This window comes from Terriglobia bacterium (genome assembly GCA_020072565.1).
Lineage (GTDB): Bacteria > Acidobacteriota > UBA6911 > UBA6911 > UBA6911 > JAFNAG01.
In genome coordinates this window covers 1-57,671 of record JAIQGI010000010.1, presented here as the reverse complement: position 1 = coordinate 57,671, position 57,671 = coordinate 1, and the positions used below count along the sequence as shown (strand labels likewise).

29 protein-coding genes and 1 pseudogene (1 of these 30 running past the window's edge) are annotated in these 57,671 nt (G+C 60.4%); 13 read left to right on the top strand and 17 right to left on the bottom strand.

Annotated elements, in window-relative coordinates; genetic code table 11:
- Window positions 1–1,351, bottom strand: the 5' portion of a protein-coding gene (locus LAP85_08165) for a SpoIIE family protein phosphatase (protein ID MBZ5496362.1). It extends 281 nt beyond the left edge of the window; only the first 1,351 of its 1,632 coding nucleotides appear in the window; the start codon lies at window positions 1,349–1,351; its stop codon lies off the left edge, out of view.
- A 488-nt stretch (window positions 1,352–1,839) separates the two neighbouring features.
- Between LAP85_08165 and LAP85_08160 the strand changes: the two genes are divergently transcribed.
- The 4 genes from LAP85_08160 (at window position 1,840) to LAP85_08145 (ending at window position 7,617) form a co-directional block, all read left to right on the top strand.
- Window positions 1,840–2,379 (top strand): DinB family protein, encoded by a 540-nt coding sequence (locus LAP85_08160; GenBank protein MBZ5496361.1) that lies wholly within the window; start codon window positions 1,840–1,842, stop codon window positions 2,377–2,379.
- Window positions 2,380–2,583: 204 nt separating this feature from the next.
- Window positions 2,584–3,120 carry a DUF2911 domain-containing protein gene (locus LAP85_08155; GenBank protein ID MBZ5496360.1) on the top strand — a complete coding sequence of 179 codons (537 nt, stop codon included), beginning with the start codon at window positions 2,584–2,586 and terminating at the stop codon, window positions 3,118–3,120.
- 76 nt (window positions 3,121–3,196) lie between these two features.
- Complete coding sequence (locus LAP85_08150) at window positions 3,197–5,707, top strand: PIG-L family deacetylase (protein ID MBZ5496359.1); 2,511 nt, start codon at window positions 3,197–3,199, stop codon at window positions 5,705–5,707.
- Window positions 5,708–5,919: 212 nt separating this feature from the next.
- Window positions 5,920–7,617, top strand: coding sequence for a sodium:solute symporter (locus LAP85_08145; protein ID MBZ5496358.1), 1,698 nt, complete (start codon window positions 5,920–5,922; stop codon window positions 7,615–7,617).
- A gap of 55 nt (window positions 7,618–7,672) precedes the next feature.
- Here LAP85_08145 and LAP85_08140 read toward each other — a convergent pair whose 3' ends face one another.
- Together LAP85_08140 and LAP85_08135 are read right to left on the bottom strand one after the other, a co-directional pair.
- Entirely contained in the window at window positions 7,673–9,139 is a 1,467-nt protein-coding gene (locus tag LAP85_08140; protein MBZ5496357.1) for a disulfide bond formation protein B, read from the bottom strand.
- 30 nt (window positions 9,140–9,169) lie between these two features.
- Window positions 9,170–9,337 carry a hypothetical protein gene (locus LAP85_08135; GenBank protein ID MBZ5496356.1) on the bottom strand — a complete coding sequence of 56 codons (168 nt, stop codon included), beginning with the start codon at window positions 9,335–9,337 and terminating at the stop codon, window positions 9,170–9,172.
- A 546-nt stretch (window positions 9,338–9,883) separates the two neighbouring features.
- Here LAP85_08135 and LAP85_08130 point away from each other — a divergent pair.
- On the top strand, window positions 9,884–13,243 hold the full coding sequence (locus LAP85_08130; GenBank protein ID MBZ5496355.1) for a hypothetical protein: 3,360 nt from the start codon (window positions 9,884–9,886) through the stop codon (window positions 13,241–13,243).
- A 193-nt stretch (window positions 13,244–13,436) separates the two neighbouring features.
- Window positions 13,437–16,277 carry a prolyl oligopeptidase family serine peptidase gene (locus LAP85_08125; protein MBZ5496354.1) on the top strand — a complete coding sequence of 947 codons (2,841 nt, stop codon included), beginning with the start codon at window positions 13,437–13,439 and terminating at the stop codon, window positions 16,275–16,277.
- 89 nt (window positions 16,278–16,366) lie between these two features.
- Here the strand turns inward: LAP85_08125 and LAP85_08120 are convergent, their stop codons facing one another.
- A complete protein-coding gene (locus tag LAP85_08120) occupies window positions 16,367–18,688 on the bottom strand; it encodes a prolyl oligopeptidase family serine peptidase (protein ID MBZ5496353.1) in 2,322 nt (773 codons plus the stop codon).
- A gap of 305 nt (window positions 18,689–18,993) precedes the next feature.
- Between LAP85_08120 and LAP85_08115 the strand changes: the two genes are divergently transcribed.
- From LAP85_08115 to LAP85_08100, 4 genes are all read left to right on the top strand, one after another.
- Window positions 18,994–19,566: a peptidylprolyl isomerase gene (locus LAP85_08115; GenBank protein MBZ5496352.1), complete on the top strand. Its 573-nt coding sequence runs from the start codon at window positions 18,994–18,996 to the stop codon at window positions 19,564–19,566.
- A 213-nt stretch (window positions 19,567–19,779) separates the two neighbouring features.
- On the top strand, window positions 19,780–20,964 hold the full coding sequence (locus tag LAP85_08110; protein MBZ5496351.1) for a hypothetical protein: 1,185 nt from the start codon (window positions 19,780–19,782) through the stop codon (window positions 20,962–20,964).
- 74 nt (window positions 20,965–21,038) lie between these two features.
- The gene (locus LAP85_08105) at window positions 21,039–21,911 is read left to right on the top strand and encodes a glycoside hydrolase family 16 protein (protein MBZ5496350.1); all 873 of its coding nucleotides are present in this window, start codon (window positions 21,039–21,041) and stop codon (window positions 21,909–21,911) included.
- A 171-nt stretch (window positions 21,912–22,082) separates the two neighbouring features.
- Complete coding sequence (locus tag LAP85_08100; protein MBZ5496349.1) at window positions 22,083–25,619, top strand: hypothetical protein; 3,537 nt, start codon at window positions 22,083–22,085, stop codon at window positions 25,617–25,619.
- 187 nt (window positions 25,620–25,806) lie between these two features.
- Here LAP85_08100 and LAP85_08095 read toward each other — a convergent pair whose 3' ends face one another.
- The 6 genes and pseudogenes from LAP85_08095 to LAP85_08070 all read right to left on the bottom strand — a co-directional run bounded on the left by LAP85_08095 (window position 25,807) and on the right by LAP85_08070 (window position 36,820).
- The gene (locus LAP85_08095; GenBank protein MBZ5496348.1) at window positions 25,807–28,824 is read right to left on the bottom strand and encodes a hypothetical protein; all 3,018 of its coding nucleotides are present in this window, start codon (window positions 28,822–28,824) and stop codon (window positions 25,807–25,809) included.
- Between the two features lie 202 nt (window positions 28,825–29,026).
- A complete protein-coding gene (locus tag LAP85_08090) occupies window positions 29,027–29,521 on the bottom strand; it encodes a discoidin domain-containing protein (GenBank protein MBZ5496347.1) in 495 nt (164 codons plus the stop codon).
- Window positions 29,522–29,725: 204 nt separating this feature from the next.
- Window positions 29,726–32,860: pseudogene (locus tag LAP85_08085) on the bottom strand (DUF4981 domain-containing protein).
- 156 nt (window positions 32,861–33,016) lie between these two features.
- On the bottom strand, window positions 33,017–33,874 hold the full coding sequence (locus LAP85_08080; protein MBZ5496346.1) for a dimethyl sulfoxide reductase anchor subunit: 858 nt from the start codon (window positions 33,872–33,874) through the stop codon (window positions 33,017–33,019).
- An 11-nt stretch (window positions 33,875–33,885) separates the two neighbouring features.
- Window positions 33,886–34,446 (bottom strand): 4Fe-4S dicluster domain-containing protein, encoded by a 561-nt coding sequence (locus LAP85_08075; GenBank protein MBZ5496345.1) that lies wholly within the window; start codon window positions 34,444–34,446, stop codon window positions 33,886–33,888.
- Window positions 34,439–36,820 carry a molybdopterin-dependent oxidoreductase gene (locus LAP85_08070; GenBank protein MBZ5496344.1) on the bottom strand — a complete coding sequence of 794 codons (2,382 nt, stop codon included), beginning with the start codon at window positions 36,818–36,820 and terminating at the stop codon, window positions 34,439–34,441. Before LAP85_08070 ends, LAP85_08075 begins: the two co-directional genes overlap by 8 nt.
- Window positions 36,821–37,011: 191 nt before the next feature.
- Here LAP85_08070 and LAP85_08065 point away from each other — a divergent pair, with 191 nt between their 5' ends.
- Window positions 37,012–37,551, top strand: coding sequence for a hypothetical protein (locus LAP85_08065; protein ID MBZ5496343.1), 540 nt, complete (start codon window positions 37,012–37,014; stop codon window positions 37,549–37,551).
- A 28-nt stretch (window positions 37,552–37,579) separates the two neighbouring features.
- On the opposite strand, the gene LAP85_08060 is transcribed toward LAP85_08065, so the two are convergent.
- Window positions 37,580–38,413, bottom strand: coding sequence for a cyclase family protein (locus LAP85_08060; GenBank protein ID MBZ5496342.1), 834 nt, complete (start codon window positions 38,411–38,413; stop codon window positions 37,580–37,582).
- 289 nt (window positions 38,414–38,702) lie between these two features.
- Between LAP85_08060 and LAP85_08055 the strand changes: the two genes are divergently transcribed.
- Entirely contained in the window at window positions 38,703–39,941 is a 1,239-nt protein-coding gene (locus tag LAP85_08055; protein MBZ5496341.1) for a pyruvate carboxyltransferase, read from the top strand.
- A gap of 34 nt (window positions 39,942–39,975) precedes the next feature.
- On the opposite strand, the gene LAP85_08050 is transcribed toward LAP85_08055, so the two are convergent.
- The 5 genes from LAP85_08050 to LAP85_08030 all read right to left on the bottom strand — a co-directional run bounded on the left by LAP85_08050 (window position 39,976) and on the right by LAP85_08030 (window position 49,806).
- Entirely contained in the window at window positions 39,976–42,300 is a 2,325-nt protein-coding gene (locus LAP85_08050) for a hypothetical protein (GenBank protein ID MBZ5496340.1), read from the bottom strand.
- Between the two features lie 110 nt (window positions 42,301–42,410).
- Entirely contained in the window at window positions 42,411–43,775 is a 1,365-nt protein-coding gene (locus LAP85_08045) for a DUF1501 domain-containing protein (GenBank protein ID MBZ5496339.1), read from the bottom strand.
- Between the two features lie 33 nt (window positions 43,776–43,808).
- Window positions 43,809–45,392 carry a DUF1549 and DUF1553 domain-containing protein gene (locus LAP85_08040; protein MBZ5496338.1) on the bottom strand — a complete coding sequence of 528 codons (1,584 nt, stop codon included), beginning with the start codon at window positions 45,390–45,392 and terminating at the stop codon, window positions 43,809–43,811.
- A gap of 149 nt (window positions 45,393–45,541) precedes the next feature.
- The gene (gene hybB, locus LAP85_08035; GenBank protein ID MBZ5496337.1) at window positions 45,542–48,841 is read right to left on the bottom strand and encodes a Ni/Fe-hydrogenase cytochrome b subunit; all 3,300 of its coding nucleotides are present in this window, start codon (window positions 48,839–48,841) and stop codon (window positions 45,542–45,544) included.
- Window positions 48,838–49,806, bottom strand: a complete 969-nt coding sequence (locus LAP85_08030) for a 4Fe-4S dicluster domain-containing protein (protein MBZ5496336.1) — start codon at window positions 49,804–49,806, stop codon at window positions 48,838–48,840. Before LAP85_08030 ends, hybB begins: the two co-directional genes overlap by 4 nt.
- Before the next feature lie 429 nt (window positions 49,807–50,235).
- On the opposite strand from LAP85_08030, the gene LAP85_08025 reads away from it, so the two are divergent.
- The gene (locus LAP85_08025) at window positions 50,236–52,890 is read left to right on the top strand and encodes a glycoside hydrolase (protein ID MBZ5496335.1); all 2,655 of its coding nucleotides are present in this window, start codon (window positions 50,236–50,238) and stop codon (window positions 52,888–52,890) included.
- Between the two features lie 231 nt (window positions 52,891–53,121).
- Here the strand turns inward: LAP85_08025 and LAP85_08020 are convergent, their stop codons facing one another.
- Entirely contained in the window at window positions 53,122–57,075 is a 3,954-nt protein-coding gene (locus LAP85_08020; protein ID MBZ5496334.1) for a carboxypeptidase-like regulatory domain-containing protein, read from the bottom strand.
- Window positions 57,076–57,671: the final 596 nt, after the last annotated feature.

Sequence of the window (57,671 nt, the reverse complement as noted above, 5' to 3'; positions counted from 1 at the left end):
CGCCGAGACGGATGCAGGAGCCGTCCTTTTTCAACAGGATCGGCGCATCGTGTCCGGCGTTGGAGTAAACGATACGTTTCCTGTGCGCGTCGTGCAGGCAGTAGAAGAATGTTATGAATTTGTTCGTGGCGATATTGCTGCAGATTACCCTGTTGACTTTCGTGCACAGCTCCCCCGGCTGTATGGATTCGGATGCAAATGCCTTCACGGCCGCTTGCAGGTTAGACATGAGGAGTGCGGCCGGCATTCCTTTTCCTGAAACATCCGCAACGCACAGCGCGACCTTGGTATCCGTGAATTTCAAGGCATCGAAGTAGTCGCCGCCGACTGCGCTGGCGGGCTGCCAGCCGCCGAAGATTTCATAGCCCGGAATCTGGGGGATCTGTTTGGGCAGCAGGCCCTGCTGGATCTCGCGGGCTTCCTCGTATTCCCGCTCCTGGCTGCGCCGCCTGAGATTCTCGATGCCGTAACCTGTTTGTTCGATGACCTGGTGGAGAAAGCGGACCTCCTCTTCATCGAAAGAATCCCTGGACTCTGTTTTGCCCACCCCCATAAAACCAATGAGTTCCCCCTTGAGTCTGAGAGGCGCGATGATGCTGCAACTCGCCTGGCGAAGTTTCGTTTTGTCGTTCTCCGGAAGCTCCTTGCTGTCCGGATCGAAAATCGTATCCATATACTTCAGCACCGGGCTGCCGGATTCGAACTTCAACCTGCCCAGGATGTCTTCCGAACCCCCTGCCCGTGCCGTGGCCCAGAATGCCTGATCCAGGGGAGATTTGGTAAAGATGGTGACCGAAGAGGCTCGAAACGCCCGCGAAATGTGCTCAGCGATATATTTCAACATTATGTGAAGGTCTGTGGCGGCAGAGATACCACTGCTCATCAGCTTCAACTCGACGTTCAACCGTCGCCCCTTGCGGACGATCTGCCCTTGTGCGATGTGAGTGCGAAGAGTGTTCAGAAGCCGTTCGTTTTCCCACGGCTTCTGAACGAAATCCTGTACTCCACGGCGCATGGCTTCCACGGCAAGATCGACGCTGCCCCAGCCGGTCATCACGATCACAGGAAGCGTTTTGTCCACGCTCTGTATCTGGGTCAGCAGGTCGAATCCCTCTTTCCCCGAAGTGGTGTCGCGAGCATAGTTGAGGTCCATCAGGATGATGTCAAAATGCTGCGATCTCAGCGCTTCCAGAACCGCAGCTGGTGATGAAACTGTAACAGGCTGAATGCCTTCGCCTTTGAGCAGCAATTGAAGCGCTGCCAGCACTTCGGGCTGATCGTCGGCAATGAGCGCCCGCGGGGCCATACGTGCTGGAACATTCAGGTTTGCTTTGTCCATAAGATCTTTCATGCCCGCACCCTCCTGGGTGACCGACGCCTGCGCTTGGTCACAAGCAGGAGTGCAACTCCCGTGCCAGGGGGGCGCGGTGGTCGATCGCATTGTAACAGAAGCACTTGCGCAGCTTCGAAGCAGGCGCATGCCATTGCTGCCTGACCGCTTTTGGGACTGTCTTGTCCCAATCTCGCACGCCCCGGGAGTTACCGGAGATGCCGACTTGTCGCCGCCTCTGCGCCGGAAATCCTTAACGGTTGCCTGATTGCAGCGGTTTCTTTAATATGCAATAGTTACTGAACCCGAGGAGACCGGGCCCCAGGAATACCGGCTGTGCCGCGGGCAACGGCTTCTCTCGGAAACACGCGGCCGGGGACGCCAGATGACCGCCTTGATTACGCTCCAACCGGTGTTGCGGGGGCGGGTTGCATCTTGTCCTATCCGTCATGCGCCGCTGAAGCTGCACGTTTCAACAAATGAACTCTGAAAAATGGAGGAAAACTCAAATGAAACGACCTCTCCTGATGGTGCTTGCCGCCGTATTCATTTGCACGTGTATTTTCCAGGCGCAGACTCAGACGCCCATGCAAACGCCGCCCGCCGATCCGATGAGCACGGAGGCGAAGAACGCCTACAACTCCGTCAAGAATTACCTGTTGAAGGCGGCCGAAAAGATGCCGGAAGAAAATTACGCTTTCAAGCCCACGCCCGAGATGCGTTCCTTTGGCGAGCTGTTAGCCCATATCTCCGATGCTCAAACGGGCACCTGCTCGATGGTTAACGGCGCGCCGAAGAAGGGGGACGCGGCATCTAAGAAGACCAAGGCTGAATTGGTAGCGGCAATCCAGGCTTCGTGTGCAGAGTGCGATACGGCCTTCAGCTCGCTCACAGATGCGACTGCCGCCCAAATGATCAAGACGGGTCGCGGGCAGCGGTCGAAGCTTGGGGCGCTGGTCGGAGTAACGACCCACGACAACGAATCCTACGGTTACATGTCGGTCTATTTCCGGCTGAAGGGGCTGGTACCGCCTTCGAGCGAGAAATAAACGCGCTCCATGCGATGCGTCATAAATGTTTGCCGGCACGCCGACGGGCGCGGGTCCCGGATATGAGAGAATGCTCGGCTTGAATATGTGGCCCTTGTGTGGACTGTGGAGTTCTGGAGCAAGGATGGCGTGATGGTTGAGCCCGCTGGCCGGCAGCTCACGAAATCGCCATAACAAAACAAAAATCCCAAGAAAGAGGTGCCTATGAAGAAGTCCATTCTGATTTCCCTGGTGATAATCATTGGCGCGGTGGGTTTTCTTTTGGCTCAACAGAAGCCGCTCAGCCCGCCCGCGGAAACCTCGGTCGTTATCGGCGGCAAGGTGCTCGGGATTAAGTACTGCGCTCCGTCTGTGCGCGGGAGGGATATCTTCGGCGCGGGAGGAGTAGTCAGCAAGGACAAGACCTATCCGGTCTGGCGGGCCGGCGCGAACGCGGCTACCGCCTTTCACACGGAAGCGGATCTGGTCATAAAGAACCTAGCTGTCCCCAAAGGTGACTACACGATTTACGTCCTGGTGAATACCAACCCGTGGCAGCTCATCATCAACAAGCAGACAGGCCAGTGGGGTCTCACCTACAACCAGGACCAGGACCTTGGCCGTGTCCCGATGGACATGAGCAAACCTCCTGCGCCGATCGAGACCTACAAGATGACGCTCTCCAGTGCGGGAGCGAATGCCGGTAAGCTCCAGCTGGAGTGGGAGAACTATGTCGCGTCCGTTCCTTTTACGGTGAAATGACAGCGACGAAATTCCGATGAAGTCCCTGGGGTGCGGCGGCAATCCGCGGTATCCCAGGGACGGGCAGGGTAGCAGAATGATCTCGAGATCCAATACGATAAGAGGGCTGAGGCTTGCCGGTCTTGGCGTGGTTGCCTTCCTGCTGTATTTTCCAGCGCCCGCGCAGCGGAACATCGCGGGAGCCGTCAAGACCAGGCTCGCGTTGGAGCGGCTGAACGTGCTCGGCAGCGTGCTGATGATCGGCGCCCACCCGGATGACGAAAACACGGGCATGCTTGCCTATCTCGCCCGGGGCCGGCACGCGCGGGCCGCCTATCTTTCCGTAACGCGAGGCGATGGCGGCCAGAACCTGATCGGGCCGGAACAAGGCGAAATGTTGGGGTTGATCCGCACTCAGGAGTTGCTGGCCGCGCGCAGGATCGACGGCGCCGAGCAATTTTTCACCAGGGCGATCGACTTCGGCTTTTCGAAATCGGCCGAGGAGACTCTGGCCAAGTGGGATCGACAAACGGTCCTCGGCGACATCGTCTGGACGATTCGCCGCTTCCGTCCCGATGTCGTAGTCATCCAGCACACCGGAACGCCGTCGGACGGACACGGGAATCATCAGGCCGTGGGCATACTGGGCAGAGAGGCGTTCGTCGCCGCCGCCGATAAGTCTCGCTTTCCCGAGCAATTTCGCTGGGTAGAACCATGGCAGGCCAAACGGCTCATGGGGCGCGGCTCCGGCGCTGGAGCCGGGGGTACGATTGCCATCGACACCGGCGACTTCGACCCGGTGCTCGGGTTTTCTTACAGTGAGATAGCCGGCATGAGCCGCAGCATGCATAAAACTCAGGGCATGGGTGCGTCGGAGCAACGCGGCGCTGCAAAAAGCTATCTGGGCACGGTTGCCGGTGATCCGGCAAGAAGCGACATCTTCGATGGTATCGATACAACCTGGAATCGTCTTCCAGGCGGTGCGGCGGTGGCAAAAATCCTCGAGGAAGCGATCGGGACGTTCGTGCCCGACCAACCCGAGAAAACACTCCCGCTGCTGGTCAAGGCGCGTCCGCTGATCGCCGCGATGAAAGATCCTTGGGCAGCATTGAAGCTCCAGGAACTCGACGAGGCCATCGCTCTGTGCACCGGGCTCTGGCTCGATGCCTCGACCGACCGATACGCCGTGGTTCCGGGAGATTCGCTCCAGGTCAATATCGAGGCCATCAACCGTTCCCGGGCGTCGCTGGCTCTGAAGAGCGTCAAACTCGAGGGAATGCCCGGGTTGCCGGAGGCGGATTCCGCGACGGTTCCACTCGCCTACAACGAACCTCAGCGCCGTTCGCTCAAGGTCACGATCCCTGCAGACCAGCCATACTCTCAGCCGTTCTGGTTGAAGAAGCCCAGTCGCGGCGATACCTATGTGGTCGACGATCAGGAATTAGTTGGACTGCCTGAACCGCCCGCCATCCTGCGCGCCCGCTTCCGGATCCAGGCGGGCTCGGAAGAGCTTGAGCTTGTGCGCCCTGTAATTCGCCGCTATGTCGACCGGGTGGAAGGCGAGACATCCCGGCCCTTGGTAGTGGTGCCGCCGGTCGCGGTGAGTATTCCGGAACCGGTTCTGATCTTCCCGGACGTGAAAGCGAAAACGGTCGAAGTCCTGATCCGCGGCAGTGTCGCCGGCGCCTCCGGTGAACTCAGGCTGGAGGCGCCCGGCAACTGGCGCATCCAACCGGCCTCCGTACCGTTCCGCATTGCCGACGTGGATGAGCAGACGATCCTGTCCTTCACGGTCAGTCCGCCGGCTGGCTCGACGCTCGGCGAATTGCGAGCCGTCGCCACGATGAACCGCCGGGAAGTTTCTTGCGGCATCCAGGTGATTTCCAATCCGGGCAATCCGCCTCAGACCGTTTTCCCGCCATCCAGCGCGCGGCTCGTGCGCGCCGACATAAGGAACCTCGCCGGGAAGATCGGCTATGTGATGGGCGCCGGAGACGAGGTGCCGCGCGCTCTGCGCCAACTGGGCTGCGACGTGACGCTGCTCGAAACCGAGGACCTTTCGGGCGGCGACCTCGGCCGTTTTGACGCGATCGTCACCGGCGTCCGGGCGTACAACGTTCGGGCTGACTTGCGCGCGAATCAACGACGGCTGCTGGATTTTGTTCGACAGGGGGGCGCGCTGGTGGTGCAGTACAACGTGGCAGACCGCCGCTCACCGGCGTTGCAGGGGATTGGACCCTACCCGTTTCAGGTCGGATCCGCCCGCGTCTCGGTCGAAGAGGCGCCCGTCACCTTCCTCAATCCTCAGAATGTACTGCTCGCGCTGCCGAATAAGATCAGCGAGGAGGACTTTCACGGTTGGGTTCAGGAGCGAGGCTTGAATTTCGCCTCGCAGTGGGATCCGCAATATGAGCCGCTGTTTGAGTCGCACGATCCCAACGAGGAACCACAAAAAGGAGGGACTCTCTGCGCGCGCTATGGCAAAGGCGTGTACATCTTCACGGCCTATTCGTGGTTTCGGCAGTTGCCGGCGGGCGTGCCGGGCGCGTTCCGCATTTTCGCGAACTTCCTGAGCGCCGCCAAGTCGGCCACTTCACAAACACGGTGATGTTTTCTGGGGGTTGTGAATGGAAGACAGCACTTGCAAAGACCAGTGCCAATCCGCGCAATGACCATGCCTGCAGCGAAACCGGATGTCGGCAATGATCCCGGGGATCCACCCCCTTTGCTGGGCACGTGGAGCCATCTGTATTTTGCTGTCATTGCCTGGCTCGTGCTTCTAATCCTACTCTTCTACCTGTTTGCCCGGAGGTTTACGCCGTGAGGCTCGCCGACTGGCTGGTGCTGTGCGGGTCGCTGGCATTCGTGGTCCTTTACGGGCTCTGGCGCGGGCGTGGCAGCAACAGTGTCAACAAGTACCTGCTCGCCGGCAAGACGATGCCGTGGCACGCGATGGCGTTGTCGATCATGGCCACGCAGGCGAGCGCGGTCACGTTCATTTCCACGACCGGCCAATCGTACGTCGACGGCATGCGCTTCGTGCAGTTCTACTTCGGGCTGCCGCTGGCGATGGTGGTCATCTCGATCACCGCTGTCCCGATCTTTCACCGCGCCAACGTCTACACTGCGTACGAGTACCTGGAGCAGCGCTTCGATTCCAGGACCAGGGCCCTGGTAAGCGCGATCTTCCTGATCCAGAGAGGCCTCGCGGTGGGCATCACGCTCTATGCTCCAGCGGTGGTCTTGACGGTGATTCTCGGGTGGCCGGAACGGGTGACGACCCTTATCATGGGCGCAGTGGCGATCCTCTATACCACACTCGGAGGCGCAAAGACGGTTGCCTGGAGCGACTTCCAACAAATGATGGTCATGACGGCCGGGCTCGTGGCGGCGTTGGTCGCGGCCGTGCTCCTGCTTCCGAGCGGTGTCTCGTTTCCCGATGCCGTCACGCTGGCTGGAGCCGCGGGCCGGCTGAATGCGGTGACCCTCAACCTGGATTGGAACGATCGCTACAACCTCTGGAGCGGGTTGATCGGCGGGATGTTTCTGGCCCTGGCCTACTTCGGCTGCGATCAATCGCAGGTGCAGCGCTACCTGACGGGCAAGTCGGTCGCACAAAGCCGGCTGAGCCTGCTGTTCAACGGCATGGCCAAGGTGCCGATGCAGTTCTTCATCCTGTTCATCGGGGCCATGGTGTTCGTTTTTTACATCTATGAAAAGCCACCCTTGCTGTTCGTGGGCACGGAACTGGCCCGGATCCAGCAGCCTGCGCTGCAGGCCGAGTACAAACCCCTGGAGCAGCGTTACGACGCGGCGTTCGAAAACCGCAAGGCCGCCGCCGGCCGGCTGATCCAGGCGCGGCGCAGCGGTGATTCCCGGCTCTGGCAGCAGGGGTTGGAGCAGTACGGCAGCGCACAGCGGGAGCTGGACAGCGCGCGGCGCCAGGGCGTAAACCTGGTCGAAAAGGCCGGCGGCGCCCAGGGCTTGGTCGACACCAATTACATCTTCCTCACTTTCGTCACGCGCCATCTCCCTGCAGGCCTGGTGGGCCTGGTACTCGCGGTCATTTTCGGGGCGACCATGGCATCGATCTCGGGCGAGATCAACTCACTGGCGACCGTGAGCATGGTGGACATCTACAAACGCCATTTTTGTCAACTGGGTTCGGACCACCATTACCTCAATGTGTCGCGCGCGGCTACCGTGTTTTGGGGCTGCTACGCCGTTGTCACAGCCCAGTACGCCGCGAGGCTGGGCTCGCTGGTTGAGGCGGTCAACGTCCTGGGCTCCTTTTTCTACGGCGGCATGCTCGGGGTGTTCGTGCTCGCTTTCTATTTCCCACGCGTGCGGGCGCGGGGGGCCTTCTATGGCGTGCTGGCCGGCGAGGCCGTCATTTTCGCCTGCTATTTCTTCACCAGAATCGCCTTCCTCTGGTACAACGTGTTCGGGTGCCTGGTCGTGGTCGGCACCGGCATTCTGATCTCGCGCCTTGAAAAGAGGGGACAGATCACTTTTTGATGCACATCTCCCCAGCGCTGGGTGCTGAGAGCCAGACAGCAGCCTCTCCCTTTTTCTACCTTGCGATCACGGACACTTCGCCCTCTGCGCCGGCAATGTAAATATCTCCACCTCGGATCGCAAGGCCGGCAGGGCGCTTGAGACCGGAGATCGCATGGGCCGCAATGACGGAGTGGCCGGCAAGGTCAATCGTCAAAAGTGTGCTGTATGCGGCGCTGATCGCATGCATCCGGCCGCCCTCGATGGTCGCGCCCGTCACGTACAGCTCGTCCAAAGAGCGTTTCTCACCGTTGAACTTCAGGCCCGACTCGGGAGCGAGCGTGAGCGTGAACTCCTCTGACAGCGTCAGATCGCGCCTGTCGAAGCGCGAGACCACGAGCTGCTTGTACTTCGAATTCGGCACTGTTACCGTGTAGAGCGAATTCGTTGCCGGGTCGAACGCCAGCGACATCACATACATCATCCGGGCGCGCACCGTGCCCAGGCGCGATCGCCGCAACTCGTCGAACTTGTCGAACGACTCCAGGAAATAGCGGAAGTTTTTGCCGGCGTCGGCCTGGTCGTTCTCGCGCAGAATCACGTAACTCTTGTTTTCGCCCAGTGCCATCACCGTCCTGCCGTCAAGAAACGCGGCCCCGGCAAACTGCCCGAGGTCAATGGAGTAACCGGGATCAACGACGGTGCGACGCAGGACACGAGTCAGCGACCCGTCGACGAGGTAGATACCGCTCTGCGTGGTAAGGAAGAACCGATCCGTTCCCGGTTCGTAGGCGAGATCGGTCACGGCGCCGCGAAGCGGAACGGCAATTCGCTTCTGCTCTTTGATTGTGAGCCGCGGCAGGTCAGCGAGGGGGCCGGCGCCGGGATCACTCAAGAGCGAAGTGGTCGCAGGCTTCTCGATCGCCCAGCGCCCGCGCAGTGAAATTGATGCAGGCGACCACTCGTCAAGGGACCACACCCAATGCTTGGGATTGAACGAGAAGCGGATGGGGTCGCCCTGTCCCATGAAAGGGGGCGGCCCGGTGCTGGCGAATGCCTGGACGATGTTCCCGGCAATCACCACCAGGAAAACCCCCATTGCGAGCTTCTCCAGCGGTCGCAGTTTCCGCGGCCCGCCGGAGGGGTCAATCTCCTTCAGCGACATGAGGAGGACGCCCATCGTCACGACGCACACCCAGAAGATGAACAGGGCCCAGGTATAAGTATGAGCGCCCATAATTTCGACGCTGAAGCCCTGCCCGACGTCGCGTGCCGCATGCATCCCTGTGTGCCGCACGCTCATGAAAACACCCCAGGCGCCCACCAGCACGGACAATCCGATGTATCTTGGACGCGGACCATAGCGCAGCACGAAAAGACCGATGAGCGCGATGATCGCCATGCCCGTGCGCTGTTCCCAACACATTACGCACGGTGAATCCCCATAGACGAACCCCAGCAGGAAGACGGCGCTCCCCACGGGGACGACCGACAGTAGCAGCACGGCGACGGCAAGGACGGTATACAGAAGGTCACGTTTCACGGGATGCCTCCCTCGACGGCCTCTGCGGCCTCAGTAATTGACTCCCGGCAGGAGTGCTGTTCTGGTGGCGATGAAAAACAGCGCAACCATGAGGACAACGCTGACGACAAGCAGGCCGAACGCGAGGCGTTCCTTTTCGGGCTTGCGCAGCAACAGAAATACGATGCTGAACAAAATGATGAAGTTCAAGAACTCCATATTTTCCTCCCATGCCGGAACAATGGTGGGCGTGCCGGATCTTGTCGACCGCCCGGCTTGTCGCCGGCTGATCGCGGTGAAGCGCGCGCGGCTGCAGGGACCGGACCTGCACCGAGCCCGGCCAGTCTAACATCGGACGTGCCCGGCGTTCAACGCAGGTCTTGTGCGTATCCGGTGTCAGGCCTGACATTATGAGACCACGAAATCCACGGTGCGGAATATCTGCAGCCTAAAGCCTCAACGCAGAGGGCGCAGAGGCTGCAGAGGATCTTTGCCTCTGCATGACTTCTCTCCGCGACCTCTGCGTTGATCCTTTGCTTCTTTTGCCTGAATGGCAAGGATCTGTGGGTAAGTAGTACGAAACACTCTAAACCCCTTCTTGGTATGTTTCGTGTATTTTGCGGTTGCTGATTTGGGGCGGCTCCGGGGCATCTGCTCAATTCCTGGAAGAAAAGGGTTTTCTTTATGGGGCAACCGTCTTATCCTCCCAGCAATCAAACTCAGACCGAAAGGGCATCGTTTAGGAAGCCGCCAAGGGGGATTATTATGAATAAGGCAAAACTCGAAATCATTTTGCTGATTTCGCTTTTGTTTGTGGTTGTGGGCTGGCGCGGGCAGGAAGGTCCCGTGCCGATCAAGTTCGCGCATCTGGCGCACATTGCCAACGACGGGCGCATCGCGTTCACCTATCACGATGACGTTTGGGTGGCCGATGCCGACGGGTCCAACGGCCACCGTCTGACGGCACACATTGCCAATGACTTCTCCCCACGCTTCTCTCCGGATGGGAAGTGGATCGCATTCACCAGCAATCGCGCCGGCAACAACGACGTGTATGTGATTCCCTCGACCGGCGGCGAGCCGCGTCAGCTTACCTTCTACTCCGGTGACGATCAGGCGCTGTATTGGGCTCCCGATGGCAAGGCTATCATCATTTCGAGCAACCGCGGGCCCAACGCCTATGGCTCGCCTTTGTATCGCCTGCCGCTCGACGGGGGGCCGCCGGAACCCATGGGCATGGGTACGGCTCGCCTGGGCATGATGAAGCAGGACGGGAGCATGGTGGCGTACAATCGCGCGCTTCCCTCCACCGGCGTTTGGCGAAAGGCATTCAAAGGCAACTCTGCACCCGGGCTCACGGTGATGGACGTCAAGACCTCTCAGATTGTCGACATCACCAACACGGACATGCGCGATTACAGAAACCACGTGAACGATGTGTATCCCATGTGGGGCGCGGACGGGATGATTTACTTCTCATCCGAACGCGACGGCACATATAACATCTGGCGCATCTTGCCCAAGGGGGGCACTCCCCAGCAGGTGACGCACCTGAAGGCGGGGGGAGTGTTCTTCCCCACGATCTCACCTGACGGCAAAAAGCTCATCTATCAGAACGACTTCGATCTCTGGACGCTCGACCTGCCGAACGGCACGCCCAGGAAGCTCTCCATTCCGCTGGCGTTCGATCCGAAGGATAGCGACCTCGACGTCATTACGTCCGACAGTCGCGCCGACGGCTTCGGTCCGTCTCCCAACGGTGAGTACGTTGCGGTGGACTTCCACGGCGACATCCAGATTGTGCCGAGCGAGCAGGGGATTGGCGAGAAGATGCCGGTGGCCACGACCCCGTGGCGTGAGAGCAACGAAAGATATTCCCCTGACGGCAAGAAGATCGCTTACATCTCCGACGAGTCGGGCGACCAGGAAGGGTGGTTGTTCGACCTTGCCGGCGGAGCGCGCCAGCGCCTCACGAACCAGCAGTCGGAGAAAGCCAACGTCGTCTGGTCACCCGATTCGCAGAAGCTTGTTTACACCGGCGACAACAGGATTTGGGAAGTGGACTTATCCAGCGCCCAGCCCCAGCCTCGCGAGCTGGCGAACAACATCGCGGGAGGATTCAACATCCAGCAGTATTCTGCCGACGGAACCTGGCTGGTCTACAGCCGGCGCGACGAAGACCAGAACTCCGAGATCTACCTCTTCGACATCCGCGCCAAGAAGGAGTACAACGTCACACAGAGCCCAGTCAGCGAGACAAGTGCTGCACTTACCCCAGACGGTAAAACGGTCGTCTTTACCTCCAACCGTGACGGCGCAGCGAACCAGCTCTTTGCCGTCTCGCTCACGAAGCTTACCGAAGACCCGAACGATCCGCTCGTACGAGAGCGCATCCGCCGCACCTCGGCTGCCGCCGGTGGGCGCGGAGGGCGCGGCGGTGGTGGGGCTGCGCCCGATGCTTCGGGTGGCGCCGTGGCAGCTGCGCCGCCGGCTGCAATCGATCTGGACGGAATCGAAAAGCGCGCCATCCAGCTCACGCGCGGGAGTGCGGCGGTGACCGGGTTCTTCCTTTCGACCGACGGCCGCACGATCTACTATGCCGCCGGCGGCGGCGGTGGCGGCCGCGGCGCCGGTCCTGCTCCTGGTCCCGGCCGCGGTGCTGCGCCGGCCGCCGGAGCTGATACTCAGAACACGGGCCTTTTCGCAATCGGCATCGACGGCCGCGACAGCCGGCGGCTTGCCGGCGGATCATTTCCCGGCATGACGCCGACGGCGGACCGGCGCGCGATCTTCTTCCGCGCCACCGCGGCCCGCACCGCTGCGGACCAGGCGCCGGCGGGCCGCGGCGGCGGCGCCCAGGGTCAGGAGGTTCACCGCCTGGTTCTCTCCTCGCCGCAGCGTGAGGATCGCGTCGGCTTTGCGCTCGAGATCCGCGTCGACCGGCGCGCCGAGTGGAAGCAGATGTTCGAAGAAATGTGGCGGGTCATGAAGTATCGCTACTACAATCCGGCCCTGAATGGCTACGACTGGGCGGCGATCAAGGCCAAGTATGAGCCACTGCTCGCATACGCGGGGACGAACGAGGATGTTTACGATCTCGGGAATGCCATGATCGGCGAGATGAGCAGCTCGCACACGGGTATGAGCGGGCCCGCCTCACGCACGATGCCGCGGCTCTACACCACGCGGTTCCTCGGCTTCGAGCTGGAGCCGGCGGAGGGAAAGTACCGTATCAATCATATTTATCGCAGCGGTCCGGCCGACAAGGAATGGCTCAACCTCAAGGTCGGCGATTACGTGCTTGCCATCGGCGGCCAGGAGATCAAGGCAGGCGACAACTACTGGAAGATCCTGAGTACGACGGCGGACGAGTATATCCCCGTGAGGGTGGCGAAGACGGCGGGCGGGGAAGGCGCGCGCGTCGTGCGCATCGCGAGCGTCACCAGTCTCAACAACATCAGGTATGAAGAATTTGTGTTGAACAATCGTGACATCGTCGAGAAAGCGACGAACGGGCAGATCGCGTATGTCCACATCCGCTCGATGGACCAGACGTCGCTCGAGCGCTTCCAGAACGAGATCAACCGCTTCTGGAACAAGAAGGGGATCATCATCGACGTCCGCTTCAACACCGGCGGGAACATCGACGAGCAGTTGCTCGACATTATCGAACGGCGGCCATATATGTTCACTAACTCGCGCGGCGGGGCGCGCACGTGGGGGCGGCGCCCGCAACAGGCCATCGCGGGGCCCAAAGTGATGATGATCAATCAGCGCTCCTTCTCCGATGGCGAGGCGACGCCGATGGGGTTCCGGACGCTTGGGCTCGGCCGCATCGTAGGCACGCCCACGGCCGGGGGCGTGATCTGGACCGGGAGCTACTCGCTCATCAACGGCGGGAGCGTGCGCACGCCGAGTCAGCTCGCCGTCACCTACGATCCTACTAAGCCCAACAACTACGGGATCAACCTCGAGAACTACGGCGTGCCCCCGGACCTGTGGGTGCAGAACACCCCCATGGATGAGATCAAGGGAGTCGACCGCGAACTCCAGGCGGCGATCGAAGAGGTAATGAGAATGCTCAAGGCATCCCCGGGCGCCGCTGCCGGCGCCGACCGTCAATAGGGCGAAACTGCAGATGCGCGCAGAGGCACGCAGATTTGGGATCTGCAGTGCCCCGTGCCGCACCCGCGGTTCCTTAGCCCGGATGATTCATGAATATGTGACCAAAATGCAGTCTTGGACGCGGAAAAACGCTGACCGACGCTGACCATTCGGTCTTGGTCAGCTGCTCTGCTAATAACAAGGAAGGTATATAATGCGACGAAATCCGCTCACCGCTCTTCTCCTTTTCCTGGCATTGACGATAACGACGGGCGCGCAGACCAAGGCGCCGGCCACTTTCGCCGACTACGGCCAGTGGGAATCACTGGCGCCTGCGGGCGGCCGCGGAGGATTCTCGCCCGACGGCCGCTGGCTTGCCTACGCCATCAACCGATCCAACCGGAACAACGAGCTGCGGGTAACCAAACTGGCGGACGGCACCACGACGATTGCCGCCTTTGGGGCGCAGCCGGTCTATTCCTCCGACTCGAAATGGCTTGCTTACAGCATCGGTCAATCGGAGGCCGAGCAGGAAAGACTGAGGAGCGAGCAACGGCCGGTGCAGAACAAGCTCGGCCTGTTGAACCTCACGACCGGCGAGGTCTCGACGGTTGATGGGATCGAGTCGTTCTCCTTCAGCCCCGACGGCGCCTACATCGCGCTGCGGCCGTACGGGCCGGAGCGCGCATCCGGCTCGGCTGCGCCGCCGGGACGTGGCGCAGGAGGCGGGCGCGGGGGAGCGGGCGGCTCCGACGGATCTGAGGAAACGCCGGGCACGACGCTCATTGTCCGGAAACTCGCCGGCGGAAGCGAGATGTCCTTCGGCAACGTGTCCCAGTTCGCGTGGCAGGACTCCGAGCGCAGCCATATGCTGGCCATGGTCATCAGCGCCGCCGGCAAAATGGGGAACGGCGTGCACCTGTTTGATCCGGAGACTTCCGTGTTGCGCGTGCTCGATTCCGCAGCCACGACCTACTCGGATCTGGCGTGGCGGAGAGATGTTCCGGATCTCGCCGTGCTCCGGGCGAAGACCGATGATCGCAAAGATGGCTCGACCTACGCGGTGCTGTCCTGGACGGGGCTCGGCAAGGGCGAGCGCATGCGCACCTACGATCCCACGGCCGATTCTAACTTCCCGGCGGGCATGCGGACCGTTTCGTTCCGCCGCCTCTCATGGTCGGACGACGGCGCCGTACTGTTCTTGGGGATCGCCAGGTGGGATGACAAAGCGGTTCCGGCGGGACGAGGCGGCAGAGGCGCCGGCACTGCCGCAGTGGACGAACCCGCGGGCCTGGACGTCTGGCATTGGGGCGACGTGGTCGTCCAGCCCAAGCAGAAAGTCGATGCCCCAGCCGATCGACGACGCAACATGCTGGCCGCGTGGCAGCTCGGCAACGGCAGGTTCGTGCAGCTCGGCAAGGACCCGGTCAGCGAACAGGTGACGCCCATCCGGCACACGAATTTCGCCACCGTCGCAGAATGGTCGAAGTACGCGATGGATCGGACCATCGGCCGTCCGGGCGCCGACCTGTATCTTGCGGACATCACGACCGGTGCGAGAACAAAGCTCAGAGACAACCTCATCGAGCGCTATGTCCAGGCGGGACCCGGCGGCAAATACCTGCTCTTCCTGCAGGACGATCAGTATTGGACGGTCAATCTCGCCTCGCGCGCGATTACCAACCTCACCAAAGCCGTGCAGACATCGTTCATCGATAAGGAATCGGACCAGACGATCAAGCAGAAGCCGCCCTTCGGCGTTGCCGGCTGGACGAAAGACGATGCGGCTGTTCTCCTCTATGACAAATTCGACGTCTGGCAGCTGGCGACTGACGGCTCGAAGGCCCAGCGGCTGACGGACGGCGCATCCGAGCAGGTTCGCCATCGCCTGGTTCGAATCGATCCTGCCGAAGAGTGGATCGATCTCGGCAAGCCCGTGTACCTGAGCGTGTACGGTGACCGAACGAAGAAGTCGGGCTACGCGCAGCTCAAGCCCGCCGGCGGTGTCAGCCGCCTCGTGTGGCTCGACAAGAGCGTGGGATCGCTTGCGAAGGCTAAAGAGGCGGAGGTGTACGGATACATTTCCCAGGACTACGACGACTCACCCGACATTTTTGTCGGCGGCGCCGACCTGAAGGACGCGAAGCAGGTCACCACGACCAATCCGTTCCAAAGCAATTTTGTCTGGGGACGCAGTGAGCTGGTTGACTACAAGACGGACAAAGGCCAGGCGCTGCAGGGCGCACTGTATTACCCGGCCGGGTACGAACCGGGCAAGAAGTATCCGATGATTGTCTACATGTACGAGCTGCTCTCGCAGAATGTCCACCGCTACGTCGCGCCGTCGGATCGCGACTACTACAACACCTCCGTCTTCACGAGCCACGGCTATTTTGTCTTCCAGCCGGACATCGTCTTTGCGCCGCGGCAGCCCGGGGTGTCCGTGGTTCAGTGTGTCGTGCCGGGCGTGAAAAAAGTGCTGCAGACGGGAATGATCGATCCCAAGCGCGTCGGATGCGTCGGGCATTCATGGGGAGGATTCGACGCGGCGTTTCTTGCCACCAACACAAACGGTGTCTTTGCTGCCGCGGTTGCCGGCGCGCCCCTGACGGATCTTGTCAGCATGTACGGCGATCATCACTGGGGTCCGGGCATCGCAGAGACCGATCACATCGAGACGGGCCAGGAGCGCATGGAGGTGCCGCTCTGGGAAGACTTGCCGGATTACGTCACCAACTCCGCGATTATGACCGTGAACAAAATGACCGTGCCGCTCCTGCTCGAAGAGGGCGACGCCGACGGCACCGTGTTCTGGCATCAGAGCGTCGAGCTCTACAACATCGCGCGGCGCGCAAAAAAGAACGTCGTGTTCCTCGTATACAACGGCGAGGATCACGGCCTGCGGCAGAAAAAGAATCAGGTCGATTACCAGCACCGCATCCTAGCCTGGTTTGCGCACTACCTGAAAGATGAACCGGCAGAGACCTGGATTACGAACGGCGAAAGCTACCTCGAGCGCGATGCCGAGGTGAAGCGGCTGACAGCCAAAAAATAGCGTCGGGATCTTCGAAATCACCGGATGCACAATAGAGACCACGAAATCCGCAAAGGCGCTTTCGTGCATTTCGTGGCCTCATTTTCAATTCAATTGCCGGACAGGAATTTTTTCAGGAACTCGTCCATTCTCCCGAAAAGATAGAGCCAGCGCTTGTGCAGCAGCGTCTCGTGCGTGTCGTCTGGAAAGACGATGAGCTCGAAATAAACATCGCGCGCCCGCAGAAGCTGAACGAGCCCGGTCGTCTGCTGAAACGCGACGTTTCTATCGTCGTCGCCGTGGATCAGAAGCACAGGTGACTTCCACTTGTCGATGGCTGCGATGGCAGACGACTGATAGGACACGTCTGCCGGGTCGAGCGAACTGCCGTAGAGGTGGACACCCGCGAGATCCACACCCGCAGAGAAGATGTCGGAATTTCTGGCGAGCGCTTGGGCGGTGAGCAAGCCGCCGTACGACAAGCCCCAGATGCCGACCCGCTTTGGATCGACGTCGGGACGTGACTGCAGGTACTTGCCGGCGGCGAGCACGTCCTGATACTCGGAGTTCCCCCTGCCGGCCGTGTTCGGCGCGTTCCGGAATGACCTGCCATAGCCGATACCGCTGCGATAATTCACCGACAGCACGACGTACCCCTGGCTTGCCAGCCACTGGTTGACGGCATATGCAATGTGGTAGAAGTGCATGTAGTGGTAGCCGAGCAGCATCTGGCGCACCGGACCGCCGTGCACGAAGATCATCGCCGGCCGCTTCTCGCCTGGCTGGAGGTTCTTCGGCAGGAACAGTTGATCGTGAATCTCGAGGCCGTCCGGCGATTTGAGGAGCACCAGCTCGGGCACGGCTTCCGCGTCAATGGGGAACTCCTTCGGGAGTATGGGGAAGATCACCTGCTGCTGTTTGCCTCCCCCCGACGGAAACAGTCCCACCGATTGCGGGCGCTTCGCGTCGGCAGAAAGCACCGCGAGCTGCTTGCCCGAGGCGAGCGGCACCGGTGATGTTTCAATACCCTCGCCGAGCGTAACCTGCCTTGGTGTGCCGCCCGACGTCGGCACGGTCCAGATGTGCCTCCGCTCGATGTCCTGTGCGTTTGTACAATAGTAGAGCGTATTGCCGTCTTTCGAGAGCGCTACATCCGTCGCACCTTCAATCAACCCGTCCGTGGTCGTGAGCAGCACCGGTTTCGATGTGAGGCTGCCCGAGAGACTCACGGAGAAGTAGCGTTCCCACTCGTCGCCCTGGAGGTTGCTCATAGGGAAGATGACGTGGCCCCCGGCCCACTGGATGCTGTTGATGTTTGTGAACACACGCTCGTCCGGGGTGGTGTGCCAGACCTCCTTTGCGTCACACGTCGCCGGGTCCGCCACCCAGAAAGACAGGGTATAGCCGCCCCTGAAGGTCGCGCGCGTGAGGCCGGGCACCTGCATGGCCGCCGGGCTCACACCCGTTTGACCGCCGCTCGCCTGTCCACGCTGTGCGCCCGGCTGGTTCTGCGGCGGTATCAGTGTCGGCGCGGGTGGCTCGCCCATACGGCCGCGGCCGGCACCCCGGCCTTGTGCGGCCGTGCCCGGCACATAGGCGGGACCGTTCGGCAATCCGAGACCGCCGCCGCCCTGCTGTGCCTGCTGGCCAAACGGCAGACCCGGGCGTCGGATGAACGTGATCTGCTTGCCGTCCCTGGACCACGTCGGACTGGTGTCACGATCTACGCTCGGCGCGATAAAGTTCACCGCGCGCGTGCGAATGTCATAGAGGCCGATCAAGCTGTGGTCGACGCGGCTGCTGACGAAGGCGATCTTTGTGCCGTCCGGCGACCAGCGCGGATTGCCGTTCGTCCCCCACGCTTTGATGAATGGCTCTTCACCCTTATCCATCTTTGAGGCCGGAGGGGTCTGGGTGGCACGCGCGCGATAGATCTGGCCCTCCTTCACATAGAGCACCGAGCGGCCGTCCGGAGAAAGCTGAGGACTTGCGCCTTCAGCCAGACGCCACGCGATGCCGGGAGCGGCCGTGCGCGCTGCCCAGATCGCGCGCTCGGCACCGCCGGGATCGCTTGTGGGATTTGCGATCCAGCCTTCACGATTGGGCCCACTCCCGCGCACGAACACCACGATCGATCCGTCGGCGGAGATGCTGAGATCAGATATGTCGGTGCCGTCATCGTTGAGAAACGACGTCAGGCGGACGGGCCGGAACGCGGGCGCAACAGCCGTGTACACGTTGCGTTTGCCCTGGTCGTATGCCAGCCACGCCAGCCGGTCGACTTTCGCGGCCGAGACCAGGCCGAAAGGATAGGCCGGACACATAAACTGGTCGATCGTGGGCTTTTTCTGCGCCGCAACAGGCTGTATCGCCCCGAAGGCCAGCGCCATTGCCGCCATCAAAACGAGTGAGAGACGAGACCAGCGATTCATAGGAAATCTCCGCATCGGTTGATCGTATTTTGCTTTTGTCTTGCGGATGCAGGGTACCATCCGCCGCGGCGGAAAGCATCCGATTTTCCAATCTGGTGCGATTGATGATATACTGCGCCGGTTTTTGCGATGCCTGCGGCATGGTATCGCGGTATGCTGCAATTTATGTGACATCCATGAGATAAGGAGAAGGATCGATGCGTTTGATGACGAGAGGGTTTTTGGCAGTCCTGTCACTGCTTTGTGCCTTGGCTCTGGGACTCGCACTGGAGCAGGACGGCGCACCATCGAGCAACGAAAAGATCATGAATCCGGCCAATTTGACGGAGAGGGCGCCGGACAACTTTCAGGCAAGATTCGAAACCACAAGAGGCACTTTTGTTGTCCAGGTAAGACGGGCATGGACACCGAACGGGGCTGACCGTTTCTATAATCTCGTCAAAAACGGCTACTATGACAACTGCCGGTTCTTCCGGGTGATGTACGGAGCCCTGGTGCAGTTCGGGATCAACGGCGACCCGAAGGTCAACGCAGCCTGGATGCAGGCGCGGATTCCGGACGATCCGGTCAAACAGTCCAACAGGAGAGGATACGTTTCTTTCGCGACGGGGGGCAAGAACGGGCGCACCACGCAGATTCTTATCAGCCTCAGCGACGAAAACATACAGCTGGATGCCCAGGGCATCGCACCGTTTGGCACGATTGTCAAAGGTACCGACATCGTAAATGCGTTTTACGCCGAATACGACCCGCCCATGGGAAAGCGCGGACCGGAAGAGAGCCGCCTCCAGATTGAAGGCAATGCCTATCTGGATAAGAGTTTCCCCAAGCTCGACTATATCAAGTCGGCGACCATTGTCAGCGATGCGAAGAAGTAGCCGAACCCTGTGTTCAGGAATAAGGACGAATGACGAGTGAGGGATTCGTTCCACTCGTCATTCTCCGCCGGACCTGCATTACGCCAGCCGCATCAGGACCAGGGCCCGGCCCGGTGCTGAACGGCCCTTTAGCTGCAGCTGGCGCAGTATTTAAAGGGATTCTGAAGCCGCTGTTTTCATCAGGGCGGCCCTTCCCAACCTGGAGCGAAAGTGATGTACCTCCAGCCCGGCAAATCACGATCTCCCGGTAAAGCACCGCGATGGCGCTATCTGATCTTGTTTGTGGTGCTTGCGCCGGCGCTGAGCCTCGCAGCGGCCAGGATCGCTGCGCAGGAGAAACCTGTCGCCGGAAGCCCCCCGGAGAGCATTCCTGCGGCGGAGTTCGCCCGGATTATTCAAGACACTTCCGAGAGCGACGGCTATTTCCAATCCGATGTTTTCGTGTCCAACGAAATCTCATATCTCGCGATTGTCGAGAAACTCCGGGAGCTTGGGGCCTCCGGCGGAGCTTACATCGGCGTGGGACCGGAACAGAATTTCACGTACATCGCCAGAATCCGTCCGCAGATCGCTTTCATCGTGGATATCCGCCGCCAGGCCATGATCCAGCACCTCATGTACAAGGCGATATTCCAGCTTTCCGATGATCGTGCACGATTTCTTTCGTGCCTGTTCAGCAGACCTCTGAAAGGAGATAAGCCACCCGGTCGCGACGCCACGGCAGGAGAGCTCATGGGCTACTTCAGCCAGGCCCCCGCGAGCGGCGAGGCTTACGCCGGGAACCTGGCCAAGATCGGGAAAACGATCCGGGAGGACTTTCAGTTCTCGCTTTCGGATCGCGACCAGTCGCTTCTGGAATACGTATACGGAACCTTCCGCACGGAGGGACCTGCAGTCTCTTCCCGTATCGGGTGGAATGGCGGGCGTTTTCCTTCGCTGAGGGATATCATCGAACAACCCGATCCGACCGGGAAACCGGGCAGTTTCCTCGCCGGCGAACAGGGCTATGCGTTCGTGCGCGATCTGCAGCGCAGGAACCGGATCATTCCGGTGGTCGGCGATTTTGGTGGTTCCAAGGCGCTCAAAGCCGTGGGCGCATACTTGCGCAAAAACTCTTACACGGTAACCGCGTTCTACACCTCCAACGTGGAACAGTACCTGTTTCAGAACGGCGCGTTCGGAGCCTTTGCCGGCAATGTCAGGACGCTGCCCATAACTCCAGACAGTCTGTTCATCCGTGCGGTAATGCGGCAGGCGCCTGTGGTCCAGGTCGCCGGGGGACGGGCGGCGACTCTTCTGCAGAAGATCTCTGTTTTCCTTAAGGATTACGACGGAGGTCTCTACCAGAACTATTCCCAGCTGGTCAACACGCACTACATCATCGGGCGACGGCCCTAAACCTCCTTTGTCGGACGGGTGAAGTTATGAACAGCAGCACGGCCAGGGGCTGGTTGACGCCGGCGGCCGGATTGATGGTGCTGGTGGCGGTAACGGCAGGGGTGGGCCCAGGTACGCGCGGCGGATATGGTCGCGACGCAGTTGTAGCCCAGGGCGCGGCGGCACCGGGTCCCGCACCGGCATATCCGGGCTACACACTCGTTTGGTCCGAAGAGTTCGACCGCGACGGCGAGCCCGATCCGGCGAACTGGACTTACGAAACGGGCTTCGTGCGCAACCAGGAGCTGCAGTGGTATCAGCCCGGCAATGCGCGCGTCGAGAACGGGATGCTCATTATCGAGGGCCGCCGGGAGCGCAAGCCCAATCCCAACTACCAGGCCGGTTCAACTGACTGGAAACGCAATCGCGAGTTTGCCGAATACACCTCGTCAAGCCTCACAACCCGTGGCCGGCATGACTGGCAGTATGGCCGAATCGAAATGCGCGCGCGGATCGATACCCGAGCCGGCCTGTGGCCGGCCTTCTGGACGCTCGGTACCGGCGGCGGGTGGCCGCGCAATGGCGAGGTGGACATCATGGAGTACTACCGCGGCAACCTGCTGGCCAATGCAGCCTGGGGCTCTGCCCAGCCCGGGCGGGCGGTTTGGAACGATACGCGCACTCCTCTCATGGCGTTCCACAATCCCGACTGGTCCAGACAGTTCCACGTCTGGCGCATGGACTGGGACGAGAACCGGATCCAGCTCTTCGTGGACAATCAGTTGCTCAACGAGATCGACCTGACCAAAACGATCAACGAAGACGGCACCAACAAGAATCCCTTCCGCCAGCCGCACTATCTCATTGTCAACCTCGCCATCGGCGGCCAGGGCGGCGATCCGTCGGCGACTGAATTTCCCAGCCGCTATGAGATTGATTTCATCCGCGTATATCAAAAGAAGGGGTAGCGCAGGAACAGGGGCCCGAGAGCAGTGGCCCAAGGCCCCCGACTCCTGACTTCTCCTCTCATTTCTTGTGCCGCCTCATTTGATTGTGGATGATTTCCAGCTCAACCGATGTTATCCTCCTCCCACTCAGGAAATGAATATCACCATCCATCACTTGTCGCTGGAGGTTTTATGTCGAGGTACTATCGACTTCTGCTGATAGGCGCGGCACTCGTGCTCGTCATCGCTGGCCATGTTCTTCTGAGCCAGACGCCGGGCGGGGCGCCCGTCGCCACGCAGTTTGAACAGCTGCACTTCCGCTCCATCGGTCCGGCCAGTATGTCCGGCCGCATCACAGACTTTGCGGTTTATGAGGCAAATCCCAGCATCTATTACGTCGGCTCATCGCACGGCGGTCTGTGGAAAACGGTCAACAACGGCCTCACCTTCACACCCCAGTTTCAGGACCTGGGATTGATGTCGGTGGGGGACGTGACCATCTCCCAGTCGAATCCGGACCTTGTATGGCTCGGCACCGGCGAGGGCAACGCCCGTCAGAGCATTTCGTGGGGTGACGGCGTCTACAAGTCTACGGACGGCGGCAAGAGCTTCAAGAACATGGGGCTGCGCGCGTCCTACCACATCAACCGCATCGTGATCGACCCGAACGACAACAACGTGGTCTTTGTCGCAGCACAGGGCCCGCTTTTCGGGCCAGGCGGCGATCGCGGCGTATACAAGACCACCGACGGCGGCGCGACCTGGAAGCCGGTTCTGCAGGTCGATGACCTGACGGGCGCGAACGATCTCGCCATGGATCCGACGAATAGCAAGATTCTATACGCCTCTACATGGCAGCGGCAGCGCTCGCAGTGTTGCTTCAACGGCGGCGGGCCGGGAAGCGGCATCTGGAAGTCGACAGACAGCGGCGAGAAGTGGACACGTCTCACCGCCGGTCTCCCCAAGGTTGCGCTCGGCCGGGTCGGGCTCGACGTTTACAGAAAAAGTCCCAACATCCTCTATGCCTCCATAGAGGCTGAGAATCCGGCGGCAGCGGCGGGTGGCCGCGGCGGTGGTGGCGGCGGGGGTATGGGCGGCGGGGGAGCCGCAGGCGGCGAAACCGGCCTATATCGGTCCGATGACGGCGGTGCATCGTGGCAGCGAGTGAATTCAGCGAACCCACGCCCGATGTACTTCTCGCAGGTGCGCGTCGATCCCAACAGCCCTGACCGCGTCCTCATGGGTGGCGTCGGCCTGCATATGACGATCGACGGCGGCAAGACCATCGAGACCGACGCCGCGCAGGCGACTCACGATGATGTCCATGCCATCTGGATCGATCCGGCCAACTCAAATCACATCCTGATCGGCAACGACGGCGGCGTATCCGTGTCGTATGACGGCAGCCACACGTGGCAGTGGCTCCCGAATCTTCCCGTCGGAACGTTCTATCACGTCGGCTACGACCTGGAGTACCCCTTCAACGTATGCGGCGGATTGCAGGACAACTATGACTGGTGCGGTCCGAGCGCCGTGCGCTTCCGTGCCGGTATCAGCAACGACAAATGGCAGACAGTGCAGGGGGGTGACGGATTTGTTGCCATCATCGACCAGCGCGACTCGCGCATCGTCTACACCGAGTCGCAGGACGGCAACATGACGCGGAAAAACCGCGTGACCGGTGAATCGAAGAACATCCGCCCGACCCCCGAAAACGTTACACCGGCTCCGGCCGCCGGCGAACGCTATCGCTTTAATTGGGACACGCCGATGATCTTCTCTCCGCACGATCCGGGGACGCTCTACGTTGCGGCGCAGGTGGTCTTCAAATCCACCGATCGGGGCGACAGCTGGATGGCGCTGAGCCCGGATCTCACCACCAACGCCAATCGCAACGATATGATGATCATGGGGGTCAAGGACAGCGACGTCCGCATCTCCAGGAATGACGGCATTGCGAACTGGCCGACCATCGTTTCCTTGGCCGAGTCGCCGAAACAGCCCGGCATCTTTTACACCGGCACGGACGACGGGGTTGTGAGCATGACCAGGGATACCGGCAAAACCTGGCAGAATATCACCGACAAGATCCCCGGTTTCCCGAAAGGCGCTTGGGTGTCGGAGGTCGTGCCGTCGCGCTTCGACGCAGGCACAGTGTATGTCACCGTGGATGCACACCGGCTGAACGATTTCAGCACCTACATCTGGGCCAGCAACGACTTCGGCGCAACGTTCCGCTCTCTGAACTCCAACCTCAAGGGTGAGGTAGTCAAGACGTTGACCGAAGACCTGCGTAACCAGGACGCGTTGTACATCGGAACCGAGACCGGCATCTTCCTCACGCTCGATCGCGGCAAGAGCTGGGCGCGCCTGAAGGCGAACTTTCCGACGGTGCGCGTTGATGAAATCACACTGCATCCACGCGACAACGCGATGCTCGTGGCGACGCACGGGCGCTCGCTGTGGATCCTCGATCACCTCGAACCGATCCAGGAGTACGCGGCGGCGCAAAACGCCGCAGCGGATGCGAAGTTGTTCTCGATCGGGCCTGCCCTGCAATGGAAGTCGATGGATGACAAAAACGACGAGTTCTGGGGCCATCAGTACTTTTTGGGCGAGAATCCGCCGTTTGAGGCCATGATCCAGTACTCCCTTAAAAAGCAGGCCAACGATGTGAAACTGAAGATCACGGACAATCTGGGCAAGGATGTTCGTGAGCTGACACTGACCGGAAACAAACTGCAGGCCGGCATTCAGACCGGCTGCTGGGATACGCGCGTGGAACCGATCCCTGCCAACATCCCTGCTGCAGCTCCCGGACAGCCAAGCCCCCGTGGAGGTGGTGCGCCTCCTGGACAGCCGAGCGGCCGCGGCGGCCGCGGCCCTGTAATTCCGGGCATTCCTCAGCCACAACCGGAAGCCGGTTATATGCCGGTGAATCCTTGCGGTGGCGGAGGGGCAGGCGGCGGCCGTGGAGGCGGTGGCGGCTTCGGCGGGGGTGGCGGCAACGCCGGTCCGTTCGTGCTGCCGGGCACCTACAATGTTGCCCTGTTAGTCGACGGCAAGACGGTTGAGACGAAGCCGATCAAGATTATCGCCGATCCCGAGTCCCAGCTGAACGACGTGCAGCGGAAGCGCTATACCGAAATCCTGATGGACCTGCACGAGATGCAGCGCAAGGGCACTCCTGTGCAACAGGCGCTCAACTCACTCTTTTCACAGATGACCGACGTCGCAGCGAAGGTCAAGGACTCGACCAGCGTGCCGGCGGCGGTAAAAACGCAGTTTGCAGCGTTCAACAAAGAATTTGATGCCGTCCGTGTCAAATTCGGCGTGCCTCAGGCTGTGGGCGGTGGCGGCCGCGGTGGTGGTCCCGGCGGCGGTGCTCCTGCAGGTGGCCGTGGCGGAGCCCCCGGTGCAGCTGCAGGGGCGGCCGCGCCGGCGGCTGTGGAAAACACGGGCGGCTTCAATCCCGCCATGCAGGGGGGCTTCGGCGGAGGTCGGGGCCAGGGCCCGGGCTTGATAAATCAGGCCAGCTCCTTGAAGGGACAAATCGGTTCATTCTGGGAGATGCCGAGCGATGCGCTCCTGAAGCAATACAACGACCTCAAGCTGGCCATTCCGAAGGCCATGCTCGAAGCCAATGCCTTTTTGGCGAAGGTGCCTGCGATGAGTGACGCGCTGAAGAAATACGACATCACGCTGACCGCTCCGGCACCCATCAAGTAAGGGTTCAACGGAAAAACCGGTGGCGGCTGCCATCGCGCCAGCGTTGAAAAGTGTGCGACGGCAGCCGGCCACCGGTTTTGATCATCGGCAGTTCCTCTGTCTCCGATGAGATCTTTCCAAAATCGGCTGGTAGAGCCTTCGAGTCTTATAAGTCAGGTCGGACGCTGACTGCCAAGACTCAGAGAGACTAGTTCTTCCCCATCCAGATGTCCTCCAGGACGACCACTGAGGTGGTAAGCGTCTGACCGCCAACGATCAGCCGGACCATGTAGGCCCCCGGCTGGACCGGGCTCGCGCCCCCGCCGCCCCCGCGGCCGCCCCCGCCCCGACCCCCGCGGCCGGCGCCGGCAACCGCAGCAGCGCCCGCTGCAACTTGAGCTTGCCCGGCTGCGCCCGCTGCACCACCGGCAACTGGAGCCGCCTGGGCTCCGCCGCGGCCACGCCCGCCGGCGTCACCGGCCGGCGTGTCGGGGAACATGTCCCATTGTGTGCGGTTCATCCCGGCTCTTACCGTCGTGTCGATCGTGCGGATGACTTGCCCGCCTTGGAGGATTTCGATCTTCGCGTCACCCAGATCGGCCTTCGCCCAGAAACTCAGCGCGGTACCACGCGGCGGATTCTGGCCGCTGAAGTCCCGGTTGGTCGGGTGGCGCTGCGCCTGCGGATCGGTCTTCCACTGAATCGCCGGCCGGGGATCGAAGAGCACCAGGCTCGAGTTGCTGGTCTGCGCGAGCTGTTCGAGCGGTGTGATGTCGTCGGCGATCCAGATCGATCGTCCGTGGGTGCCGATGATGAGATCGCGGTCACGCGGGTGAATCAGGATATCGTCCACTCTTACATTGGGCATGCCGCTCATGAACTTCTTCCAGTCTCTGCCGCCATCGACCGATACGAAGAGGCCGAACTCCGTCCCGACGAAGAGCAGATTCGGGTTGTCGTAGTCCTCCCGCAGCGCATTGACGTTGCCTTTGGCGGGCAGATTGGCGGTGACGTTCGTCCACGTCTTGCCGTAATCGGCCGTCTTGAAAAGATACGGTTTCCAGTCGTCGTTGCGGTGATTGTCGAGCGCGACGTACGCCGTGCCCGGATCGAAGTGGGACGGCTCGATGCGCGAGATCTGCACGTAACCCTTGGGCACGCCCCTGATGTTGTTGTAGACGTCTGCAAAGTTCACGCCGCCGTCCGTGCTGATCTGCAACATGCCATCGTCGGTTCCGATCCAAATCACGCCCGGTTTCGACGGTGATTCGCGGATCTGGGTGACGAGGGAATTGGACGAGTTGCCGTCATGCTTTTCCGCCATGGGCGCGTTGCCCGCAACACCCATGATCGGGGTCGAAAACCTGTCGAAGTTCTTGGTGAGGTCCTTCGGGTTCATCCACCAGGTATCGCCGCGATTGGTCGATTTGAAGAAGTACTGAGCCGCCATGTAGATGACTGCCGGATTGTGCGGCGAGATTTCGAACGGCGCGTTCCAGTAAAAGCGGAATGCGTCAGGATTTGCCGGCGGATTGATGATGTTTCCGACACCGCCGCCGCGTCCACCGCCGCCTTGAGGAACCGTCGGAGTTTCGGTTTCGGTCGCTGCCGCGCCGCCTCCGCGTCCGCCGCCGACATTCGGTCGGATGCTCTTTTGTGTGCCCTGGCGCAAATCGTGGCGGCTCATGTTGCCGTTCTGCGATTCGGCGTAGACGATCGCCCAGTCGGTGGGATCCTGCCGGGTATAGAAGCCGTCGCCCCCGGCCACCGTGTACCAGTCGGAGTTGACAGGGCCGGTATTCGAGCGCAGCGCGCTCGGCCCGCACCAGGCGTTGTTGTCCTGCAAGCCTCCGCACACGTAGTAGGGCCGTCGCATGTCGGTCGACACCTGGTAGAACTGTCCCACCGCGACGTCGTTGTGATAGTCCCCCGTGAGTCCGCCGTCGTTGCTGATGTCGAGACCGCCGTCATGGCCGGTCGCGACGATGCGCGGATCCTTCGGATTGATCCAGATCGCGTGATAGTCCGCGTGCGAGCCGACCAGTCTCTGCCAGGTTTTGCCGCCATCGAGTGAGATCTGCCCCGGGTTGCCGCCCACGAACACTTTCTGGTCGTTGACCGGGTCGACCCGAATCTGGCTGAAGTACATCGGGCGCTGATTCTGGTTGCTCATGATGGTCCAGGTCTTGCCGCCATCATCCGAGCGAAATACGCCATTTCCGTTCGGATCGGGAGGAGCATTGCTGCTGCCACGACCGCCGCCCCCGCCGCCTCCGCCGCCACGCGACGGTCCGCCATCGGCAGCGGTGCCAGCGCCTGTGCCTCCACTCGCGCCGGCTTGAACTTGCGCATAAACAACGTTGGGTTTCGCCTTGCAGATTGCGATGGCGATGCGGCCTATGATGCCGTCTTTGGGCGCAGGCCAGCCGTTGCCGGTGATCTTCGTCCACGTGTCGCCGCCGTCCGTCGACTTCCACAGTCCGCTGCCGGGGCCGCCTCCGTTGAATCCCCACCAGGTGCGCCGGCGCTGATACGAGGCGGCATAAATGGTTTTGGGATTCGACGGATCGATCGCCAGGTCGGTGAAACCGGTGTCGGCATCGATGTACTTCGCTTTCTTCCAGGTCTTGCCGCCGTCAACGGATTTGTAGAGACCGCGTTCTTCGTTTGGGCCGAATAGATGCCCGAGGGCGGCGACGAAGACGATGTCGGGATTGGTGGGATCTACGGCCACACGGCCGATCGACTGGGTGTCTTCGAGGCCGAGGTGCTGCCAGGTCTGGCCGCCGTCCCTCGTGCCCCACACGCCGTCCCCGATCGATGAGCTCTGGCGATTGTTCGCTTCGCCCATGCCCACGTAAACGACGTTCGGGTCACTGGCCGCGATGGCGATATCGCCAATCGACTCGTTCGGCATCTCGTTGAAAAGCGAGCGCCAGTGAATGCCGCCGTCAGTGGATTTCCAGAGACCGCCGGTGGCGAAACCGACGTACATGATCATCGGGTCCTTCTCGGCGCCTTCAATATCGTCGACGCGACCCATCATGGTGGCAGGGCCGATCGACCGGAAGTTGAATCCCCGGAGCAGGGGGTCAGTCGAGACATTGGGCGGCGGCCCTTGAAAAGCCCCGCCTCCACGGCCTTGCCCGAGGAGGACACCCGCCAGAGTCAGGCAGGCGGCCATAAACACGAGGGATTGGAGAAGGTGGGAATGTCGTGCCTTCATCGCTCCATCCTTTCATATTTGAATGTGTTTCGGAGAGTAGTTTGTCTTTTCCAGGTTGGGAAAGGATACCACCGGTCGTGTAAAGAATCATCAAAATCGGCAAATCGGAGCCGAGCTCTTCATAACCTCGAAACCCACGGAAATCTGGAGAGGTTTCCGCGGGGTTCGAGGCTTGTTCCAAACCCAAGCCCGAATCCAAGTCTTACTTGGCCAGGCCAACGTCCAGCTCGGCGATCGCAGCCATCCTGCCATCCGTGTGCTCACTGAGAACCGCGAACTTGAGGTAGCGGCCCTTGACCGGATGAGCGAAGGCGATGGTCTGATGCAAAGGTTCCATGGACAGAGTCCCTTTAGAAACAGGATCGCCCCAATCCTTTCCGTCGCCGCTCAGGTAGATCTCATAATCCTTCACGCGTCCGCCGGGATTCCCGGCACGGCCTGTGTAGAGGACGGAGGCGACGTTGAGCGTCTCTCCAAAATCGAGCACGATGTTGTGGGGCGGAGGGGCGGCACTGCCGCGCCAGCGGGAAATCCAATAGGTTTCGCCGGCTCCATCGAGGACGTTCGCGGGATCACCTTCGGAACGTTGGAAGCTGCTCGAAGAGACGACTTTCCAGCTTAGACGTTGATCGTAGGCGCCGAAGACCACGGCTCCTGTGTAAGAGGCAGCGCCCGCGGCGGCGGCACGCAGCGACACGGTTCCCGCCTTCTTGAACTCGAAGGGAACGCCGTACGGCTGCCAGGAACCTCCATCGGTGGCATATTCGACCTTGACTCCGGGAGTATCGCATGTGAGCGTGACCTTGCCGTGGCTGTCGCGCAGGCCCAGGACGGGTTTCACCCGCTCCTGCGGTGCTGCGGTTCGTCCCCGCGCCGCGAGATCACGCTGGGCTGCCGGCAACACGCGCAAGGTGTAGGAGAAGACGATTGGGTCCGACCAGGCGATGTACGGGTCGAGCGGCCGGGGTCCGCAACTGGCACTGCCGACACCGAGGGTTCGGGCACTGAGAGTGACAACCGTGGCGGAGCTTGCCGGCAGATCCACGGAATACTCGGGGGGAACAAGTTCTTCATCCCTGTAGGGGAGCGCCGAAATCTGCATTGGGGCGCTGCCGCTCTGGACCAGAAGCCCGGGAAGTTTCGAGCCCGTGAGTGCCGCCCAGCGCACGTCCTCGTGGTTGCCGCATTCCATCGGCTTTGCATAGGCGGTGAGTTGCTCCCTGACGGTGCTCGAGTAGAGGCCGATGTCAGAGCCCCGTTTGCGATCGGCGTAGTTCTCCATCGGGCCGCGGCCCAGATACATGAACTGATCGAAACGCCTGTCCATCAGCAGGCGGACGCCGAGACGGGCGAGCGGGACGCGGCGGCCCTGCGGCTGGAGAGCGTTATCAACGACAATCGAACCGTCACCATAGACCGTGTAGACCGCGGAGTGAGTGACGGACCAGCCGATGTGTCCCTCGGCCTGGATCACCGACTCCACGCGGACGACGGCGGGCCCGGTTTGCTCGACCTTGAAGCTGATGACCTTTGGTTGCAGAGTTTCGATGCCGTACATCTTCCAGTCCCTCTCCGCCCAGTCATCATCGTTGCGGTGAGGTGCACGCCAGAGATGCATCCTGGGGCCGCCGCCGCGCAGGAACAACTCGACGCCGTCCCGCACCAGCCCGGTGATGTCACCTTCGCCCTTGTCGAAGAGTACGCCGAAACCATCCCCGGACACCCTGATCTCGCTGCCATCCTGCGCCAGGGTCAACGGTTTCATGCTGGACAGATTGGAGACGACTGCGGGAGCCGCGACCGGCAATTTGAATTGAGCGGATGCAATTTCGTAACCTGCTTGCGCCCAGATTTCATTTTTCGCCAGGGCAAACGAGATCTGGAGGAAGTATTCAGCGCCGGGTTTGGGAGTGATCTTCTTGTGAGCAACAGTGACGAGCGTATCGGCGCCGGGCGCCACGCTCAACTTGCCGACAGAACCACGGTCGATGACAACGCCGTCTTCGTTGAGGGCCCAGCTGCCGGAAAACAGATCCAGGTTTGTGAAGGCGTACTTGTTGCGGATTCTAATTCTGCCGGCGGCGAGGTCGTCCGCTTCAAAGCCAATCCACTGATAGGTGCGCTTCACTTCCGGGTAGTGCGGCTTGGGCGCGCGGTCCGAAAAAACCACACCCTTGTGAATGAAATAGTGATCGTTGGGGACTTCACCAAACCCGCCGCCGTATGCGATATAGGGATGGCTCGGATCGCGACGATTCCAGAGACCCTGGTCTTCCCATTCCCAAATGGCGCCACCCATCAGGCTAGGATATTGATCGAAGAGATCGTTGTACTCGCCGATGGCACCCATGGAGTTGTTCATGGCGTGTACATATTCGCAGAGGTAGAAGGGCTTGGTGCGGTTCGGATCCTTCGCCGCATTCTCCACATCGGCGACGGAAGTGTACATGCGGCTTTCGATGTCGGTGGGAATGTCCCTGCCCCGGAAGGGTTCGTAATGGGCCGGCCGGTCCGGATCGATGGCTTTGATTGCTTTCAGAGCAGCGACGAAGTTGCTGCCGCTGCCGTTTTCGTTGCCCAGCGACCAGATAATGACGGATGCATGGTTCTTGAAGTTCTCGACGTTGGCCACGTTGCGGTCGACGATCGCTTTTTCCCAGCGAGGCTCGCGATCGAGCACTCCCATGTAGCCGTGAGACTCGACATTGGCCTCGGCAACGAGGTAGATGCCGTACTCATCGCAGAGCTCATACCAGCGGGGATCGTCGGAGTAGTGGGAAGTGCGCACGTGATTGGCGTTGACCTGTTTGAGCAGTTCCAGGTCCCGGATCATTCTCTCTTCGGACACGTAATGGCCGGTATCCGGCCACATCTCATGCCGGTTGGCGCCTTTGAGTTTTACCGGGACGCCATTGATCGTGAACCGTGCGCCCTTGATTTCAATCTTTCGGAAGCCGGTTCGTGCGGAGAGGATCTCGCCGCCATCTTCGCCGCTCAGGGTGAGGACGGTCGTATACAAATCAGGCGTTTCTGCAGTCCACTTGGCGGGATTCGCAACCGGGATGGAAACGGAGACGTTCTTTTCTTCGCCCGCGTTGAGGGCAGGAACATCGACAGTGGCGATCGCCCCTTGCACGCGACGGCCGTCACGAGTGGCCAAATCAACCGTCAATTTGCGGGGCCTGGCGGGCTGGTCGGAGAAATTGCGGATTTTCCCGGAGACCAGGAGGGTCGCATCGCGATATTGAGTGTCGAGGTCGGTCTTGATGAAGAAATCGCGGATGTGAACCTGCGGGGCGCTCCAGAGCGTCACATTCCGGAAGATGCCGCTGAGGCGGTACATATCCTGATCTTCGAGGTACGTGCCGGCGCTGTACCGGTAGACCTCCACGGCAATCATGTTCTTGCCGGGCTTGACCCAGGGGGTGATGTCGAATTCTGCCGCATTGCGGCTGTTGACGCTGAACCCGACCTGCTGGCCGTTGATCCAGAGAAAGAAGGCCGAATCCACGCCGTCGAACGTCACGAAGGTGCGGCGCCCACTCCAGTTTGCGGGCACGTCAAAGTCACGCCGATAGCTGCCGACGGGGTTCCGCTCTTCGTAAGCGGTGTAGTTCTTCGGCGGCTCGCTCATGACCCTCGGCCAGTCCCTCTGAATGGTGTAGCCGGCGTTTCGGTAATACGGCGTGCCGTAACCGAACACCTGCCAGTTGGACGGGACCGGGATTTCTTTCCAGGGACTCACGTCGAAGGCCTGCTTGAAAAAATCGACCGGCCGCCGTTCGGGGCGCGATACTCAGTTGAACTTCCACTGGCCGTTCAAGCTGCGGTTCCAGGATGAGGCGCGGCGATTGGCAGCAAGGGCTTCGGTGCGGCTGGCGTACGGCATGAGGGTGGCATGGTAAGGCTGTTTGTTGACACCCAGCATCTGCTCGTTTTCAATCTCCGGAGGAACAGGAGCATCTGCCGGAATCAATATGGTGGACAAAGAAAAAAATGCAAAAAGGTATGCAAGAAGGAGCAGAGGTTTTCGCATAGCAAGCTCTCGATTGATAGATGATCGGTTTTTCGATTCTCGGTAGATGCAGGATACCAGCGGTTGAGGCGGAAAGCATCAGGAATCCGGACCATGGAACACGCAAGAGACCAGCGAACGGGTTGGTGACTCTCGTGGGTTTCGTCACAGGGTGGGTCAGAACTGGGGGAGGGAAACGCCGAGCAGATACATGAGCCGCCGGCCGATGACTGCTCCCAGAAATGCTGCGAGGAAGAAGAGAACTCGAATCCAGGAAGATCCTGAAGATTCGGCATAGTTCCTTCCGTTCCAGAGCAGGGAGGCGAAGGCAATGGGGACCACCCCCGCGAGCAACAGGTGAAGCCCGAGCCAGAGGGGATACCGGGAAGTGACAAGGTGCAACGCTCCTTGAAGCCGAGCTGACCCAAAATCGTCCAGGGACGTGCGGGACAGATTCGCGATCATCCACATCGCGGACAGGAACAGCAGGAGACTCCCGGTGATCCCTCCGGCCAGAAAGCATCGAAGCAGAGACCTGGGGCCCTGAGGGTTCACTAGAACAGACGCCGCGCATCCCCCGAGGAGCAATGCCGTCCCGAGAAAAGAAACAGGAACCCATCCGGAGTTCCAGGCCGGCTGCGTCGGGAAAAGATAAATCACCGAGCTGGAAGCGACCGCCGCCAGGGCGAGGAGACTGGTCACAATACCGAGGGCGAACCGATGCTCGGCTTTGTGTGCCCACCAGGCATGGCTGTAGATGAGGGCCCCCAGGACGAACAAAAGCGTCAAGAGGACCTCGAGGCTGAGTCTCGAACTGCCCAGGTTGAGGAGCGACTTCCAGGCGGCGAGGGGGCGGCCCAAGTGAAGCAGAGATGCCAGCAGACCCAGCATGGCCAGCGGGAATATCGCCATTCCTAACGGGCGCATGACGGCGTCGGACTGGGGAGCGGTCCGGTCGAACAGGGTTGCAGCCAACACGAGCCCGCCGGCAAGCTGGATCGCGATCGTAAAAACAACCAACGGCCATTCCGTCATGCTCTCGCCCCTCACGCTCCTAACGCCTCCGCCCTCACCTTGTACCTGCAAGCAGGCCGCGTCAGATCAGGGGAGGGGAGATTTCGAATTGTGACGGCCACACCCGGCCGTGCGGCAATCTCGGCGAGGCGGCCGATTTCGATGGCACGCATGGGACATGCCGCCACGCATACAGGACTCTTTCCTCGTTCAAGCTGGTCGATGCACAGGTTGCATTTCCGGACCCTGCCCTCGTTGGCATCATACTGGGGTGCGCCGTAAGGGCACAGCCAGGTGCAATAGCGGCAGCCGATGCAGCGCTCGGGATCGTGCACGACAATTCCGTCGCTCGCCCGCTTCGCATAAGCCCCGGCCGGGCAGATTTTGACACAGATCGGGTCCTCGCAATGATTGCAGGACATGGAGATGTTGTAGGCGAATATCTTTGGAAACTCCCCGCCCTCGAAGGTACGCACCCTGCGGATTCTCCGGCCGACTGCAGAATCATTGAAATCCTTGCAGGCGATTTCACACGTCCTGCAATTGATGCATTGGGTGGCATCCACGAAAAATGCGATCTGACTGTTAACCACCCGACCCTCCCTCAATCATTTGAACTTCCACCAGAATCGTGTGCTGGGCATTGCCGTGAGCGAGAGGAGTCGGTCTCTGACTCGTGAGGACGTTGATGCAGCCCCTCCGGCACACGCCGTTCTTGTCCGGCGTGTACCAGGCGCCTTGCGGGATGGAGATGACGCCCGGACGGACGCGCCTGGTCACATGGGCCCTGATCAGCAAAGCCCCGCGGTCATTGAATACTTTGACCTTTGCGCCGTCCGCTATTCCCCGAGTGCCCGCGTCCTGAGGGCTGATCCACATCACCTGGGGATCTGCCTCTTCCATCCAGGAATTCTCGTCAAAAGTGGAATGTGTCCGCCTCTTGTAATGAGGGCCGATGCACTGCAGAGGAAACTTCCGTATCAGGGAATCTTCCGGCCCCTCCCATGCGGGAATATACTTGGGAACGCCCGGAATGTCGGGCCTGGCCATGTCGTAGAGCGTCTTCGAAAAGATCTCGATTTTTCCCGAGGGCGTCCTGAAAGGATTCCTGTCAGGATCCTTGATCTCCTTCTCAAAGGCGACATATGCCTGCGGCGGTTCGCGATAGAGCCCTGTCTTTTTCAGTTCGTCGTAGCCGGGGAACGACGGATTTGTTTTTCTCGCATCGTCGATGATCTGCTTCAGCCAGTCTTCCTGGGTTTTGCCTTGCTGGAACTTTTCCCCGACGCCCAGTTTTTCTGCGACCCGGCTGAGCCACCAGTAATCATGTTTGCACTCAAACGGGGGCTCGACAACCCTGTTGCCGAAGACGATATATTTCTCGCCCGACCAGGGGAAACCGATATCGCTGCGCTCCAGCGAATTGTCGGCCGGCAGGAGGACATCGGCAAACCTGGCGCTGGGAGTCATGAAATGATCGGACACGACGATGCACTCGACGAGGTTCTCGTCCTGGAGAATCCTGATCGTCCGATTGATGTCGGCGTGCTGGTTGACGAGCGTGTTGCTGGCCAGATTGAAGATGAACTTTATGTTGCTGAGCAACGGGCCTCCCGTTACACCGTCTTCCGCCGTCATTTCCGTGCCGCGCACGACGGCATCGGTCCATAGAAACACCGGGATTTTGGCTTTAACGCCATTGGTACCGGTGGGCAGTTCTCCGACGCCGAGACCGAATACTCTGCCTCCCTCACCTCCTCCCCAACCACCGCCGAGAACGCCGAGGTTGCCCGTCATGCACGCCAGGACAATTCCCGCACGAACGGACTGCTCGCCGCAGGCATGGCGCTGCGGCCCCAATCCCTGCAGCAACTGTGCGGGCTTGGCCGTTGCGTACTCCCTTGCCAGATTCCGAATCGTATGGGCGTCGATGCCGGTGATGGGGGCAGCCCATTCCGGAGTCTTCGGCGTTTGATCGACGAATCCGAGCACGTAACTCTTGAATGATTGGCCTTCGGGGACGCCCGAGGGCATGTGTTGTTCGTCGAAGCCGATGCAGTACCTGTCGAGAAAAGTCCGATCGAGCAGATTTTCGGCAATGATCACGTGAGCCATGGCGATGAATAGTGCGGCGTCCGTGGTCGGTTTCAGCGGCAGCCATTCGTCTGCGAACGTCGCTGCCGTCTCCGTGAGGCGCGGATCAATGACAACGATTCTTGCCCCGGCCTCCCTGGCTTTGGCCAGGTAGTAATTGGAATTTGTCTCAAAAACGGTCTCCGCCGGATTGAAGCCGTTGAGAACGATCAGCTTGGAGTGAAGCAGGGTCTGATAGGAACTCGTATCCCGGTAGCCGGTGACGAAAGGCGCAGTGTATCGGAGGCACGCCGAGCTGTAACTGTTGTAGTATCCGAGGTAGCCGCCGAGCAGGTTCATCAGGCGTCGCGCCCCGGCAACGCCTGTGATGGCTCCACAGTCGCCCGTGCCGTATTGGATGTAAACGGACGAAGGCCCATGACGGTCCAGAATTCCTTTAAGATTGACGGCGATGATCTCGACTGCTTGATCCCATGTAATCCGCTGGAATTTTCCTTCGCCTCTTCGGCCCACTCGTTTCATCGGGTATTTGAGGCGGTCCGGGTGGTAGAGACGGTTCCTCATGGCCCTGCCTTTGAGACAAGCGCGGAGCTGCGGCTTGCTGTCGGAATCGGGCGACTCATCCGTACTGATCCGAACCACGACGCCGTTCTGGATGTGCGCCTTGAGCTGACACCGCCCGCCGCAGTTGTTGTTGCAGACAACGGAGATGATCCGTGAGCCGTCTTCCTTGATCTCATCGGGGATGATTTGATCGAGTGCCAGGCGGCCGAACACCTCGGTGGCTGCCACGCTTCCGGCAGCGGCCCCCGAGAGTTTCAAAAATGACCTTCGGTCCAGCCCGATGCGCACCCCTACCCCTCCGGCCCCCATTTGTGAGTGGCCGCCATTCTACCCCAACTCCCCACCTTTTGTAATCGGTATGGAATCGCTGTCGGACCTGATGAAGCTGTCTGCCTTCAGGAGAATGAGCTCAAAACAGCTAAAACAGATTGGCGCCCCATTTTCCGCGCTCCCTGTTGACATCGAATCCCTCCGGCGGCAAAATTTTTTCGGAGGCCAATATGAAACAATCCGCACTTGCCCTCACTGCCATTCTGGCTCTCTCTGCATCTCTCGTGCTTGCGCAAGAGCATGCCTCTAGCGGCTCTATGGTTGCAAGCACGCCACAGTGGGAGAAGATCAAGTCGCTGGTTGGTGAGTGGGACGGCTATGCCATGGAAGGCGGCAAAAAGATGCCGACGCACATTTCCGTGCGCATGACTGCCGACGGTTCAGCCGTGATGCACTGGATGGATGCCGGCACGCCACACGAAATGGTCACTATGTTCCACATGGATCAGGCGGAGCTGCTTGCCACTCACTACTGCGCCGCCCACAACCAGCCCCGGCTCAGGGCAGTGTCGTCGAGCCAGCCCACCCAGGTTGTCTTCGAATTCAAGGATGGCACGAACATCCGGAAAGGCGACGGTTACATGCGGCAGCTGGCCATCACCTTCGTCGATGCTGACCACCACAACGAAACCTGGGGCTATGACAACAACGGCAAGATTGAGGCCGGCACATTCTACCTGACCCGCGTGAAGCAGCCCACGAAGCGGTAGGGCGAGGTGTGCTCCGGTCCGATTTCCCTCAAGGCAGAATCGCGAAAACCCGTGCCGGGAAGCCGCTGCCGTTTTTTGGCTTGGGAAAAGTCACGACAGCCAGGGCCCCTGCCTCGGGCACGCGCTCGAGGCTGTCGAGGAGCTCCACCTGGTAGCGATCATGCTTCAGGATAAAGGTTTCCAGAGGAAACTCGCCCTTGCTGGCGACGATACCCGGGTCCGTATCGGTTGTCTCGTGTCCCGAGGCTCTGATTTTTCTCGTTTCAAAGAGGTACTGCAGCACCTCCAGACTCCACCCGGGATAGTGGCTGATCCCGCCGGCATCCTTGTTTAACATTGCGGCCATGTCGGGCCAGCGCCTGGACCAGTCTGTCCTCATCACGACAAAGGCGTCCTCTGGAATTGGACCGTGCCGCGCCTCCCATGTTCTCACGTCGTCCATCTTCAAGACGTAGTCCGGGTCCCGGGCAACTTTGTCATGAACGTCGAGGAGGACGAGTGGCATGATCATTTCCTTGATCCCAATCTGATCTAGTGTGCGCGCCCCCTTGATGAAGTGGGCCGGCGGGTCTACGTGAGTGCCCCACTGGCCGACGTGAGAAAAGTACTGGGCATAGAAGCCGGATCCGGGCGCCACGCCCGGGTCGTACCAGAACAGCGTTTCGGTTTTTTCCTCCGGAAAACCCGGCCAGTGAGGAATGCCGGGCTCGAAGGAGTGCGTCAGGTCGACGGATTCCTTGACTTTCAACACCTGCCAGATCTCTCCCAGGGTGGGTTGCCTGGGCGTCGAGCAGGCGGTACAGGTAACCATCGCAAAGGTGGCCATGACGAGATGAATGCCCAGCGCGTATCGTATTCTCATCTGCTCCCTCCGTAAAAAAGAGAGTATGTTCCGCGGAACAGCCCAACCTTGATTCTTCGGCTCCCAGGGCAGCCCGATTATCCCCCAGATTCTGCCGACGAAGTGGGGTTTTGTCTCAGTTTACAGATTTCCTGCTCCCAGGCGGAGCCGGTCATGATCCCGGATGATTTACTCCCGGTCCGATGATATTCTGGCACATCGTTGGAAAAGCGTACTGCCTTCAGCCAGGTCCCGTTTGACGGAACATCCTGGAAACGGCCGTCCCGTGCTGACGTGGAGGAGAATCGACATGCACCAACCATGGCAGACCGATATGTGGTTTACCAGCCCCTGGAATTTCGCCGATGATGTTCGAGCCCGGATCACCTTCGATCCCCACCCAAGTCTGCATGATGTGACGCTGCGCGACGGAGAACAGCAGGCCGGCATCATCTTCACCAAGGACGACAAGATCCGGATTGCCGAAGCCCTTGCCGAGGTCGGCATGCATCGGCTCGAGGCCGGCATGCCGGTCGTGTCAAAGTCGGACGCGCAGGCGATCGGCGAAATCGTGAGGCGCCTCGAGAAGTCGAAGACGCAGGTCTTCAGCTTCGCGCGTTGTATGGTCGAGGATGTCAAGCGCTCGCTCGACACCGGCGTCAAAGGCATCATCATGGAGGTTCCAAGCTCGACCCACATCATTGAGCGCGCCTACCGTTGGGAGCCGGCCAAGGCGATCGCAACCTCGATAGAGGCGACCCGGTTTGCCCGGGACAACGGGCTCTACGTCGTCTTCTTTCCGATCGACTTCTCCCGGGCGCCGCTTGATTGGGTGCTCACGATGCTGAAGCGCGTGGCCTCTGAGGGTCACATGGATGCGCTCACTATCGTCGACACCTTCGGCGGCCTCGCCCCGCACACGGTACCTTATCTGGTCCGGCGGATGCGCCAGGTCTTCCCGGATACACCCTTCGAGGTGCACTTCCACGACGATTTCGGCATGGGCGTGGCAAACACTCTTATGGCAATGGCAGCGGGCTGTCAGGTCGCCCATACCTCGGTCACCGGTATCGGCGAACGCGCGGGCAACTGCGCGTACGAGGAACTGGCGCTGGCCATGAAGACAATGTACGACGTCGATCTGGGCTTGAAGACCGACAAGTTCGTCCAGGTGTCGCGCCTGGTGCAGCAGCTCGCCGCTGTTCGCATGCCCGCCAATCGCTGCGTTGTCGGAGAGAACCTGTTTGACATCGAGAGCGGCATCATTGTGAGCTGGCTGCGCAATTGCGGGGCCGAGTTCCCGACGGAGCTGGCGCCGTTCCGGCCGGAGCTGGTCGGAAACACGCCGGTGCGGGCCGTGCTCGGCAAGGGAAGCGGTATCGACAGCATCGCGTTTTTCCTCGATCAGATGGGGATACAGGCGACCCCGCAGCAGATGATGGCGTTGCTTGCGGAAGTCAAGGAGCGATCGCTTCGGGAGAAACGGCTGCTGCCCCCGGAGGAGTTTCGAGAGATGGTGCGGTCACTGCTGGCACCGCCCGGCGTCTGACTTTTCTGCGTTGACTGTCCCGACCCTGCTTCTCCTAGCGTTTGACGATTTCGAAAGGGATGGCCGGTAGCGTGCCCAGAGGGACGCGTTGCCTGTTCGGCTGCGGCCTTCCGTTTGCAGCGGGCGGCGTTCTCTCGGCAGAGATGCTGATGATCAGGTTTCCCTTCAAGCCGGTCTTGGCTTTTGCCGCATCGCATTGCAGGACGATCTCGGCGCTTTCCTGAGCCTGCGACGTCTGCCGGAGTTCGATTCCCTCCGGCGGCTCGCTCAACTCGAACTGGACCTTGTCTATAAGAGCGTTCGGCGGAATCGGCGGCAATTCAACTGGAATCCTGACGGTGCCGCCGGCAGTGATCTTCAGCGGTGTATCGCCCTGGATTCTTACCGGGCTCCTGAACAAACTGCGCCTCGTAACCGCAACCCTGAGGTCTTTCACGGGGACGAGATGCCGGTAGGCAAATGCCTGCATCATATCTTCAGCCGGTACCGCCTCGCGGCGAACCTCATGTCCCTGAATCAGCGCTCGGCCTTCCATGTTCAGAGTCAGGGGTGCCCGCTGCGGCTGCTGTTGCGGAACCGTCAGCGTGAGCCGCACCTGGTCCTGGCCGGCCGGTATCAGGCCCCCGCTCAGAACGAATCCTCTCGGTGCGTTCTTTAAAAAAGCCAGCGCAATATCTCCGTTAAATCCATCTTTGCGCAGCGCATAGACGGTGATGGGAACGCTCATGCCGGCCGCGGTGTTGATGCCCGACGGCGTGACCCGGAGATCGAAATCGGGCCGCGGCGCGCTGATGCGCAGGCGGTAGGAATACTCCGAGCCGCCCTTCTGCTGGGCATCACCAAGATACAAATAGTAAGTTCCCTTCGCCGGCAGAGTCGCCATGATCAGGGAATCGGCGTGATGTGTCTCCAACCCCGATCCCTTGTCCTCAAAATCATCGTTGAACGCCAGTTGCCGGCCCGTGGCATCGGTCAGCTTGAGCACGGAATCCAAAGGGGAATCGAGCCTGCGCGCATAAACCTCGGCGACGATTTCTTCGCCGGCACGGCCTTCGAAACTGAACACGTCCCAGTCACCGGGCTGATCGATGTGCCCGTTCATGATGACAGGCGGCTTGATCCGCTGCGCGTTCTTCTCGGAGTTGTTCGGTTCCTTTTCGAGACTTTCCGGCAGCGTATCCACGGCATAAGGTGCGGCGTTGGAAACCAGGTTCTCCTTGCGCACGGATAGCGGATAGATTCCCGGATCCTTTTCTTTGGCACCCATGACCAGTTTATTCACCGGAAGATTCCAGCCGCGAATCTCAACCTTGGTCGGGGTGCCGGCAGGGCCGCCCATAGGGAAGATACTCGTTACAAAAGGCAGCTCACCCAGGGTGATGCGATACACGAAATCTTCGCGACCGCGGTAAAGGGCGTCCTTGATCTCGATCACGTATTCGCCGTCCTTGGGGATTTCATAATGGAGGACGGGATCCGGATGAAAGCGATAGTCGTCATCATATGCCAGCTCTTTCCCGACAGCGTCATAAAGTGCGATGGTGGCCTGGAACCACCCGGGAACTGCATCGGCGAGGTACGGAATCAACTCGCGCGCGCTGACGGCGATGACCAGCTGCTGGCCCTTCCGCGCCTGGAACCGATATCGGTCCGCGTCGCCCTGGGTGAACTGCGGATTCGGGCGCGCCGGGATCTGAGGCCGAGCCAGACGGGGCTTGATCCGTCCGTTTATGGTGGCCGGCAGCGTAATGCCCATGTCAGTTGGTTCCTGGCTGATTTGCGGCTGCATTGCGCCCGGTTGATTTGCATTCGCGCCCGGCGGCACGCCGACGTTGATCGATTCCTTTTCGTTGAATTCGGGAAATTGGCCGACGCAGAAGACGAGCGGATTCGACAATCCTTGCGGCGTTCCCAGCCTCAACTCGCGCTTGCCGAGCTCTGCGTCAGGAGCGATCGTTACCTCTAGCGTAGCGGTTTCTGCCAGGACGGGACCGACGTTTCTGCTGGCATTGAAGATGAGGAGCTTTGTCCTGATATCAGTGATTTCCTTCTGGACCGCAGCATCCATCGGCTGTTTCTGGAGCTCCTGCAGCCGGTCTCTCAACTGCGTTGCCTGCATCCCGTTCATGGGTCTGGTGGAATCGACCACCTTGGCTTGGATACCGTCGCCTGAGACATACACATCGGTGACGTTGGGCAAAAACTGTCCTCCGACCTTGACCTGAAACGTGGTGCCCTGCTGGCCGCCGGCGGGAAGGGCATAGGCAAGGTGCGGGGCGTTCTGCTGTGCCCACACTGCCGGGACGACCGCCAGAAAAACCGCCAGCCACAAAGTCACGAGCCATCGGAGTGGATTCATGGGATGCTCCACTGCATCTAGAGTGCCTCTTTCCAAAAACAACTTCCGGCGTCTTGGCGTATCGGCGGTCAAGCGGGCCTCTGACGGCCGGGACGCCGAAAAAACATCTATTACATGATCTCCTTCAAGCGACCGCCCATGCTTATGCCATCTGCGGCTGTGGGTGTCACGTGGATATCGAGACCCTCTGGATTAGGCAGCTTTGCGTTGGGGTCGATGCCGAGAAGCTCGTACATGCTGCCGATGAGATCGCATGGATACACCGGGCGTTCTTTCACTTCTTCACCCCTGGCATCCGATGCCCCGACCACGCGACCGCCCTTGAATCCGCCGCCGGCCACCACGGCGGAGAAGACCTGGCCGTAATGGCCGCGCCCGCCGTTCCAGGGCGCTTCCCACTGGACTCTGGGCGTTCTGCCGAATTCACCGCTCCACCAGAGGATCGTGCTGTCGAGCAGGCCGCGTTCCGACAAGTCCTGGAGCAGGGTTGCCATGCCTTTGTCCATTTGCGGCAATCTCTGACGCATAATCTGGAAATGCTGTCTGTGGGTATCCCACCCCTGATAATTGATGGTGATGTAAGGGACGCCGCGCTCCACCAGCCGCCGCGCCACCAGGCAGGATTGCCCGAACGTGTTGCGGCCATAACGCTCTTTCATCTCGTCCTTTTCCTGCGCGAGGTCGAATACCTTGCCCGCGTCGCCCAGGATCAGTTCATATGCCTGTTGTTCGGCCTGATTGAGAGCCTTCAACGAGGCATCATCTTTCATGACCTTCCCGAGCGTATCCAGCTTGTGGAGCAACGCGCGCCGGTCCTGCTGACGCTGGTCGGAGACGCCTTGGGCGACGATGCCTTCCACGGCGAACCGCGCCTGTGCCGGGTCGCCCCCGGTAGCAAAGGGTTTGTAGCGCTGCCCCAGAAATCCCGCCTCATCAAAGCGCCCTTGGGGCTGGGTCAGCACGATGTAGGGCGGGATCAATCCGCGGTATCCGGCGTTATAGCCTTTGAACAGTGAGACTACCGCGCCGACGGAGGGGTAAACCAGCCGTTCGCCGGGCTTCCTCCCGGTCTGAACCATATAGGAGGCCGTTTCATGAGCGTTGATGCCGTGTGTCATGCTGCGGATTATGGAATATTTGTCGGCCTGTTGAGCGAGCAAGGGGAGTAACTCGCCGATGATGATTCCATTCACGTTGGTCGGGATGGGCTTGTTCAACGGGCCGCAATAGTCGTAGCCCGCGTCCGGTTTCGGATCGAAGGTGTCCAGGTGCGACGGACCGCCCCACATCCAGATTTGGATGATCGACTTAGCTTTGGCAGGGGGCGCGGCGGACTGCGCACACAGGCCGGGGCTGCCGGCCAGCACAAATCCGGCTGCGCCGAAAAGACTGCGGCGCAACGCTTCGCGCCTGGAAATGGGCATACCGAAGATGCCCGGAATCAGATCCTCCTTTGGACCTTTTCCTGTGGTCATTAGTCCGCCTTCCCGGAATGCTTCCGCTTTGTTCTAATGCCGGTAGAGAAACTCCGGGCTGTTGATCAGCGCCCAGACCAGATCCACGATCGCCGGCCACCTGTTGCCCGTGACAGGCTGGAAATACGCCCCTATGACCTTTAACTCCTCATCCGTGGGGAAACGCGAGAGGATGGTCAGGTAAATCGAATCCGCTGGTCCTCGCGGGTTGGCTCCGGGCTGGACCAGCGACCTGAGCTTGCTGCTCTGCTGAATCTTGAGCTGGATATGACTCGAATTCAGGAGGTGCAGTTTTTGTTCGGCCGTGGGCCGGTTGTTCCGCTCCGATTCCAGGCCGGTGTCCCGCGGCGAGCGGCCGAACATCTCGAGGAAGGAACTGGTGATGCTCGCGTCCGCCAGCGCGATCGAGCGCTGGTCTTCCGGGATCAAGGTAAACGGCTCGGGAATCGGGCTGGCATACTGTTCGGTCGTGCCGGTGATCTGGCAGATGGCGTCGATCAGCACTTCTGCATCCAGCCGGCGCAGCGGGTAATATGCGAAGTCGGCTGCGCCCTCGGGACGATCGGTCCTGGGAATAGAGGAGAGCTGATACACCTGCGAGTTTAGAATCAAGCGGTAGATGTGCTTCAGATCGTAGTGGGCAGACACCAACTCCCGCTCGAGAAAGGCCAGCAGTTCGGGATTGCTGGGTGGATTGTCCGGCCGGATGTCGTCCGGCTCATGAACAATGCCGCGCCCCAGCAGCCAGGACCATACGCGGTTCACGACGTTACGTGCGAAATATGGATTCTCCGGACTGACAAGCCAGTTGGCAAACACCTCACGTGGATCCTGGTTTGGGGACAGGCGAGCCGGCTTGCCATCCGGGAAAACGGCTGCCGGCGACACGGCGGCGGCAGCCCCCGATGCGGCCTTGCCGAGATCGAATGAGACGATCTCCTCCTTCCATTCCCCGGTGTATTTGTAACCGATCTTAGAGAAAAATGCCGCCATGCCTGACAGACGGTCTTTCGGCCAGTTTTCTGCGCGCACCCCCATAAAGGTCAACGCCACGGCCTGCGCAATAGCCTGCGGTTCGCGGCTCTGGACGGCCCGGTAGAAGTTGACCTGGGGCACGCGGAAATTGCTGCCGCTGGCCGTGAGCAGTTCCCGAGCAAACCTGTCGTACGGGAGGTTCTCCTTCAGGGAAGTTCGAATCCAGCGATAGTATCCCTGAACCGCATTGGGCCACAAATTGATCGGGAACTCCGACTTCACACGCAGTAGATCGCTCCACTTCATTGCCCAGTAATCCGCAAACTCGTCCCGCTCCAGCAGGCGATCGATCAGGGCGCCGCGTTTGTTCGGATCCTGATCCGATAGAAATGCTCGCGCCTCCTCCGCGGTGGGCAGCGTGCCGATCACGTCCAGATAGGCGCGGCGGACAAATACGGCGTCCGAACAGGCATTGGCGGGTTGAATACCCGCTCCTTTCAACCGGCTAAAAACCAAGTCGTCGATCTTTCCCTGAGACGTCAGACCCGCCGGGCTCTCAAAAGGGTTCACCACCGCCTGGGGCGCTGCTGTTCCGACCATTGCCACCAGGATCACAACCGTCGACATCAGTGACTTCTTCATAGTTTGACCAAATCCGGCTCCGTGTTTCTCAAGAGCCGCCCCTGAAACCCAGGGACTCGAAGCCCCCCAGAGATTTCCTGGTTCCTGGTCGCTATAACCCCTCGGTAATCAAAAAGTTTCACCATGACCGGGTCAAAGATCCTCATCTCTTACTTGGGTGGGGAACCGCGGCCAAGGGTGATATAGAAGCGCCCGCCCACGAAGGCTGGGTCGCCGGGATATCCCAGGGCCTTGAAATCGATCCGGTTCTTCACTTCCGGATAGACTGCGAGACGGTGCGCGGGGAGTGTCATCCCCTGGGCGTTCTTATGGCAGCGCGTGCAGGTGGTAGCCTCCGGACTGTGGCAATCGGAGCAGCCCAGGGCCTTTTTGGCGGGGACCACCTCGTGATGAATGGAGGAGTACATTTTGGTTTCCACGAAGCCGTACTTCCCCGAGTATGGGAGACCTACCTGCTTCATCCCGTCGGCGATGGCTTTGGCCCAGTCGAAGTGGACCCAATAGTCCTCGAGGAAATTGGGCATCGCCAGGACATTGTCTTCCGTGTCGTAAGGCTGGACCGCTGTATGCACCTTGAAGGGGAAGATGCGTGCCGCCGGACTGCGTTTCTCTCCTACGGGAGCATTGAGGACCACGGTTGCCGACGCGTCGATCTTATCCCCGACGAGGGAGGCATTGCGAGTCCCGTCGTACCAGAGGTATGTGGGCAACAGGTCCTTCCCCCAGATCAGAGCGCCGAACTTCTTATCGTACTCCGGCATTCCATATCGGTCCCGGCTTTCGGGACGGTTTTGTCCCGCCTTCGAATAGTCGCGTCGCAGGAGAGTCGGCGAGTCGTGAGCAAAGGAGGGAATGTGGCATGTTTCACAGGCGACGGCCCGGATGTGGTCGTCCAGATGGCGGCTGAGCACGCCTGCCACGCCGTGGGGGGTAAGGCCATGGCACTTTTCACAGGCTACGCGCCCCTCCACTGCGGGAGCGCTCAAGGACATCCCGGAGATCCTGTGTTCGCTGGTAGTATGGCAATCCTGGCAGCGCATGTTCAGCGATCCCATGTGCAGGTCAGAACTGGTGTTTGGCGTCGCCAGGGCCGGCTCGAGGTCGCCATGCTTGGCGTTGGTGGCCCCGCCGCTTTCAAAATGGCAGGAACCGCAGGTCTGCCGGGAGGGGCGTCCCACCTTTTGCGCGATCGCGATCAGATCCAATGATGGGTCCGGGAAGCCTCCTTTGAGCGGATCCTTGCGGTAAGTGCCGGTCGTGTCGTGACAGACCAGGCAATCGATATTGGCCGGATCGGTAAAGTCGAAACGCTTGTCCACCCCGCCGTAACCGATGTGGCAGGACATGCACTGCTGGACGTTGGAGCCGATGGCGACGCAGTAGTTGTTCACCATCAACGTGAGGCTGATGTCGGTCCGGTGTTCGTAGCCTGCCAGCGTCGGGGAGTATCCCTTCCAGTTCCAGTGGGCAGTTTTCAGCAGGTCCTGTCCCACCTTCGCGTGACAGCTCAAGCAAGTCCGGGTCACTTCCTGCGGACTGGGCTTGCCTTTGAAAGAAGCCAGAATGGAATGGTCGGGCGTCCAGGGGTGATGGCAGGAGGCGCATTCCGTAGGCGCTGACGCCGGCTTGAGTTGGCGCTCGTGGCAGCCGATGCACTGGCGGTGGTAAGCGCCTTTCAGGCCGATGCGGGAAGGGTCGTCCGGCTCGTTGGACAGGCCGTGACAGCGGTTGCAGCTCTGGGGAGGGTTCGGGGCCATATCGTCATGGCAAGCCGAACAGGGGCCACCCATCTTGATGTCCATGGCTGCGTGCATTTCCTTGATGTCTTGCCCCACGCGGTCACCCTCGGTCGACGCATAGCGGTGATGGCATACCCCGCAGTCGCCACCCACCAACTCGTCGTGGATCCGGTGGGAGAAGCCCACCGGCTCGTAATCGTCCGATCTGGCTTTCAACACCTGACTGTCCAGCAGATAGAAGTTTTTATAAGCTGCAGGACGCTGCGGGTAGGCCGGCCCGGTTGACCCCGTGGGCGCCTGAGGAACAGGCTGTTGTGTAGTGATGCGCAAGACCTCCTGGACGGTCCTGACAGAGGCCTGGATGGCCTCGATGTGCACCAGGCTGTACAGCGCGATGAAAGCCAGGAGGCATGCGATCCCTGTGCCGCGGATCACCCAGGTCCAGAAGGGATTCACGGTCCGCTCGCGCTCTTCACGCATCCGGGCGAGCTGGACCTCAGTGGTCGGCACGTATCCGGGCAGGATAGGGAAGAACGTCACAAACATCCGGTAACAGAACAGGATGCTGGAGACGATGGCAACGGTCATCGCGATCTCCCCGATCGACGGGAAATAGGCTTTGGTGGCGTATGGAGGGTTGTAACCCACGAGGAACACGTTGATGCGGTTCAGAACCACGCCGAAGATGATCAGAGAGACGGTGAAGAAAAGCCATCCCATGGACCGGCGCACCGCCTTGTTCAGGAAAAGCAGGAATGGGGCGATGATGCCCAACAGGATCTCAATGAACAACGAAGTCGTGGCTGCAGGATGCTCGAGGAAATTGAGCTGACTGTGCCGGACGATGAGGTCCCCGATTTTCACCGCACCATAGGTCCCAAGGAACCAGGGGATGATTCGCGCCATGGGAGTGAGCAACTCCATCTCGGGGCTGCGGCCGAAACTGATGTTTGCATATATGGACTCCAGGATCACCATCGGGAATCCCACCATCATCGCCGACAGAAGAAACAGGATGGGGAGGATGGGAGTATCCCACAGCGCACTCAGCTTGGAGGGGGCGATGAGCATCAGCGTGCCCAGCGAAGACTGGTGCATAAAGGAGAGCACCACGCCGGCCACGATGAACAGAGGCAAAACGATCCGGATTCCGGTGTAAAGCGCGAGGATTGGTTTCTCCACGCGACCGAGGAGGGTGGCCCCCCATTCCCCCTGATCGATCCTGGCTTTCAGCCCCTCCAGGATGGATGGGCTCATCTCTATGCTCAGAACTATGAGGTAGGCAGTCACACACATGCCTACTTCGAAAAGAACCGAGTTGCCCTGCCAATTGAAAATCGGGCGCCAGATGTTCCAGTAGCGTCCCAGGTCAAAGCTCAACGCGATGGCGACCCAGAGGTAGCCCAGAAACGCCGTGAGGATGGCCGGGCGGAGAAGAGCCTTGTACTTTCTCCTGCCGAAAATATCCACCAGTGCCGCCGTGGTGAATCCGCCGGCTGCCAGAGCTACGCCGCAGGCCACGTCGAAGGAGATCCAGATGCCCCAGGGATTGTGATTGTCCAGATTCGTCACCGTGCCCAGCCCCAGGAGCATGCGTGTGATGCCGAACGAGAAGCCGACGCCCATGAAGATGAGAAGGGTCAGGGTGCCGAAAGTGAAGAAGGGTTTTATGACCCGATGCGGATGATCGTTGTGGATTGCGGGGGTCATTTTACACCTCCCCCAGGACCATGAGCGGCGGGCCTGTTTTGGGTCCTCCCTGGGTCCGGCTCTTCCTCCGGATGCTTCCGCCGGTTGTACCACATGATCCCGGCCAGGAGGCCGTAAAACGCGATCGGGATCGCGCCGTATGTGAAGATCCCGTGCTGGATCGCTTCGGTGCGCTGCGGGGGAGGGATTGCCGGGAGGTTCAGCAGCCCGATTTCCTCAACGGGCCGGCCGGTCAGGTAAATCCAGGAAGTCCCACCCACTTCCGTCTCGCCATAAACATGATTGACATAGCGGTCCGGGCGCCGCTTCAGGCGCTCCCTGGCCATAACCACCAACTCCGCCCGGCGGCCGAATACCAGAGCCTCCGTGGGGCACGAGGCGGCGCATGCCGGGTTGGCTCCGGTGCCATTGGCCCTGTCGGTGCAGAACTCGCACTTGCGCACGCGCGGCTTGAGGGGCTCGTTGAACTCGTAGGCCGGGATTTCGAACGGACAGGCGACCTGGCAGTATCGGCACCCGATGCAGATTGTGGGATTATAGATCACGGCCCCGTCGGCGGACTTGGTCAGGGCGCCCACAATGCAGGCGGAAACGCAGGAGGGGAAGAGGCAGTGCATGCACTGGGCCTTGACACAGGTCTGAGGAACACCTGCCTGATCCGGGGAAGGGCTTCCCGGGAACTGATTCACTACCGTGAACGCGGTTTCGTTAGGCCGGCGGAAGGAGCGGAGCACGTCTCTGTCCGAGAAGGACTCGGCGGTGCGGGGGAGGTGGTTCCGGCGGTTGCAGGCCTCCTCGCACTTGCGGCACCCGATGCAGAGCGTGGTATCCACCAGGACCCCCACGTGGCCCGGGGAAGGCAAGACGTTTTCCTTCGGAATTTGGGATTCTCCTGCCCCTAGAGGAGTACTGGAGGCGCCGGCGGTCGCGGCAAGACCTAGCTTCAGCAGTGTGCGTCGGTTCATGTTCCTCTCCTTCCACCCGTATGAGCTTGCGAGCGTTTTTATCCTAAGAAGGCACCAAGGGACAAGCAAAATTCGAGGGAGCCTGGGGATACGGTGCTCCTTGGGAAAAACCACGAAGTCCACGAAAACCGTCTTATGTACTACTAACTTGCGAATCCTCTGCGGTTAACGGCTTCCGCGCTCTCAGCGTACTCTGTGTTGAGGTTTCTCGGTTGCGGCTATGACGCGCCGTGTATTCTGCGGTTGTCGATTGGATCAAGGCCGGGCAGCTATGTGTTCATCCGCCATTTCGGTGGGAAACTGGCGCAAGCGCGCAAACCAGGATAGAATCTCGTTGAATTCGGGCCGTTCTGCTTCTACCGCAAGGAGAGAGCATCGATGTCTACTTTCCCTCGAAGAATACATGTCCTCTGCCTGGCTCTGGCTGCCATGATTGCTGCCTGCAGCCTGCCTTCGGTTTTTGCCTGGCAGCCATATCCGCAAAACCTTTACTCCGGCCTGCGCTGGCGGATGATCGGGCCGTTTCGTGGCGGCCGTGTCAACGCCGTGAGCGGCGTGCCGGGCCAGCCGAACACCTTCTACTTTGGCTCGGTCGGGGGCGGCGTCTGGAAGTCCACGAACGCCGGCCGCACGTGGGTGCCGATTTTCGATGGGCAACCGGTGGCCTCGATCGGCGCCATCGGCGTCGCGCCGTCGAATCCCCGCATCGTATACGTCGGCACCGGTGAAGCTGATATGCGCGATTCAATCTCCTTCGGCAACGGCATGTATAAATCCACGGACGCCGGCAGCTCCTGGAAACATATCGGCCTCGACGCAACGCGGCAGATCGGCCGGGTACTTGTTGATCCCAAAAATCCCGAAATCGTATTCGTCGCGGCGCTCGGTCACGCCTACGGTCCGAGTCCCGACCGTGGCGTGTACCGCACGCGCGATGGCGGCGCCACCTGGCAAAAGGTCCTCTACAAGAACGACGGTGTGGGCGCGATCGATCTGGCTCTTGATCCGGCGAACTCGCAGGTTATTTACGCGTCCTTGTGGGCTACGCGTCGCCCGCCCTGGTACATCTACAATCCATCCAACGGGCCGGGCAGCGGCATCTTCAAATCCATCGATGGCGGCACCACGTGGCAGCCGCTCGCCACCGGCCTTCCCGCCGAGAGTATCGGGCGCATCGGCATCGCCGTCGCGCCTGCGAACGCGGGGCGGGTCTATGCAATTGTCGATGCAAAGGACGGCGGGCTCTATCGTTCGGACAATGCCGGAGCGAACTGGGCCAGGATCTCCGGCGACAACCGTGTCTGGGGACGTGGCTGGTATTTCGGCAAGGTCACCGTCGATCCTAAAAACCAGGACATCGTCTACGTGTCGAATACGGCGCTGTATAAGTCAATCGATGGGGGCAAGAGCTGGATCCCGATCAAAGGGGCGCCCGGCGGCGACGATTACCATCAGCTCTGGATCGCTCCTGAAGACCCGAACCGTATGATTCTCGCCAGCGACCAGGGTGCCATCGTCAGCGTCGACGGCGCAACGACGTGGAGTTCCTGGTACAACCAGCCGACGGCGCAGCTGTACCATGTGGCGGCTGACTACCGCTTTCCGTACTGGGTGACCGGCGCGCAGCAGGACAGCGGCGCTCTGGGCACGCCCGCGCGCAGTCCGCACGCCGAAATCTCCATGCACGAGTGGACCGGCCTGGGCGCCGGCGGCGAGAGCGGCTACACGGCCCCGGATCCTCTGCATCCCGAAATTCTCTACGGAGGGACCGTCACGCGTTGGAACAGCGTTACCGGGGCGACCCAGAATGTCTCGCCCGAATCCGCGGCACAGCGCGGACAGTTCCGGCATGCGTGGACCCAGCCGCTGGTATTTTCCCAGGCCGATCCGCGTGCACTCTACTATGCCAACCAGTATCTCTACAAAACGACGAATGGCGGCGAAAGCTGGACGCAAATCAGCCAGGACCTCACACGCGAGAACCCCGGCGTGCCGCCTAACCTGGATGCATCCGCCGCGGCCGACGCCCCGACGAACCAGCGCCGCGGCGTCATTTACACGATCGCGCCGTCGCCGCTGCGCGCGCCTCAGATCTGGGTCGGCACGGATGACGGTTACATCCATGTCACTGCGGACGATGGGAAGACCTGGCGAAACGTGACGCCGCCCGCGCTCACGCCGTGGAGCAAGGTGACGATGATCGACGCTTCGCACTTCGACGCGAAGGAAGCATATGCCGCGGTGGAGCGGCACCAGCTCGAAGATTACGAGCCGTACATCTATCGCACGCGCGATGGCGGGGAGACGTGGCAGGTGATTGTAAAGGGCCTCCCCCCGGGCGTCTATGTGCAGACGGTGAAGGAAGATCCGGTACAGCAAGGGCTGCTGTTTGCGGGAACGGAGCTCAGTGTCTATGTGTCGTTCGACGACGGCGACGACTGGCAGCCGCTTCAGCTCAATCTGCCGCCAGTGTCGATGCGCGACCTTGCCATTCATGGCGACGACTTAATCGTCGCCACTCACGGGCGCGGATTCTGGGTGCTCGACGATATCACCGCTCTGCGCCAGATCAACGACGCGGTCGCGAAGTCGTATGCGTATCTCTTCAAGCCGGCCGATGGGGTCAACATGCCGCCGGGGAGCGAATACGGCACTCCCCTGCCCAAAGACGAACCGTTCGCGGAGAACCCGCCGTACGGGGCCATCATTGATTACTACCTGGGGGCGGTACCCACGGCGCCCGTATCGCTCGAGATCCTCGATGCGGAAGGCCGGACCCTGCGCCGCTATGCCAGTGACGATCGTGTGCCTCCGCGAAATCCGGACGCGCTCGTCTATCCCGCCTTCTGGCAGCCTGCGCCGGAGATACTGTCCGCCGCGCCGGGCATGCATCGCTGGGTGTGGGATCTCCGCGCCGCTCCCGCCCCCGGCGCCGGTGGACGCGGCGGTCGCGGAGGCGCGCCGCCGGCACAACCCGGCCCCTATACGGTGAAGCTGACAGTGGATGGAAAGAGCTGGACGCAACCTCTCACGGTAAAGCCGGACCCGCGCCTGACCGGCAAGAACGTCCCTGGCCGGGACTGACTGGTTCAACTGGTTCGATTTCAATCGGTGGGCTCAGCCGTGTCCGGGGCTGAAGATTGGCATCGCACCCTCTTACGCAAGACAGTCAGATCAAGAACGCATCTCCAGGCCCAGAAACCGCGCGCCAGGGAGCCGAACCCTTGTCGACATCGATTGTTGTTGTCGTTGATTCGAGACGGTAGCGGGACACGGCATGCCGTGTCCCGCTCGTCCTGAGAAGCGAGGATAACGCTAGAAGTTGATCCGCGCGACCAGCTGGATGACTCTATTGCTTCCCTGCATCCCGCCGACCTGCCCGCAGGTCTGGCTGGAACTGGTGCAGGTTGTGCCGTTGAAGTTAACATTGTTGAAGATGTTGATGAACTCGCCCCGGAATTCGAAGTTCGACTGCTCAGTGAACCTTATCTTCTTGGCCAGGCTCATGTCGAAGTTCCAGAATCCCGGACCTCTGACATAGGCCGTATTGGGAGCGCAATCGCCGGCCACCACCTGGATGCATCCGCCGCTGTTTGCGGGCGAGATGTAGCGTCCGGTGGGAACGCCGAAGGCCGCGCTGTAGCCGGTCGATGTCGTCGCGCTGGTGTTGTAGGCTGCGATCGTGTTTTTGAGCATATCGTCCGGTTCGTAATAGATCTGCTTGTTTGCGTCATCGAAGCGAAGGCCGACCGCACCCCGCAAGTCTTGCAGGGTCATGCCGACCAGCCTGACATTGCCGAAGTTCAGCAGGCTGCCGCTCTGCATGCGGCCGATTCCCTGGAATTCCCAGCCGCCGACAATTCGCTCAAGAACGCCATGCGTGCCGGAGAGCAGCATCTTGCCGTTGCCGAATGGAAGCTCGTAAACCCAGTTGACTCTAAACACCTGCGGCATCACGCCGCCGTTGAGCACCGTGATCATCGGTGTCCTGAACGAGAGTCGCGAGGACTGGAGACCCTTTTCGACGGTGTAGGAGGCCTGAACCAGGAGTCCCCGGGACAGGCGGCGGCGCAGCTCCACCACCAGCGATTCGTACCTGCTGAAGCCCGAGTTGGTCGAGATCCATGCGCCTCCGGAGGAGACGGTCGGATTGACGTAGAAGAAGTTGGCCGGCAAGCCGGCGGTCAGCGCGTTGAGGCGCCGCGTTGCGTCATTCTGCAGGTTGCTCCCGTAGGAACTTGGATTTGGATTGTATTTGGCAAGCGTATTCACGAATGTGGAGCTCGTGAAGTTGGAAGAGGTGTACTTGGTCGTATCCCCGGCTTGCGAAGCGGGAACGCCGCTGAAGTACGCGAGCGTGATCGGCAAGGGTGAAGTACCGGTTCCGCTGCCGTAGTACTTAAAATTGTTTCCGCGCCCCGCCGCCATGTTTGCCTGAAGGTTAGCCGCTGCGAGTTTGAACTCGTCGAGCAAGCCATTCTCGACAAAATTCATCTCGTTGACGTTGATCTGCACCCACGGCTGCAGGTTGCGGGTCGCAACATAGCGCACTTCCAGCGCCATGTCCCGGGTGAGCTCACGCTGCACCCCAAAGGACCAGGACAGGGAGTAAGGCGTTTTCGTGTTGGGATCGAAAATGTTGACCTGGTCCGACACAGATGTGGATTGAATCGGATAAACCGGCGCGCTCGCAAACGGAGGCGGGCCGAGACGGCTCTTGTCGCGGAACAGAAGCGGCCACACGTCGGTTCCCACGCCGCTGACCAGGTTGCCGTTGCTGACATTGCGGGTAGCGTTGATGGTCATACCCGGGTTAGCGCCGAACATGGAAGAATAGTCGTACATGCCGGGGCGGTTGAAGGCAAGAGAAAACCCGCCGCGGAGCACGGTTTGGCCATTCTCGCCGAGGAATCGCCTGAGCAGACCGGTCCCCTTGGGGGTCCAGGCGAAGCCGATACTGGGAGCAACGTCGTGGTAGGAAGTGTTGTAGGCGGGATCGCCTGATTTGTAGAGATTGTACGTCGGCGCCTTGCCGTTCAGGGTCCCTGGTGTATAGAGCTTGCCGTTTCCGAAGCCTCCTGACACCGGACCGGTAAGTCCCCAAAGATCTGCAACGGTATTCCACGAATACATATTGTTGAGCGGCACGAACGGAAGCTGAAGCTCCCAGCGAGCGCCGTAAGTGAAGGTAAAATTCGGACGCATGCGCCAGGAGTCCTGCGCGAAGAATCCCAACTCACGCATGTGTCCGCGCTGCACCTGGGCGCCGTTGTACGTATATTGGTTGTTCGTCTCGCTTAGAACCGCGTTCCCGCTGATCTGGGTGACGCGCCCCGTAAGAACGGCATAGATACCCTGGGCCGTGCTTACCTGCGAGGGGGACGCGTTCGGGAAGTTTTTCGGGTAATTGGACGCGTTGAACATGACATACGCAGGGTCATAGGTGCTGTCCACGCCGAAACTGATCGAGGGCACCACGTTCTGATCCCATAGCCAGAATCCGACATTGGTGAAGGAGGCGCCGAAGTTGAAGCTGTGCGAACTCCTGCTCCAGCTCAGTGTCTCGGAGAGGCTCACATTGGGAGCGTTGCGGCGCTCCGGATTCCGGCGTGAGTAGGCATTGGAGATGCCGGCGGCGCTGATGCCAAGGGCAAAGCCGTCCTGGTTGCCGACCGCTGTACCGGTAAACTGCCCGGCGTTGATTTCCGGCCAGAAGAGCACGCTGCCCGCGGACATGCCGAAGCGCAGCTCGTTGACCAGCCGGGGCGTCAGGGTGGAGCGCAGCGCAATCGAGGTGGAGTAACGGTTCGACAGCTGGGTGCCGAAGTTCGGGAACCCGGGGAATGCATAGTCCGCGCTGTTCAGAGTGTCGAGCCAGGGAGGATACTGCATGAAGTTCCAGCTGCCCTCGAGGCGGTGGCTGTTCGTCAAGTTGAGGTCGAAACGGGCCGTGGGCGCCTTGCGAATGGACATCGGAGTGTTGGCGAACAAATAATCCAGATAGGTGGGATCCGTACGCGCTTTTATGGTACCGGTCGAAGTGGTGGCCGCGCGAATGTCCGCCAGCAGTTTCTGGACCGTGGGATCGAAGGTGGAGGTCTGGCCGTTGGCTCTTGCCAGCGCCATCAGATCCACGGTCTGCGTGGTGTTTCCCACGGTATAGGGGTAGATGCCCTGATCGACTAACGGATTAAAAATCGTTCGGGTCCGCTGTGTCGCCTGGGGCTCGCGAAGCTCCTCGTAGTTGAGGAAGAAGAAGGCCCGGTCGCGGCCATTGAAGCCCAGAGGGCCGAAAAGCCTCTTGGGGAGCGAGATCGGGCCGCCCAGGCGGAACCCAAACTGGTTGCGAATCACACGGTCGCGCGGTGCCTTGCATTTATCGAACTGAGTCTGCATCTGCGCCGTGGTGCAGGGATCCTGTGAGCCGTCATAGGTAGGATTCCGGTCACGATTGTAAAACCAGCTGTTGGCGTTGAGCGCCTTGTTTTGATGGTACTCGTAAAGGGCGCCGTGGTAGTCATTGTTCCCGGAACGCGTGACGAATTTTATCTGAATCGCTCCCTGTCCTGCAGCCTCGGAGCCCGGCGTCGCCGTGGACAGCGTCACTTCCTGAATAGCATCGAGAAGTGGCTGGATCATGCTGAACATGCCATCGCCGCCGATCTGGCCTTTCAGGAAATTGTCCTGGCTATTGATACCGTCAATGGTGATGTTAACCGTGCTTCTCGGCAGTCCGGCCACGGTGGCGTTGCGGGCACCCGATGTCGAGTCTACCCCTGGCAGATTGATAAGAAAGTCAAATGCGCTGCGCGTTGACAGCGGCAGGCTGCTGAGCTGCGTTGTGTTCAGCGTGGCCGTAATGTTCGCGGTGGCCGATTGAACCAGCTCCGCATTCGCCTGCACGGTGACGGTTTCGCTCGAACCGCCGACCTCGAGCGTAACCCGGATCGCGCTGGGCGTGCCGGCGACGAGCACGATTTCCTTGATGATCGCCTGCTTGAAATTCGGCACCGAGACCGTCGCGGTGTAAGTTCCTGGAGTCAGGAACGGGATCGAGAAGGTCCCGTTCTCCGAGGTGACAGCCTTGGCCTCAGCGCCGGTGGCATTGTTCTTGACCACCACTTCCGCCCCTGGGATGACACCCCCGGTCTGATCAATGACGGTTCCGTTGAGCGAGGTGCTGGACCCACCCCCCTGTGCGTAGCCCGTCCACGCTGCCGCTGCCATTGACAGTGCCAGCAAAAGAAGTCTGGGTATCCGATGTCTCATGTGGGTTTCCTCTGTCAAAAATGGTTAATCTCAGATACCGGATCAGGCCCATCCGGTATCCCTCCTCTGATCTGCTCTGAAAACAGATTTTAAGGGTGCCCGACGCTGTTGATCCGGATTGACGCATTCTAGTTATTCGATGCGAGGTCCGCAACAAGTTTTTTAGAAAAACCTAATCTACGATATTTCGGTCCTCTGAGCTAGCCGTTCAGAAACGGTATTTCAATTGGGGTATGTCGATAGATCTGGAACCCGGAGGGACTCAAAAGAGAGGATTTTGCATTAAAGCATGCTTATAGATACAGATATGCAGGCTGAATTTCGACCGTTGAAAATTGGCCTGCATTTATCGCTTACCTGTTCCGGCCATATGGCACAAAGAAAGGGGCGCGCACGCGCATGAAAATTCCGGCGCTGAAAACGGCCACGAAGAACACGGCGCGGAATATCGGCAATCTAAAGCCTCAACGCAGTCTCCCATGCACCGGGGGTGCACCCAGGTGCATGAAAATGTTATTGTGCCCCGTAAGGCTTGCGATGGACGAAGGTCGTATTCTCTGTGATGCTTTCGAGCTCGAAACGCAGTCTGACCTGGT

What these genes read in the sequence shown, in the direction of transcription:
- LAP85_08160 (MBZ5496361.1), top strand. Translation starts at nt 1,840, where the DNA reads ATGAAACGACCTCTCCTGATGGTGCTTGCCGCCGTATTCATTTGCACG.
- LAP85_08155 (MBZ5496360.1), top strand. Translation starts at nt 2,584, where the DNA reads ATGAAGAAGTCCATTCTGATTTCCCTGGTGATAATCATTGGCGCGGTG.
- LAP85_08150 (MBZ5496359.1), top strand. Translation starts at nt 3,197, where the DNA reads ATGATCTCGAGATCCAATACGATAAGAGGGCTGAGGCTTGCCGGTCTT.
- LAP85_08135 (MBZ5496356.1), bottom strand. Translation starts at nt 9,337, where the DNA reads ATGGAGTTCTTGAACTTCATCATTTTGTTCAGCATCGTATTTCTGTTG.
- LAP85_08130 (MBZ5496355.1), top strand. Translation starts at nt 9,884, where the DNA reads ATGAATAAGGCAAAACTCGAAATCATTTTGCTGATTTCGCTTTTGTTT.
- LAP85_08125 (MBZ5496354.1), top strand. Translation starts at nt 13,437, where the DNA reads ATGCGACGAAATCCGCTCACCGCTCTTCTCCTTTTCCTGGCATTGACG.
- LAP85_08120 (MBZ5496353.1), bottom strand. Translation starts at nt 18,688, where the DNA reads ATGAATCGCTGGTCTCGTCTCTCACTCGTTTTGATGGCGGCAATGGCG.
- LAP85_08115 (MBZ5496352.1), top strand. Translation starts at nt 18,994, where the DNA reads ATGAATCCGGCCAATTTGACGGAGAGGGCGCCGGACAACTTTCAGGCA.
- LAP85_08110 (MBZ5496351.1), top strand. Translation starts at nt 19,780, where the DNA reads ATGTACCTCCAGCCCGGCAAATCACGATCTCCCGGTAAAGCACCGCGA.
- LAP85_08105 (MBZ5496350.1), top strand. Translation starts at nt 21,039, where the DNA reads ATGGTGCTGGTGGCGGTAACGGCAGGGGTGGGCCCAGGTACGCGCGGC.
- LAP85_08100 (MBZ5496349.1), top strand. Translation starts at nt 22,083, where the DNA reads ATGTCGAGGTACTATCGACTTCTGCTGATAGGCGCGGCACTCGTGCTC.
- LAP85_08095 (MBZ5496348.1), bottom strand. Translation starts at nt 28,824, where the DNA reads ATGAAGGCACGACATTCCCACCTTCTCCAATCCCTCGTGTTTATGGCC.
- LAP85_08080 (MBZ5496346.1), bottom strand. Translation starts at nt 33,874, where the DNA reads ATGACGGAATGGCCGTTGGTTGTTTTTACGATCGCGATCCAGCTTGCC.
- LAP85_08070 (MBZ5496344.1), bottom strand. Translation starts at nt 36,820, where the DNA reads ATGGGGGCCGGAGGGGTAGGGGTGCGCATCGGGCTGGACCGAAGGTCA.
- LAP85_08065 (MBZ5496343.1), top strand. Translation starts at nt 37,012, where the DNA reads ATGAAACAATCCGCACTTGCCCTCACTGCCATTCTGGCTCTCTCTGCA.
- LAP85_08060 (MBZ5496342.1), bottom strand. Translation starts at nt 38,413, where the DNA reads ATGAGAATACGATACGCGCTGGGCATTCATCTCGTCATGGCCACCTTT.
- LAP85_08055 (MBZ5496341.1), top strand. Translation starts at nt 38,703, where the DNA reads ATGCACCAACCATGGCAGACCGATATGTGGTTTACCAGCCCCTGGAAT.
- LAP85_08050 (MBZ5496340.1), bottom strand. Translation starts at nt 42,300, where the DNA reads ATGAATCCACTCCGATGGCTCGTGACTTTGTGGCTGGCGGTTTTTCTG.
- LAP85_08045 (MBZ5496339.1), bottom strand. Translation starts at nt 43,775, where the DNA reads ATGACCACAGGAAAAGGTCCAAAGGAGGATCTGATTCCGGGCATCTTC.
- LAP85_08040 (MBZ5496338.1), bottom strand. Translation starts at nt 45,392, where the DNA reads ATGAAGAAGTCACTGATGTCGACGGTTGTGATCCTGGTGGCAATGGTC.
- hybB (MBZ5496337.1), bottom strand. Translation starts at nt 48,841, where the DNA reads ATGACCCCCGCAATCCACAACGATCATCCGCATCGGGTCATAAAACCC.
- LAP85_08030 (MBZ5496336.1), bottom strand. Translation starts at nt 49,806, where the DNA reads ATGAACCGACGCACACTGCTGAAGCTAGGTCTTGCCGCGACCGCCGGC.
- LAP85_08025 (MBZ5496335.1), top strand. Translation starts at nt 50,236, where the DNA reads ATGATTGCTGCCTGCAGCCTGCCTTCGGTTTTTGCCTGGCAGCCATAT.
- LAP85_08020 (MBZ5496334.1), bottom strand. Translation starts at nt 57,075, where the DNA reads ATGAGACATCGGATACCCAGACTTCTTTTGCTGGCACTGTCAATGGCA.